Raw genomic sequence first — 54,123 nt, forward strand, 5'->3', positions numbered from 1 at the left:
TGTCGTCGTCGGTGGGTAGGTCGCCGTGTAGGGGTGGTGGGTCGTAGCCGGCGGCGTGTAGGCGTGCGGGGTGGACGCGGACGCCGCCGAGGTCGCGGTAGAGGGTGCGGGTGATGCGGCCGTGGTGGATGACGGCGAGGGTGTTCTGGCCGTGGGCTTCGAGGGCGATGCCGCGGTCGAGTAGTTGTGCCAGGGGTGCGAAGTAGGCGACGCCGAGGTCTTTGACGATCTGGTGTGGGTCGCCGAAGCGTCGTGGGTTGTCGGCGAGGATGCCGAGGGGGATGGCGTCGGCGGGGGGTGGCTGGCGGATGAGGTGGGCGAGGCGCCGGTCGGGTCCGTGGTCGGTGATGACGGCGCCGGCGTCGGTTTCGGCGAGGACGTCGATCGGCAGGTCGCGGGTGACGTGCTGCAGGAGCCGGGAGAGTAGGGGGCCGTTGTGGACGGCGGCGGGGGAGACGGTGCGTACGGCGGAGGTCATCTGGATGTCGACGGCGGTCTTGATGTGTGCGCTGCCGTCGAGGGGGGCGACGGTGCGCAGGGACATGAGGGGCCGTACGGGTCCGGTGGGTCCGTCGTCGGTGAGCCACGGGTATTGCTGGTGCAGGCGGGCGGCTTGCCAGGGGTGGGCGTAGAGGACGGGTTCGCCGGTGCCGTGCCATCGGTGGGTGGGGACGCGTAGTCGTCGCAGGGTGGTGATGGTGTGGTGTTCGGGGGCGTAGGCGAGTTGGTCGGCGACGGTCATGCCGGTGCGGGTGCGGCAGCAGGGGTGTAGGGGGTGGCCGTCGATGAGGGTTTGTTCGATTTGGCCGGGTTGGGGGTTGGTGGGCCAGGTGGGGGTGGGGTTGGCGGCGTGGGCGAGGGCGAGGTTGGCGACGCTGTTGGCGAGTTCGGTGGCCAGGTGGGTGCCGGGCCAGAGGGTGGCGGCGAGGTGGGCGGGGTCGTCGGTGGTGCGGCCGCGGACGGTGACGGTGAGGCCGGGGTGGGTCGGGTGAAGGGGGTGGCGGCGGTGGTGGGGTAGGTCAGGACGGTGTCGCCGAAGCGGACGTGGGTGTGGCCGTCGTGGTGGTGGCGTGTGGTCAGGCCGGGGAGGGGTTCGGTTTCGGTGGCGACCAGTAGCCGGGCGAGGATGGCGGTGCGGGCGGCGGGTAGTGCGGTGTCGTATCCGTCGAGGAGGCCGGGGCGGGTTTCGGCGATCTGGTCGCGGGTTCCGGCGGGGTCGGCGGTGGGGGGCGGCACGTGTTCATTGTTGCCGGTGTGGTGTTCGGTTGGTGGGGGGATTGTGCGGGGCGGCGGGGGTCACATCGGGGTGTGTGGCTGTGTTTCCCCACGCTGCTAATCCGATAAATTCTCGTATTCAGCGGGGGAGTGGTTCAGCCAAGGGCAATCCGAGGGAAGTGGCCGTGGACGTCGACGTCATCGTGGTCGGGGCGGGGCTGGCCGGGCTGGCCGCCGCGCATGAGATCACCCGTGCGGGTAAGACGGTGGCTCTGCTCGATCAGGAGAACGCCGCGAATCTGGGCGGGCAGGCGTTCTGGTCGTTCGGTGGGTTGTTCTTCGTCGGCAGTCCGGAGCAGAAACGGGCGCGGATCGCCGACAGTGTGGAGCTGGCGTGGGCGGACTGGCGTAACAGTGCCGGGTTCGACCGGCTCGCCGACGAGGATTCGTGGGCGGTCAAGTGGGCGCGGGCGTATGTGGAGTTCGCGGCGGGGGAGAAGCGGGCGTGGTTGTCGTCGCTGGGGTTGAGCTGGCTGCCGTTCGCGGGGTGGGCCGAGCGCGGTGATCTGCGGGCGGACGGGCACGGCAACTCGGTGCCGCGGTTCCACATCACGTGGGGTACGGGCACGGGGGTGGTGGCGCCGTTCGTGGCGGCGGCGGTGACGGCGTCGGAGAACGGGCTGTTGCGGTTCTGTCACCGGCATCGTGTGGACGAGCTGATCATCGAGAACGGGACGGCGGTCGGCGTACGCGGGAAGCTGTTGGCTCCTGATGACTCTGCGCGGGGTGTGTCGTCGAACCGTGACGAGGTCGGTGACTTCGAGTTGCGGGCGCAGGCGGTGATCGTCACGACCGGTGGGATCGGCGCGAATCACGATCTGGTGCGGGAGTACTGGCCGCAGCGGTTGGGCACGGCCCCGTCGTCGATGGTGACGGGGGTGCCGGCGTATGTGGACGGGCGGATGTTGGGAATCGCCGAGGCTGCCGGGGTGCGGTTGGTCAACCGGGACCGGATGTGGCATTACACCGAGGGTGTGCAGAACTGGAATCCGATCTGGCCGGGGCACGGGATCCGGATTCTGTCGGCGCCGTCGCCGTTGTGGCTGGATGCGCTCGGACGGCGGCTGCCGGCGCCCTATTTTCCCAGCTACGACACGCTCGGCACGTTGAAGTACCTGCGGACGACACCGGAGATCGCCGAGTACGACCATTCGTGGTTCGTGTTGACGCAGCGGATCATCGAGAAGGAGTTCGCCCTGTCGGGGTCGGAGCAGAACCCGGACATCACCTCGTCGGACCGGCGTGGGTTCGTCAAGCAGCGGCTGTTCGGTAAGGGCGCGCCCGGGCCGGTGGAGGCGTTCAAGGAGCATGGCGCGGACTTCGTGGTCGCTGCGGGCCTGGAGGAGTTGGTGGCGGGGATGAACCGGCTCACCGGTGGTGCGCTGCTCGATGTGGAGACGGTGCGGTCGCAGGTGGTGGCCCGGGATGCGCAGATGGCCAACAAGGTGTCCAAGGATGCGCAGGTTCAGGGTATTCACAATTCGCGGCGTTATCTCGGGGACCGGCTCGGGCGTACGTCGGTGCCGCATCGGCTGTTGGATCCGGCGGCGGGGCCGTTGATCGCGGTGCGGCTGCAGGTGCTGACCCGTAAGACGCTCGGTGGGATCCAGACGGATCTGGATTCGCGGGCGTTGGGCGTGGAGGGGACGCCGATCCCGGGGTTGTATGCGGCGGGGGAGGTCGCCGGGTTCGGTGGTGGTGGCGTGCACGGGTACAACGCGTTGGAGGGCACGTTCCTGGGTGGTTGCCTGTTCTCGGGGCGGGCTGCGGGCCGGCACGTGGTCGCCCAGCTCTAGCCCGCCCGGCTGGTCAGCGCAGCAGGGTCGCCTCGATGCGGGGGTCGAGGCCGACGGTCGGCCGGTCGGCGCGCTGGGGTGCGCCGTCGGGCAGGCCGGTGAGCCACGTCCAGGTGTCGGTGATGGTGTCGGTGACGGGCCGGCAGTGCAGGCCGGCGGCCAGGGCGGGGGAGACGTCGGCGCAGTGCAGGGCGGTGTGCAGGGGGCCCGGTGGCAGCCACACGGGCAGGTGGTTCCACGGTTGGATGCCGGCGGCGAGGATGACGTCGGGGTCGAGCCATCGCAGGTCGGCGTGGCCGCCGGTCACCTCGTTGGCGGTGTCGAGGAACTCGCCCATCGTCGTGTGCCCGGACGGGCTGACCAGGTCGTAGGGTCCGGTGCGGCCGGTGGCGGCGGCGTCGAGGACGAATGCTGCCAGGTCACGGGTGTCGATGTATTGCAGGGGCAGGTCGCGGGGGCCGGGGCGAGGGTGGGGCCGCCGCGGTGCAGCCGGTGCAGCCACCAGGGCAGGCGGCCGATGTTCTCGTACGGGCCGAGGATCAGTCCGGCGCGGGCCAGGAGCAGTGGTCCGCCGAAGGTGTGGGCGGCCTGTTCGCCGCGGAGTTTGTCGCCGGCGTAGCCGGGTTCGTCGTCGGGGACGAGGCGGTCCTCGCCCAGGACGTACACCGAGCGGCTGGAGATGTAGGTGTAGTGGCCGGCGCGGCCGTGCAGGGCGGTCGCGGCGGTGGCGACGGCGGTGGCGTCGGCTGACCAGGTGTCGATGACGGCGTCCCAGGTGGTGCCGGCGAGTGGGTCGAGGCCGGCGGGTGTCAGCCGGTCGCCGGTCAGTGTCCGGGTGCCGGTGACGGGGCTGGCGGTGCCCCGGTTGAGCACTGTCACGTCGTCGCCGCGGTCGACCGCCAGTTCGGCGATCGACCGTCCGACGAAACCACTGCCACCGAGGACGAGAATTCGCATGGGCCCAGCGTGCCGGGTGTGCCGGCGACACGCCGAGCGGGGTCTGCCGTCAGCAGATCAGTGGGGTGCCAGGAACGTCTCGATCGCCTCGACGACGAGGGCGTGGTCGTCGGCTTGCGGCAGCCCGGAGACGGTGACCACGCCGATGACGCCGGCGCCGGGCACCCGGATCGGGAAGGCGCCGCCGTGGGCGGCGTATCGGGCGGGGTCGACGCCCTGGGAGGCGTCGAGGTCGCGGCCCTTGGCGGCGAGGCGGCGCCCGACGAGGTAGGAGGAGGCGGCGTAGCGGTAGACGACGCGGACCTTGCGTTCGATCCAGGTGTCGTTGTCGGCGGTGGCGCCGGGCAGGGCGGCGTGGAACAGCTGCTGGGTGCCGCGGCGGATGTCGAGGGCCACCGGCAGGGCGCGCCGGGTGGCGAGGTCGACGAGCAGGCGGCCCAGGGCCCACGCGTCGGTCTCGGTGAAGGTGGGGAACACCAGGCGCCGTTCCTGGTCTTCGACGTCGGCGATCAGTTGGTTCAGGTCCTCGGAGCTCATGGGCTCATTGTGCCGAGGTGGCGTGCAGGTATCCCAGGCGGGCGATCAACGTGAGCACCACCACCAGCAGCACGATCCGGACGAATCCGGCGCCGCGGCGGAGGGCCATCCGCGCGCCGATCAGGGCGCCGACGATGTTGGCGGCGGCCATGGCGGCGCCGAGGAGCCAGGCGACGTGCCCGGTCGCGGCGAACACGACGAGCGCGCCGAGGTTGGTGGCCGTGTTGACGATCTTGGCCATGGCGGATCCGTGCACGAAGTCGGCGCCGACGACGGCGGTGAACGCCAGCACCAGGAACGTGCCGGTGCCCGGCCCGATCAGCCCGTCGTAGAGGGCGATCGCGACGCCGGCCACCGCGACGACCACGCCGCGGCGCCGGGGGGTGCGTTTGTGGGGGTGCTCGACCAGGCCCATCTGGGGGCGCACGGTCACGAACACGGCCACCGCGACCAGCACGGCGATGATGACCGGACGGTACGCGGCGGCGGGCACCGACCCGGCCAGCAGCGCTCCGGCTCCGGCGCACAGCAGGGCCAGGCCGGCCGACGGGCCCGCCACCGTCCAGTCGATCGTGGTGCGGCGGGCGTAGGCGAGCGCCGCCGTCGACGTGCCGCAGATCGCCGCCAGCTTGTTGGTGCCCAGCGCCGTCGCCGTGCCCAGTTGCGGCGCCACCACCAGCAGGGCCGGCAACAGCAGCAGCCCGCCGCCGCCGACGACCGCGTCGACCCAGCCGGCCGCCAGCGCCGCGACCAGCAGTGCCGCGATCACCGGCGGCGCTGCTTCTGCAGCCAGATCCCGAACGACGCGCCCGCGATGAACAGCAACGCCAGGCACAACAACGCCTTGATGAACATCGGCTCCATCCCGTTGGCTAGGGTCGGCACGTGCGCCTGGCCACCTTCAACCTGCTGCACGGCAGATCACTGTCGGACGGCACCGTACACGCCGACCGGATCCATGCCGCCGTCGCCGACCTCGACGCCGACGTCCTCGGGCTGCAGGAGGTCGACCGGGCCCAGCCCCGGTCCGGGTTGCTCGACCTGACCGCGCTGGCCGCCGACGCGCTCGGCGCGGCGACCCACCGGTTCGCCGCGGCGGTCGTCGGCACGCCCGGGCAGACGTGGGAGCCGTGGCATTCCGGTGCCGACATCGGCCACCCCCAGTACGGTATCGCCCTGGTCAGCCGGTTTCCGGTGCTGCGGTGGCAGGTCACCCAGCTGCCGGGCGCGCCCGTGCGGTCGCCGGTGTACGTGCCCGGCGGTGGTCTGCTGTTGCTGCGTGACGAGCCGCGGGTGCTGCTGGCCGCCGTCCTGGACACCCCGGCCGGGCCGCTGACGGTCGCGACGACCCACCTGTCGTTCGTGCCCGGCTGGAACGTGCGTCAGCTGCGCGCCGCCGTGCGGGCGTTGCGGGCGCTGCCGGGACCGCGGGTGCTGCTCGGTGACCTGAACATGCCGGCCGGCCCGGTCCGGGCGTTCACCGGCTGGCGTCCTCTGGCCCGTGCCGCGACGTTTCCCAGCACCTCGCCGAAGACACAACTCGACCATGTGCTCGCCGACCCGCGGGGGGTGGCGTCGCTGGGCCGGGTGGTGCAGGTACGGACCCCGCCCGTCGCCGTCTCCGACCATCGGCCCCTGGTGGTACGCCTCGACCGTTTCGTGTGAAGGAGGAACACCCGTGTTCACCGGCCTGAGCGCCTTCCCGCTCACCCCGCTCGACGACGACCGCCTCGACGAGGGCGCCTACAGCAGACTGGTCACCCGGCTGGCCGGCGCCGGTGTCGACAGCATCGGCGCGCTCGGCTCCACCGGCTCCTACGTCTACCTGACCCGCGCCGAACGGGCGCGGGCGGTGAGCCTGGCCGTGCGCAGCGCCGGGGCGGTGCCGGTGATCGCCGGGATCGGGGCGCTGCGGACCCGGCAGGTCCTGGAACACGCCGACGACGCCCAGCGGGCCGGTGTGGCGGCGGTGCTGCTGGCCCCGGTGTCCTACCATCCGCTGACCGACGACGAGGTGTATCACCTGTTCGAGCAGGTCACCGCGGCGCTGTCGGTGCCGCTCGTGGTGTATGACAATCCGCGTACCACCGGGTTCACGTTCACCGACGAGCTGTATGCGGCCGTCGCAAAGCTCCCGCACGTCGCGTCGGTCAAGGTGCCGCCGCTGCCGGCCGACCCGGCGATCGCCCGGGACCGGGTGACCGCTCTGCGTGCTCTGCTGCCGCCGCAGGTCGGGATCGGCGTCTCCGGCGACCAGGTCGCCGCGGTCGGTCTGCGGGCCGGCTGCGACGCCTGGTATTCGGTGATCGGCGGCACGTTGCCCGACCTGGCGCTGCCGATCGTGCGCGCCGCGACGCCGGCCGCCGCCCGGGCGGCCTCCGACCGGCTGCGGCCGCTGTTCGAGGTGTTCGCCGCGCACGGCAGCCTGCGGGTGGTGGCCGTCATCGCCGAGCACCTGGGCCTGACCGGCGCCGACTGTCTGCCGGCACCGTTGCGGCCGCTGGGCGCGGGCGCCCGCGCGGCGGTCCTGCAAGCCCTGGCCACCATCGACGCCACCGGGCCGGCCTGACACCGGCCCCGGCGGTGCCCGTGGATCAGGCGGTGGGGCGTTGGTCGGGCGGGATCGCCGGCAGCTGCGACGAGACCCCCGCCCCGCCGGGCACGACACCTGCCAGTCGCAGAACACTGTCGCGATAGGCCGCTGCGGCCGCGGCCGTGGTCATCCGGCCGGCGGCGACCTCCTGGCCGGCGGCGTGGCCCAGACTGATCGTGGCCGCGGGCAGCCAGCCCTCCGGCTGCCCGGTGGTGAACTCGCCGGTCCGGCGGCCATGCGCCAGGATCTCCGCCAGCCTTTGCATGATCGGCAGGTGCCGGTCGTGCTCGTCGGCCGGATCGCCGGCCGGCAGCGCAACGGTGAGCAGCAGCGGGTATCGCTCGATCACCTCCCAGCTCACGGTCAGCCACCGGGTCAGGGCTGCGGTCCCGGTCGCCGGGTCGATCGCGTCCAGCGCGGCGACCGTCTCCCTCGTGATCCGGTCGACGACCCCGACGAGCAGTGCGTCCCGGGACGGGTAGTGGGCGTACACCGTCTGGCGTGCGACGCCCGCGGCGGCCGCGATCTCCTCCATGCTCGCGTCGGCGCGGCGGCCCAGCAGGATGATCGCCGCGTCGATGATGGCGGTCCGGCTGCGCTCGGCGTCGGCCCGGAGCCGACGGCGCGGAGGTCTCGGTAGTTCTGACACGTTGTCAAGGTTAACCTGCTCACGTATGTTGGACGGGATGTCAGAGTTATACCGGTCGACTGGAGGAGCCGATGCTCAGTTTCACCGACTACCTCGCCCGATACCCCCGGGAGGCGGCCTTCGGAGACGAGGAACCGGCCGTGGTCTTCGACCGATACCACGCCCCGGGGTTCACCCTGCACAACGACGGTCTGACGCTCGACCGGGACCGGATCGTCGCGCACATCCGGCCGGTGCGCCGCAACGCCGTGGCCGTCGACGTCGACATCCATCAGGCGCTCACGCGGGGCGACCAGGTGGCCGCCCGCTACACGCTCACCGCACAGTTGCGTAGCGGCGCGGTGGTGGCCACCGACATCCACGTGATCGGCCGGGTCGCCGACGACGGCCGGATGCTGCGGCTCGACCAGCTCACCCGGACCGTCGAGGGTGACCGGTGAGGCGGGCCCGGCTCGCCGGCGGCGTCGCGCTGCTCTGCGCCGGGCTGCTGGCCGGGGCGTTCGGCTACGCCCGGGTCTGCGTGGTGCCGACCTTCAACGCCGTACCGATCGACGTGCACCTGACCTACCGGATCGCGCTGATGGACATGAACGGCATCTTCATGCAGGCAGTCATGGGCCTGACCATCGTGTCCTCGGCCGTCTGGGCGGTGGTGCTGCGCGGCCGGGCCCGCTGGGGCGCCGCCGGGGCCGGACTGCTCGCGCTGACCGCACTGCTGGTCACCCGGTTCGGCAATGTGCCCATCAACGGCGAGATCCGCACCTGGGCGGCGACCGGCCTGCCTGCCGATTACGCGGACCGGCTCGCCCGCTGGGAGGCCTGGCACGACGTGCGGACCGTCGCGGCGCTCGCCGCCTTCGTCGTGCTGCTGGCCGTCACCCAGAGCCTGACCGCACGGGAACGAGCCGCGATCGGGTGAGGCCGCAGGCGGCCACCGCCCTGCCGGGCGGTACCAGCACGAGCACCCGCGGCGGCGTCAGAGCACGCGGTGACCGGACCGGTCACCGCGTGGGCAAAGCGTAACCGGGTTGCGGACCGGCACCCCCCACGAGCAGAGTGGACAACCGGAAGCGCCGCCGACAGATCAGGAGCACCCCCGGTGAAGTGAGAGACCCCGACCCGGTGTCGTCCCTCCCTTCTTCCTGGAGCCGCTCGTGCATGTCAAAGCAGTCGATCTCGCCCGCGCCCACGACGGGGACCTGCTGTTCTCCGGTGTCGACCTGGTGCTGCGCCCCGGCGACCGGATCGGGGTCGTCGGCCCCAACGGCGCCGGCAAGACCACCCTGCTGCGGGTGCTGGCCGGCCATCTCCCGCCGACCTCCGGGCACCTCAGCGTCACCGCGGGCACCCGGGTGGCGTACGTCGCCCAGCGGATGCCCGACCCCGACGGCGCCGTCGGCGCGTTTCTGACCGCCGGTCTCGGTGAGCTCGCGGACGTCACCGTCACCCTGCGGGAGCTGGAGAGGCGCCTCGCCGACGGTGAGGACGTGCTCGACGCCTACGCCGTGGCGCAGGAACGGTGGACAGCCCTGCAAGGGTGGACGGCCGAGACCCGCCTCACCGAGATCCGTCAGCGCCTCGACATCGACCACCTCGACGACCGACTGCCGCTGCACGCGGTCAGCGGCGGCGAGCAGGCGCGGCTGATGCTGGCCCGGGCGCTGCTCGACGACCCGGATCTGCTGCTGCTCGACGAGCCGACCAACCACCTCGACGCCGAGGGCGCGGCCTGGCTGCGGCAGTGGCTGCACGATTTCCCCGGCGCGGTGGTCGCGGTCAGTCACGACCGGGCGTTCCTCGACGAGGTCGTCACCCGCATCATCGAGCTCGACGGCATCGACGAGAGACCGCACGACTATCCCGGCGCCGGCTACACCGCCTACCGGCAGGAGAAACAGCGCCGCTGGGAGAAGCTGCTGCTCGACTACGAGGCGCAGGAGAAGGACCGGCGCCGGTGGGAAGCCGACATCGCCAAGACCAAAGGCTATGCCCGTAACGTCGAGATCAGCACCCCGGCCAGCGCGACCGCCCCGCACACCCGGCGCGTCGCCCGGCTCGTGGCCCGTAAGGCCAAGGTCCGGGAACGGCGGCTGCGCCGCCAGATGGCGTCGGTGGCCTGGATCGCGCGCCCCCGCACACGCCCGCCGTTGACCCTGGCGTTTCCCGCCGACACCGGCGACGCGGGCGAGACCGTCCTGAAGATCCGGGACCTGACGGTACGCGACCTGCTGCGCCACATCGACCTGGACGTGGCCCGCGGCGACCGGATCCTGATCACCGGCCGTAACGGCGCCGGCAAGACCACCCTGCTGCGGGCCATCGCCGACCAGCACACGCAGGTGGCGATGCTGCCGCAGACCGACGACGGGCTCCGCGACGACACGACGGTGATGGACTTCTTCCGGGCCCGGGTGCCGGTCTACGTCGACGACGCCGAGACCCTGCTGACCGGTCACCAGTTCGACGCCGACCAGTGGACCCAGCCGACCCGTGACCTGTCGGCCGGGGAGCTGCGCCGGCTGCTGCTGGCCGTGCTGGTCAACAGCCCGTCGCGGATCCTGCTGCTCGACGAGCCCACCAACTTCCTCGACTTCGCCGCCCTCGACGTCATCGAAGAGGCCCTGCGCCGCTACAAGGGGACCCTGCTGATCGTCAGCCACGACCGGTACTTCGCCGATGCCGTCGGTCACAGCCGCCACTGGCATGTCGCAGCCGGACAGGTCATCGAGAATTGAGAAAATGACCGGCATGTCACTGCAGCCACACCGGTCCCTGCCACCGGTCACGCCCGCGTCGGCGACCGAGTTCACCGAGGCGTGGCTGGCCAACCGGCGGCTGTCGGAGCACACCCGGGCCGCCTACCGCCGTGACGTCGCGACGTGGCTCGCCTGGTGCGCCGAGCGGCACCTCGACCCGCTGCACGCCACGTTCCTCGACGTCAACGCCTACGCCCGCCAGCTGGAGGCCAAACCGTTGGCCCCGGCGTCGGTGGCCCGCAAGCTGTCCGGCGTGTCCAGCTGGTACGACTTCCTCGTCAAACTGCAGGTCGTGCCCACCAACCCGGTCGGCGGCGCGGACCGTCCCCAACTCGACCGCGACCACTCCGCGACCCTCGGTCTCACCCCGGCCGAGGTCGACGCGCTGCTGGACGCCGCGTCGCGGGCCGGGACCCGCCACCACGCCATGATCACCATGTTGGCCGACCTGGGGCTGCGCGTCGGGGAACTGGTCGGCCTCGACCTGATCGACGTCGGCCACGACCGCGGCCACCGCACCGTGCGGTTCACCGGCAAAGGCGGCAAGGCCCGCCGCCGCGCCCTGACCCCGGCCGTGTCCGCCGCCCTCGACGACTACCTGCGTGAGCGTGGCCTGCAACCCGGGCCGCTGTTCGCCACCGCCACCGGCGCCCGCGTCGACCGGCACGCGGTGTTCCGGCTCGTGCGCCGGCTGGCCGCCGACGCCGGCATCGAGGAGGCCGGCCGGCTGTCACCGCACTCCCTGCGGCACGCGTTCGCGACCACCGCCCGCGCCGAAGGTGTCCCCCTCGAAGACGTCCAGGACGCCATGGGACACGCCGACCCGCGGACCACCCGCCGCTACGACCGTGACCGGTTCAACCTCGACCGTGACCCCGCGTACACGATCGCCGCGGCCCGTGCCCGCCGCAACAGCCCGTGACCATGCCCCCTATGCTCTGAACCCGGCAACGACAGAGCGGGCGGGGTTTTGAGCGCGGAAATGAGCATCGTCGAGGCAGTGATCCTCGGCGCGGTCGAAGGTGTCACCGAGTTCCTGCCGGTGTCGAGCACCGGGCACCTGACGATCCTGGAGAAACTGTTCGGTCACCGGATCGACGACCCGGACATCACCGCCTTCACGGTGATCATCCAGTCGGGTGCCGTGCTGGCCACCATCCTGTTCCTGCGCAAGGACATCGCCCGGGTCGTGCCCGCGTTCTTCAAGGGCCTGTTCGACAAGACCCGCCGCGACCACGAGGACTTCCGGTTCGGGTGGGCGGTGCTGCTCGGCTCCATCCCGATCGTCATCGCCGCGCTGCTGTTCAAGGACCAGATCGAAGGGACCCTGCGCAGCCTCTGGTTCGTCGCCGGAGCCCTGATCGTGTGGTCCGGGGTGATGGCGTTCGCCGACCACGCCGCCACCCAGGTCCGCCATCAGGAGGACGTCACCTGGAAAGACACCCTCATCATCGGTGTCGTGCAGTGCATGGCGCTGATCCCCGGCATCTCCCGGTCCGGCGCCACCATGTCCGCCGGGCTGCTGCGTGACCTCGACCGGGTGACCGTCACGAAACTGTCGTTCTTCCTGTCCATCCCGGCCTTGACCGGCGCGTCGATCCTGCAGGGCGTCGAAGAGGCCGACCGGATCTCCGCCGGCGTCGGCTGGACCAACACGATCGTCGCGACCGTCGTCAGTTTCGTCGTCGCCTACGCGTCGGTCACCTGGCTGCTCAAATTCGTGTCCAAGCACTCCTACAGCATCTTCATCTTCTACCGGCTCGCGCTCGGGTCGCTGCTGCTGGTGCTGCTCGCCACCGACACGATCTCCGCGAAATGACCCCGACGGAGACAGCGCTCGCCCACGTGCGGGCGCTGTCTCCGTCTGCGGGGGCCGTGCCCGACGCGCCGATCACCGTCAACTTCCACCCCGACCGGCTACTGGCCGACGGCCGGGACGTCGCCCAGCACCTCGCCGACGACCGCGTCTACCGGACGCAGTACGAGACCGGCATCTCCAACGGCGGCCTCGGCGGTGACCGGCCCGCCTGGGAGCGGCGGATGTTCGGTGACTGCGGCACCCGGCCCGTCTACGGGGCCCTCAACCTCGCCGGCCACCCCGACGGGGCCGCACCCCGCTTCGGCAGCTGCCACCTGATCCTGCGGCCCCACGTCCGCGACCGGGCCACCTACAGCCTCGGCGACAGCGTCACCCTCCCACAGATCGTCGGGACCGCCACGACGTTCACCGCCGTCCGGGAGGGGCTGCTGGCGCAGGTCACCCGTACCGGCCAGGCCCTCGGGGTCACCGCAACCAGCCCGCAGCAGTGGCTGGCCGCCCTGGCCGCACCCCGCGCCCACGCCGGGCGCACCCTCGACGACTACGTCGAAGCGCAGATCCACGGCGGTGTCACCCTCGGCGACGACGTCGCCGCCCTGGTCGCCGACCCGTCGTTTCGTGGCACCGCCACCGAGACCCGGCTCCAGGCCCTCGGACCACCGATCCGCTGGCACCCCGGATTCCGGCTCGACGCCGACGCGTTCCCCGCCGACCTGCGCGGCCCGCAGATCCCGCCGCTGGCCCGCGCCATCGCCCGCCGCTACCGTGAACCGGTCCTGGACGCGGCGATCCTGGGCCGCGCCGCCCGCGACGGCGACGACCCGCAACTGGTCAAATACCTGTGGCACATCCTGGTCATGCGGGGCCGGCCAGCCTAGCGACCAGTTTCTCCCCGGCCGGCCACGGCCCGAACCCGGAACTGGAATCCAGATGGCCCACCGGCCCGGCGTCGACCAACTCGCCACCCCAATCGCGGGCCAACTGCTCCCCGTAGGGGAACGAGCAATGCGGATCGTCGCGGCTGACCACCACGATCGACCGGAACGGCAACGGCTGCCGCGGCACCGGCGGGCCCTGCGGCGGCGTCACCAGCAACGCCGCCGTCACCGGCCCGGTGAACTGCTGCGCCCACCACGCCACCGTCACACAGCCGGCGCTGTGCGCGATCAGGACCGCCGGATCGGTCGACGCGGACACCACCGCCTGCAACGCCGCCACCCGGTCCTCGGCCACATACGGCGCACCGGGCGGCTCCGGCGCCCACCGATAGTCACGGTGTGCACGCGCCCACTGCCGCGACCAGTGGTTGGGAAACGGCACCCCGCGGCCGGGCACCAGCAGAAAACGGGTCACCCCCGGCAGCGTAACGGCAAACGTGAATACCTGCCGTGATCGTGGCCATGCCATATCGTCGTGCGCGTGCCCGACCAGAAATTCGCCCACCCCCGGCTGGCCGCCGTCTACGACACGTTCGACAGCGACCGCGGTGACCTCGACGCCTACCTCGACATCGTCGACGAGCTCGGCGCCCACCGGATCCTCGACTACGGCTGCGGCACCGGCAGCCTCGCCGTCCGGCTCGCCGGCACCCGTGACGTGACCGGCTACGACCCGGCCGCCGCGTCACTGGACATCGCCCGCGGCAAGTCACCCCACGTCGACTGGCGCGGTGACCTCGACGGCCTGTCCGACTTCGACCTGGTCCTGATGACCGGCAACGTCGCCCAGGTGTTCCTCACCGACGACGACTGGGCCCACACGTTGACGACCGTGTCCGGCCTGCTGCGCCCCGGCGGGTTCCTGGTCTTCGAGACCCGCCGTCCCGAATACCGGATCTGGGACGAATGGGCCCACCGCAAGCCGCAGACCCGCGAGGTCCCCGGCATCGGCACGGTCGAACACCACTTCCAGCTCACCGACGTGCGGCTGCCGCTGGTGTCGTTCCGCGACACGTACACCTTCGGTGACGGCGAGGTCCTCACCTCCGACTCCACCCTGCGCTTTCGTGACCGCAACGAACTCGACGCCGACCTCACGGCCGCCGGATTCCACATCGTCGACGTGCGCCAGGCCCCCGACCGGCCCGCCCAGCAACGGGTCCTGCTGTGCGAAAAACCATGAGACGGTACGGCCAGTAGGACAACCGTGCCCTACCCCGCGACGTTGCCGGCCGGTCCCGGCCGGCAACGCGACCGCCGGGCTGAATGCGGCCCCACCCACGAACCGCCGAACCCGGCTCCCGCTCGCCCACCTCGGCCGCTCGCCGGGTTCGGCGCCGACCCCGGCCGCCATGATCACCGGCAGCGCCCTTTTGATGGGCTCGGCCGCATTCCTCACCGGCCACGCCACCGGAACCGGCCACGCCACCGGCGGCACACCGGCGCCGGTGACCGCAGCCGGGACGTCGAGCCGCCGCCGGGCCGCCGTGAACGTCACCGTCCTGCTGGTCACCGCCACGGCCGTCTCCATTCTGCTGATCATGGCGGCCGGCCGGCACCCGACGAGCGGCCGGCGATACGCCACCGGCACCGGCAGCCTCTCCCTGTTCTGGACAGCCGGTGCACTGGCTGCCGGGCCGGTCCTCGGCATGCTCGGCCACGCCGCCGCACCGGGCGCCGTCGACGTCACCGGATACCGCAACTGACGGCACGAAATCGGCTCGCGCCGACGCCGGGCGTCGCGCATCATCGACGACCATGAGACGGTACGTCGCCCTCGGCGACTCGATGTCGATCGACGACTACGCGGGCGGTCCCGGCCGTGGCGCGGCGAGCCTGCTGCACCGCAACCTCGACACCGACTTCCCCGACTGGGCCGGCCGTGACCTGGCCGCCAACGGCTGGAGCGTCGACGTGGCGGCCCGCGACGGCGCCGTCACCGCCGACGTCCTCGACCGGCAACTGCCGCACCTGAACGGCGGCCCCGACCTGGCCACCCTCACCGTCGGCGGCAACGACCTGCTGACCGCCTACGGCGACGACACCGCCGCCGCGGCCGTCATCGGACGGGTCGCCGCCCAGGCCGAGGCGATCCTGATCCGGCTGCCGCGCACCTGCCGGGTCGTGGTCACCACCGTCTACGACCCCAGCGACGGCACCGGCACCGCGCCCGGACTCACCCCGTGGCCGATGGCGCCGCACTGGATCCGTACCCTCAACAACACCCTGACCGACGTGGCCGCCCGCCACGGCGCGATCCTGGCCGACGTGCACGCCGCCTTCACCGGCCACGGCGTGACCGCCGGGAACCCGGCACAGACCGACGCCCGCCCCGCCAACCGTGACCTGTGGTTCTGCGGCGTCATCGAGCCCAACGCGTGGGGTGCCCACGCCATCCGCGCCACCTGGTGGAACGCCCTGGCCGAGGCCGCCGACAGCCCCCTGATCCCCGGCCCCGGACCCGGACCCCGCTCCGGAAACTAGGAATCCTTCGCGGTCGAAGCCTGGCGGCAGTCTGCCGCAAGTCCGGGCTGGCAGCCTCGCGAGGCTGCCAGCCCGGGTGTGGCGAGCGTCGATGTCCGGTCCTGGCTGCACCCGATCGGTGAGCGGGGCTGCGGGTGCTGCGACGGGGTTCGCTGACGGTCAGGCCTTACCCAGGATGTAAGTGCTGTGACGGGTTAGTGGATGGGCGGCCTCAGCGGGGCCGCCCCACCTGGCCGCCTGACCGGGGCGGCCGTCTTACGGGTGCTGTGGCGGGTTGCGGACGGGCAGGCCGACGGTGGGCGGCCGGTCGCGGCGCAGGCGCTCGGCCGGGCGGCGGCTGCCGGTGAAGTCGTAGCGGCGCAGGTCACGGCGGATCCGAAGAGTGGTCAGCACGGCCAGCAGCATCGACCCGGCGGCGGCCAGGCCGTAGGTGTAGCGCAACAGCTGCGGTGACGGTTGTCCGGCGTTCGGTGGGAACCAGCCCAGCGGGTCGATGAGCGCCACCATGCGGTCTCCGGCACGCACGTCGCGGTCGGCGAAGACCAGGACCTCACCCAGGTCCTCGCCGTCGGCTGTGGTCCTCGCCACGACGAGTTGGTAGCCCTCATGGGCGGTGTCGTCGCCGGCGGTCACCACCACCGGCACCCGCCGGCCGGCCACGTCCAGATAGGCCGATGCCACGCCGGCGCTCGCCGCGATCGCGAACAGCAGGGTCACCACGCTGATGCCCGTGAACCACACCGGCCGCCGGTCGAGCGGGTCCTCACCGGCGAACCACAGCAGCACCGGCGCGATCAGGCCGAGGAGCATCGCCGGGACCGCCGTGATCGTCAGCGCGGTCGAACCCGGCCCGGTCAGCACCCCGACGGTGACCCACGCCGACAGGCACACGAACATGGCGGCGAGCGACAGGAGAACCTGTCGCAGGATCAGGCGATTGCGGGGCACGGGCAACATCCTGCCCCGCCGACGCAACCATGGGTGGCTATCGAACAGTATCGGCGCGGTGCGGTCACCGTTCCCGGGCGGGCGCCTCTGCCGAGCGCCCGGGGACGGTGTCCGAACCCGATCCCGGCACCGGGAGCATCGGCCGCTGCGACGGCCAACGGAACGCGCGCCGGGACGGCGACCGCGAGCGGAATGGCCGCTGCGATGGCGACGGCAAGCGGGACGGCTACCACGAGCGGAATGGCCGCCGGGATTGGTGACCGCGCGCCGGACGCCCGCCGGGACTGCGGCGGTGAGCGGGACGGCCGCTGCCGTGACCATGAAGCAGGCCGGGGTGGGCGCCGGGTTCGCTGGTCAGGGTGGGCGGTGCGCCGGGGCTACGCCCGTGAGGCGCGCTGGTGGGCGCGCCCGGTCGCCTGCGTCGCGTTCGACAGCCACGGCAGTGGTGGTGCGGCGCGGGGCGGCCGACGGCGTACCCCCACCGGTCATTGATCTTCTAATGCGGCCTTGACCAGCGCTAACGCCGCTTCCGGTGGGATGCCGAGAGCCCGGACGCGTTCGGCGTAGGCCTGGGCGGCGCGGGCCGCCTGGCCGGAGGTGTTGGTGGCCTTGGCGGTGATGACCGTGCCGTGCCGGCCGCGGGTCTGCACCAGGCCGGCCTGCTCGAGCTCGCGGTAGGCGCGGGCCACCGTGTTGACCGCCAGCCCCAGGTCGCCGGCGAGCTGGCGCACCGGCGGCAGACGGGTGCCCGCTGCCAGGTCGCCGTCGGCGGCCAGGGCGGCGATGCGCAGGCGGACCTGTTCGTAGGGTGGGGTCGCCGACGCCGGGTCGATGCTGATGTCCATCAGATCAGCTTGGGCGGGGTGTTGCCGACGGCCTCGATGGCGCGCCGGATCGGCACGAACGCCAGGAGCACGCCGCCGATCAGGAAGAACACGACCAGCGACACGATGCCGGCGCGGTAGCTGTTGGTGAGCTGGAAGATCAGGCCGAAGAACAGCGGGCCGAGCCAGCTGGTGCCTTTGTCGCTGATCTCGTAGAAGCCGTAGTACTCGCCTTCTTTGCCGGCCGGGATGAGCTGGGAGAACAGGCTGCGCGACAGGGCCTGGCTGCCGCCCATGACGATGCCGATGCCGGCGCCGAGCAGCATGAACGGGATCGGTTCGCCCTCGGGCAGGAAGTAGGCGGCCGACACCACGCCCAGCCACAGGGCCAGGGCGATCAGGATGGTCTTGCGGGCGCCGATGCGGGTGGCCAGTGCGCCCAGGGCCAGGGCGCCGCCGAAGGCCAGGAACTGCACGATCAGGATGGTCAGGATCAGCGCCGACTGTTCGAGTTTGAGTTCTTCGGTGCCGAACTGGCTGGCCAGGGCGATGACCGTCTGGATGCCGTCGTTGTAGATCAGGTACGCGCCGAGGAACGCCAGGGTCAGCGGGTAGGCGCGCATGCCCTTGATGGTGTGGCCGAGCTGTTTGAAGCCGTCGGTGAGCACGTTGCCGCCCGTCTGCGGTTTCGACGCGGCGCCGGGGTGCTCGCGCAGCCACAGCAGCGGCACGATCGTGAACGCCGCCCACCAGATGCCGGCCGACACGATCGACCAGCGGGCCAGGTCCAGGGTGCGTTGCGGGTTGCCCTCCTGCGACAGGCTCATCACCGCGACCAGGTTGAGCAGCAGCAGCACACCGCCGCCGAGGTAGCCGACGGCCCAGCCGCGGCTGGAGATCCGGTCGCGGTCGTCGGGGCCGGCCAGGTGCGGCAGGAACGAGTTGTAGACGACGATCGCCGCGCCGAAGGAGATGTTGGCGACGATGAACAGCAGCCCGCCGAGCAGGTAGCGGTCGCCGGTGACGAAGGCCATCGCGACGGTGGCGGCCGCGCCGGTGAACGCGGCGCCGGCCAGCAGCGGCTTCTTACGCGGGGCGCGGTCGGCGATCGCGCCCATCACCGGCAGGACGAACACGGTCAACAGCACCGACAGGCTGACCAGGTACGCGTAGTAGGAGCCGGCGGCGACCGGGATGCCCAGCGGGTGGACGGTGCCGTCGCAGGTGTCGGCGTCGATGGCGCAGCCGGCGGCCCGCTCGGTGACGGTGGTCAGGAACGGGCCGAGGAACACGGTGATGACGGTGGTGGAGAACGCCGAGTTCGCCCAGTCGTAGAAGTACCAGCCGGTGCGTTCCCGCTTGCTCGCGAGGGTGGTGCTGTTGCCGTCGACGGCCATCGGGTGCGCTCCTACGAATGTGGTCGGTGCGCGGTCATGATGCCATCACTGCGACGTCAGCGGGAGATGTGGATCACTGTTCACCTGTCGTCCACCACCGGGCGAGGGCGGCGGTGGCGGGATCGTCGGAGGCGGTCAGCACCGTCCACGGGTCGGCGCCCTCGGGGATCTCGATGCCGGCGTAGGAGGCGAGCTCCTCGGGGGTGACGTTCTCGACCGGTGGCAGGAAGCCGGTGGGGTCGGCGGCGCCCAGGGTGGTGGCGTCGATCCAGGGGAAACCGTCGACGGGTTCGGGCAGGTCGACCTCCAGCGCCGGTGGGAAGACGGTGTCGTCGGCGACGGCCGCGGCCTCCTCGGGCAGGTCATGCAGTTCGGGCAGGTCGGGGACGTGCGGGATCTCCTGCACGTCCGGCAGGTCCCAGGTGTCGGGGTCGTCGTGGGCGAGCGGCTCGTGCAGCGGGGTGTGGTCGTCGGGCAGGTCGAAGCCGAACGCGTCGTCGTCGTGGTCCCAGTGGTCGGTCATCTCAGGCCTGTCCTTCGTCGGTGGGAGTGGGGGTGAGGGAACGGGCCCGTAGCAGGGCTTCGTCGGCGGCCCGCAGGCGTGCCGCCGCGGTGTCACGGTCGGTGGTGGCCGCGGCCCGGCGTTTCGCGCGTCCGGCGGCATCCTCGGCGGCGGCCGCGTCGATCTCGGCGATGAGCGCGTCGAGTTCACGGAGCCGGCGTTCGATGGCGTCGTCGAGGGCGACCGACAGGGCGTACTGCAGGTCGGTGAACCGGCCGCTGATCTCGTCGGTCAGTGCCGCCCGCGCTTCGGCGAGCACGTCACGCAGCCAGGTGTGGGCGTGCCGGCGGTCGGTGTGCACGCGCCGGCGGTAGATGACGTACCCGCCGGCGGCCAGGCCGAGTCCCAGTCCGGCGAACGGCATCAGCAGCCCGGCCCCGCCGATGCCGAGCGCCGATACGCCGAGCATCGCGCCGCGCCCGGCGATCAGGGCGATCCCGCCGGCGGACAGGGCGATGAGCATGTTGTCGCCGGAGCCGTCGCGGGGCGGGCCGGCGGTCATGGCGTGGCGCAGGGTGGCGCTGACGCGGGCCGGGTCGAACGTGTCGGCCAGCACCTTCTCGGCCACGTCGCGATAGGTGTCCTCCAGGATGGTCGACAGTTGCGCGGCGACCGCCTGCAGCTGGGTGTCGAGGTCGTCGGGCAGTGCGGTCAGGGCCTCGCCCTTGGCGGCGTCGATGCGTCGCGCGTAGTCGTGCTGGACTTCGGTGAGCCGGGTCCGTAGCCGGCCGACGACCGCGACCCGGGCGTGCTGGATCTCGGCGTTGAGTTTGAGGGTCCACTGGCGTGACTCGGTGCGTTTGCGGGCGGCCAGCGCGGCGCGTTCGGCGCGGGTGGCGGCCTGTGCGGTGGCGTCGGCGGCGGCCGCGTTCACCCGTTCGTCGGCCAGGTCACGCAGGCGGGTCAGGTCCCGGTGGGCGGCGCGCAGCACGTTGGCCAGGCGCAGTTGGTGCCCGCGGCCGGCCAGTTCGACCAGGGCGTGTTGCAGGGCGGGGACCTTCGACTCGGCGGCCAGGGTGTCGCGGGTGGCCGCGTCGGCGGTCAGGGCCGCCTCGGCCAGGCGCGCCGACACCGGGAACCAGGGTGCGCCGGCGAAGCGTGGGGCGTGGGCCTGCAGCAGCGACCGGTTGTCCTCGGCGATGGTCCGCCACTGCGGATACGCGTCGATCTTGGTGAGGGCGAAGACGACGGCGTCGACGCGTTCGGTCGCGGCGGCCAGGAAGTCGAGCTCCGGCTGCGACAGTGGGGCGGAGGCGTCGGCGACGAACAGCAGGGCGGTGGCCCGGCGTACCGCGTCCAGGGCGATCGTGGCGTGCACCGGGTCGAGGCCGCCGGCGCCCGGGGTGTCGAGCAGGGTCAGGTATTGCAGCAGCGGCGCCGGGTGGGTGACCTCGATCTTGCGGGTGCGCTGGTGGCCCCGGGCCCACGACGACAGGTCGTCGATGTCGATCTGGTCGCCGCCGGGTAGCCACGCCCGGGCGGTGAACGTGTCGCCGGGAACGAAGCTCAGGTACGCCGCGGTGGTGACGGCGGCGTCCACCGGCGACAGGCCGGGCACGCCGAGCAGCGCGTTGACCAGGGAGCTCTTGCCGCGTTTGGTCTCGCCGACGACGACCACGCCGGGCCGGGTCAGGTGGGCGCGGCGTAGCTGGGCCAGGTCGGCGGCGGCGTCCGGGTCGGCGGTGCGCAGGTACGACAGGGTGTCACGCACGGCGGTGTCGAGTAGCGTCGTCAGGTCCTTCACCGGCGGACCTCCTGGGCGAGCAGCTGGAAACCGCGGTGGGCGACGTGCGCGATGCGGGCCTGGGCCGGGCCGGCGCCGTCGACGGCGTAGGCGCGCCAGCGGCCGGCCGCGGCGACCGCCGCCGTGGCCACGTCGGCGTCGGCGGCGCCGGGCAGGTCGAGGATGAAGCGGGGGTCGGTGGAGGTGGCCAGCCGGATCAGCTCGTGCTCGCGGTCGGCCGGCAGCGGCACGGCGCCGGTCGCTGCCCGCTGGGCGGCGTCGAGCAGCCGCAGCCGGTGGTAGGCGGGGTCGCGGAGCGCCTGCTCGACGGCGTCGCGGATGATGTCGCGGTTACGTCGGTCCAGTGAGGCCAGACGTTCCAGGCGGGTCAGTGCCCATCCGGCTTTGATCGCGTCGGAGCGCCAGCGGAACGTCTGGTCGACGGTGGCGGTCAGCCGGGCCAGCCCGGATGCCGCCGCCAGCCGTCGCACCAGCTCGCCGGTGCCCAGCTTCGGCGCCTCGGCCAGCTGGGCGCAGGCGAAGCCGATGCCGTACAGGTCGAGGCGGGTCAGCAGCCGTTCGCGTTGGTCGGCGCTGACAGGGGCGGGCCGGCGGCGGAACAGGTCGGCCGACATCAGCAGCAGCGACAGCTCGGCGGGCGCCAGGGCCGCGAGCCGGGCCAGGGCGTCGCGGTCGCCGCCGGTCAGCCGGCCGGCCTCGGCGGTCTCGGCCAGCAGGCCGGCCACCGGCACCACGTCACCGACGGTGCGGGCCAGCAGTTGCGCCTGCTGGCGGGCCAGCGGTTCGGCCACCGGCCACGGATCGGCGGCGCCGCCGGCCAGCGTGTCAATGCGGCCCAGCACCCCGATCGCGTTGATCGGGCTGGTCGCCAGGCGTGCCGACGCGTTGTGGAAGGCCTGCAGGGCGCGTACGTCGTCGGCGCGGACGGCCTGGGTGAACACGTACACCACCGCCTCGGCGGCGGCGACCTCGCCGGCGGAGTCGTCGTCGATGCCGACGGCGGCCTCGGCGCGGGCGCTGCCGGCGGTGTCGGTCGACGCCAGGCCGGGGGTGTCCACGACGGTCAGGTCCCGCAGCCGGTCGCTGGTGAGAGCGACGTCGACGTACGCGATCCGTGTCGCGGGCACGCCGAGACGGTCCGGGACCATGCCGTCCTCGTCCAGGGGCAGGCTGTGCCGGTCACCGTCACGGGTGACCACGTCGATACGGTCGGCGGGCCCGTAACGGAATCGGGTGACCACGCGCGTGCACTCTCCGGCCGCGGTGGGGGCGACCCGCCGCCCGATGAGCGCGTTGACTAGTGTCGACTTTCCGGCTTTAAGGCGCCCCGCGATCGCCACCCGTAACGGATCGTGAAGACGGTTGCTAATGTGCTGGACCTGTTGACCAGCATCGGAGGAAACCCGGGTGACGATCTCGTGACAGAGAGTCGCGATTCCGGAGGTGAGCGGCCCGTTCACTTCGACTCGTCAGCGCAGCACACCGTCGGCGACAATGTGCTTATCGCGGAAGTCGACGTCACGAAAGGGCCCTCCTGTAGTTCACCGCAGTCTCGCAGAGCCTACGGAGGCCGGCACCGTGACCGGGATCCCGAGATCGTGCCAGTGATGCCGGCGCCACGGATGGTGGCCGGTGCAGAGAAGTTCGTGACGGGGATGGGAGGGCGCAGGTGACGGACGAGCCAGAGGTGGCCGCCCGAACCGCTCTGCGCCAGGGGCCCGCCCTCGTCGTGTTGACCGGGCCGCCCGGCTGCGGACGTACCACCCTGTTGCGGCGCATCGCCGCCGCCGTGCCCGGCCCCGCCCACCTCGGCGGCGGCCTGGCCATGCTGTCGCAGGTCCCGGCCCTGGCCCTGTCCCGGGCGGTCCGGGCCCGGCTGCCCGCCGACGACGTGCCCCTGCTCGCCGAGGCCGTCCGCTCCCGCATCCGCGGCGGTCTGCTGATCCTCGACGACCTGCAACACGCCGACCCGGCCACCCTCGCCGCCCTGCCACACCTGGCCCGCAGCTGCCGGGTGCTCGTCGCCGTGCGGACCCCGCACCGCCTGCCCGAACCGCTCGCGGGCGCCCTGCGCGACGCCGCGACCGCATGGCTGGCGATCCCACCGCTGACCAGCGAGCAGGCACACGCCCTGGTCCGCAAGAGCGCCGGCGGCCTCGACGAGCAGTCCACCGCCGCCGTCGTCGCCCGCGCCGGCGGCAACCCCCTCGCCATCACCGCACTGGCCCGCCAGGCAGCCGCGGGCCGCGCCCCGATCGGCGAGGACATCGACCAGGTGGCGTACGCGATCGCCGCCGCCCTGGCCGACCTGCCCCGCCCCGCCCGGACCGCCCTGGCCGCGCTCGGCCTGCTCGGACGCCCCGCCGCCCCCGCACTGCTGGGCACCGGCGCCGCCGACCTGCTGGCCGCCGGGCTGGTCACCGCCGAGGCCGGCGGCTCCCTGCTACCGGTGTCGGCGTACGTCGCCGAGACCGCCGCCGGGCTCCTCGACACCGCCGCCCGCGCCGACCTGCACGCCCGCCTCGCCGAGCTCACCCCACCGGCGGAGGCCGCCCGGCACCTCGCCGCCGCCGGAGACCCCGCCGGCGCCTACCGCACAGCCCTCGCCGCCGCCGACCGGGCCACCGGCGCCGAACGCGCCGCGCTGCTGCTGTTCGCCTGCGGGCTACCCGCCGACGTCGACCCGCGCGTGCGTCTCGCCGCCGCCGACGCGGCCCTGGCCACCGGCCGGGCCACCGACGCCGCCGACGTCCTGCGACCACTGGCGGCCCTGGCCGGGCCCGTCCCCGGCGCCGTACCGGTCGACCCACTCGCGCTGGAAGCCGCCGCGCTGCGCGGCGAAGCCCTACTGCAGGCCGGCGAGCCGTCCACCGCCCGCGACGCGGTCCGCGCCGTACCGGACACCGCCGCCGCGCGTATCGTCGCCGCCCGCGACCGGGTCCAACTACTGTGCGCCCTGGCCACCGAACCGATGAGCGCCCTCGAACTGGCCGACAAGATCGCCGTCCGGCACCCGCAGCCCCCACCGGGCATCGTCGCCGCCCTGGCCGCGGTCCGCGCCACCCACCGGCTACCCGGCTGGGACACCGCACTGCGCGAGGCCGCCGGATCCGCCGACCCGCTCATCTCCCACTGGTCGGCGTGGCTGCTCGTGGAACACCTCGCCGCGGAAGGCCGCCTGACCGACGCCGCAGCCGCCGCCCTGACCGCGGCCACCGCCGCCGCCGCGACACTCGCCTACGGCTGGCAGACCCGATTCCTGGCCGCCGCCGACTGGACGCTCGCCCTGCACGGCCCCGACGTGCCCACCGAACTGTCCTGGGACGGCATCGAAGGCGTGCTGCGCCGCGCCGCGAACCTCACCGACCGTGCCCTGCCCGAACAGGCCCGCGCCTACGCCACCGCCGCGACCGCCCTGATCGAAGCCGACACCGGACTACTCGCCGCCGCCCGCGCCCGCCTGCAGAACGCCCCCGCCCACCCGGCCGCCGCCTGGGTCGCCCGCGAAGCCGCCTGGCTCGACGGACAACCCGACCGCGCCGCCCGGACCCCCGCCGACGCCGGCACCGGCCTGCTCGCCGGCCTCCACGCGATCACCGCCCGGTGGGCCGCCTACGACCTCGGCCAGCCCGGCACCGCGGCGATCCCCGTCGACCTGCCCATCGCCGCCCGCCGCACCCTCACCGCCTGGGCCGTCGGCTCCGGCCTGGACACCGCCGCCGACAGCTGGCAACCGGTCGCCCTCCGCGAACAGATCCGCTGCCTGATCGCCGCCGGACTCACCAGCACCGACCGAGACCAGGCCGTCGCCGCACTACTACGCGCCGAGCACCTCGCCGACACCGCCGGACTCACCGTCCTGGCCGGCCGCGCCCGCCGCGGACTCCGCCGCCACCAGATCCAACGCGACAGCCGCAGCCCCCGCTCCGACGGCCGGCTCACCCGCCGCGAACTGGACGTCCTCGGCCTGGTCGCGGCGGGGGAGCCGACCCGCCGCATCGCCGGGCAACTCGGCATCTCCGCCGAGACCGTCGACACCCACATCCGCGCGAGCATGCGCAAACTCGGGGCACGCACCCGGACCGAAGCAGCGGCACTGGCCTTCACCACCACCCCGGCAAGACCCGAACCCTTCGACATCAGCGAGGATGGCCGGTGATACGACAACCCGACGATGCCCCACGTCACGTGGTCGCCACTTCCGCCGAAGCCGACACCGTCCTGCGGCGCCTGGCCCGCGACGGATGGACCACCCGGGCCGGGTTCGCCCTACCCGACCCGTCCTGGGACGTCGGCGCCGCCCACCTGATCCTGCACGCCCGCATCAGCGACGACGACCTCGAATCAGCGCAACTCGCCGTCCTGGCCGCAGCCCGCGGCGCCGGCGTCGTCGCCGTCTGCGACCCCGAGTCACCCGCCGGACGCGCCCTCATCGACGACCTGTCCCGGCTCGGCCCGGTCCACCGCGGCATGGACGGCTCCGACACCATCGCCAACCTCATCCCCGAACAACGCGCCCTCCTCGACCGGCTCGCCGCCGGCGACACCATCGCCGCCGCGGCCGCCGCCGAGTTCCTGTCGCTGCGCACCGCCAACCGCCGCATCGCCGAAGCCCGGGCCCTGTTCGGGGTCCGCACCACCCGCGAAGCAGTCCTGGCCTACCTACGCCAGCGTTCCCCCAGCTGACCGCCACCGTCGACACCCGCCACACACCGGCACAATCAGGCCCGTGACCGCTTCGACACCACCGGTGGTAATGCTCAACGGCGCCTCCTGCGCGGGTAAGACCACCCTCGGCCGGGCCCTGCAGAACCTCACCGGCGAACCCATGATGCTGCTCGGCCTGGACACCTGCTTCACGATGGTCCCCGACCGGTGGGCCGGCGGCCCCGAAGGACAGATGCGCCACCTCGGATTCGCCTACGACCGGCTACCCGACGACGACGGCCACCCGATGCTACGCATCACCCACGGCGACATCGGCACCCGCATGCTGACCGGTTTCCACCGCGCCGTCACCGCCCTCCTCGCCGCCGGCAACCCGGTGATCATCGACGAGATGCTGCTCAGCGACCACATCCGCGACGACTGGCTGCACGTGCTCACCCCATGGCGGCCACTGTACGTCGGGGTGTACTGCGACGACACCGAACTGGCCCGCCGCGAACACGCCCGCGGCAACCGGCCCGGCCTGGCCCGCTGGTCGGCCCGACACGCCCACCACGGCATGACCTACCACCTGAGCGTCGACACCACCACCACCGACCCGGCCACCGCCGCCGCCCGCATCGCCGCCGCCCTCACCGGCTGACAGACAGGTCAGCCGCCCCGGCCCAGAGGCGGGCATGCGATCATTCGAGACTCATGGACAGCCCACCTACCTGGCGAGCACCGCGACTATGGCGGTGGCTGCTCGCCGCCGCCCGGATCGTGCTGATCCCGTTCGCCCGCCTACGGGTGTCCGGCAGCCTGCCCGAGCACCTGCGCGGCGGACCGGTCATCCTGGCCGCCAACCACGTCAGCCCGATCGACCCGCTCGTCATCATGGCAGCGTGCCACCACACCGGCATCGTGCCCCGCTTCATGGCCACCGGCGGCGTCTTCCGCGCACCCGTCCTCGGCGCGATCATGCGGCACTGCGGGCACATCCGCGTCGACCGCAACACCGCCCACGTCGCCGACGCCCTGCCCAACGCCGCGAAAGCCCTCGCCGAGAACTCCGCCGTACTGGTCTACCCCGAAGGCCGCATCGGCCTTGACCCCTGGATGTGGCCCGAACGCGGCAAGACCGGAACAGCCCGGATAGCCCACATGACCGGCGCACCCGTCCTACCGGTCGCCCAATGGGGCACCCACGCCGTCATGCCGTGGCAAGCCCCGAAACACGCCGGCCGCGCCCTCCTGCGCGCCCTACTGACCCGCCCCGTGGTGCAGGTCCGCTTCGGTGACCACCCGGTCGACCTCAGCACCGCACAGACCGGCACCCCCGGCGCCCAGGCTCTGCACGCCACCCGGCTGATCATGGACGCTCTCGACGAGACCCTGACACCGCTGCGCCACGACCAGATGCAGACCCCGAAAGTGATCGACCGGTCCCGCCCACACGACCTGTCCCGCGTACGCCACCGGCACTGACCACCACCCGAGCGCGGCAGCGCAGTCCGAGGATCGCAGCCCCCACCCGGGCCACCATCACCACACGGGATGGACTCCCCGGCGAAACCCGCACGACCCCGGCCGCGGTGACCCACCCTGACCTGCATGATCACACGCTTCCTGACCGCCGCGGTGGCCGCCACCTGCGCCCTCACCTCAGCCGTCGCCGAACCCGCCCACGCCGCCGACCCCAGGCTCGACCACCCGAGGGTCGACCAGACGAGGCTCGACCACACGACGCCCGAACCCGCCCGGCTCAGCGCCGCCCAACGCAAAGTCCTCATCGACGCCACCAAACGCTTCACCGACGTCGACGAGGCCATCGCCACCGGCTACCTACCCACCGAACTGTGCACACCCGGCATGGGATGGCACTACCTCAACCCGAAACTCGCCGCCGCCCCCGCCATCGACCCCGTCTGGCCCGAAGTCCTGCTCTACGTGCCCGGCCCGAAGAACAGCATCCGCCTCGCCGGCATCGAATACTTCAAAGCCGACGCCGACGGCAACCTCACGACCGACCCCGACCGGCCCACCCTGTTCGGCCACCCCTTCGACGGCCCGATGACCGGCCACGAAGTCCCCGCCGGCGCCCCACCCATGCCAGTCCACTACGACTTGCACGTATGGCTCTACCTCACCAACCCCGCCGGACAACTCGCCCCCGACAACCCCCGCATCACCTGCCCCTGAGCACCCACCGACGCCGGGGGACGGTGTGATCGATCACCCGACCGGCCCGACCGCTCCCACCCCCGCCGTCGAGTGGCTAACCTCGGAAACGGCTCGTGACCACGAAGCCCCGGACGAGTTGCGTGTCGTACCCGGCCTGACAAGACGACCGCCCCCGAGGTGACCCGTCATGGCCTGGCTCGTCCTGATCATCTCCGGCCTGCTCGAAACCGTCTGGGCCATCGCCCTCGACCGCAGCGCCGGCTTCACCCGACCCGCACCCACCGCCGTCTTCGGCGTCGCCGTCATCCTCAGCATGGGCGGCCTCGGCTACGCCCTGCGCACCATCCCCGTCGGCACCGGATACGCCGTATGGGTCGGCATCGGCGCCGTCGGCACCGCCCTCGTCGGCATGATCGCCCTCAACGAACCGGCCAGCCTGCCCCGCATCATCTGCCTGCTCCTGGTCATCGCCGGCGTCGCCGGGCTCAAATACTTCCACTGAGCCCGGCCCCACCACCACACCAGCCGATTCAGCCCGCCTCGCCCAACTCCGCGAGGCGGGCCTCCACCTCAGCCAGCTCCGCCCGCAACCGCTGCGCCTGCTGCTCCGCCTCGGCCCGCTCCGCCGCCATGATCTGATCAACCGCCTCCTGCACCCCCGGCATGTCGATCAGCGACACCATCTTCAACGCCTCCGCCGGACGAATCACATACGGCCGGGCCAACGCCTTCGCACCCTGATTGGCCGCGATCGTCCACTCGCCCTCACCGTAGGCCAGAGTCACCGTCAAACTCGGACCCGGCTTCGCCTTCACCGGACGCGCCGCCTTACGCGCAGCCGTCACCGGCACCTCCTCCTCACTCTTACGCGGAGCCGGCGGCTTCACCGGAAGCGGCTTGTCGATCAGGAACTCCGGACCCGACAACACCGGCTCCACCGGCTCTACCACCACCGGGGCCGCCTTCCTCGGCACCGCACCCTTCGGCGCGATCCGCAGATCACCGGGGGAGAAGGGCAACTCGTCACGCCCGAACCTCACCACCACCCACTCATCCGACACCGCCGGATCCTCCAGAGCGACCACCTGCCCGATCTGCCCGGAGATCTGCCCCGCCGCATCGGTGAACTGCACCCGAGGCTTCCGACCGGCCGCCAGCGCGTCCCGAACCTGCTGCAACTCGTCCGCGGTCAGCCCACCGGCCTCCACGCCTGCCGCCGTCACAAACCCCACCACCTTCGTACGCCTGTATGAGAGCGGCTTCTTTCTACCAGCACCCACCGACAACAACCGCACACCACACCGAAATGATCAACACGAGTACGGCGGACGCCCCGTCACGCAATACTCCCGCCCCACCGGATCCCGCAACGTCGTCCAATCACCCGGCACCCGCCGCACCACACCCGCCCCCAACCCCACATGCCGCGCCACCTCGGCATCCACATCCACACACGCGAAATCCACATGCACCCCCGCCGGACCCGACCCGATCCGCTGCAACAACAACCCCATCCCCAGCCCCGACGGCCGCTCCAAGAACGAGAACTCCGGCAGATCCGAGCCCCGCACCGCCCACCCCGTCACCGCCGACCAGAACGCCACCTCCCGCTCATACACCCCCGCCGGCACATCCAGACACAACTGATCCACCACACTCACCGCCCCACAAGGCCGCACCGACTCCCCACCCCACGGCACCAGACAGAACACGATCCCAGCGGGGGAGCGAAACACCCGCACATCGCCGAGATCAGCCACCGCAGACGCCCCCAACCCCACCACCCGCCCCGCCGCGCCCGCCACATCCTCCACATGCAGATCCACATGCGCCCGCGGCACACCGTCACCCACCACCTGCACCCGCAGACACGCATCCCCCCGCACCGGCACCAACGTCGCAAACACACCACCGGCCCGCCGCCGCGACAACGACCACCCCGTCACCGCCACCCAGAACGACTCAGCCTCCCGCGACGGCGAATCCAGAAAACCCGTCACCCACCGCACCATCACCACACCTCACCCCCGGCGACAACACGGCCACGCACCAGCACATCCACACCCGCCGCACACGCCCACACCGACAACGGAAACACCGCCAACCGCTCCACCGCACCCACCCCCACACCCAACCCCACCTGCCGCAGAAACAACACCGCCGCCACCAGAGCGACCACCCCCGACACCGACGTCACCCACCCACGCCAGCCCCCGACACCCCACCCCGCCAGCACCAACCCCGCATTACCGGCCACGAACACCAGCACCGCCCCGAACACATGCCAGTTCTCGTCCACATCAGCCGGAAACAACCCCGCCAATCCCAAACCCACCGCACCCGACGCCATCAACCACCAAGCACCCCGCCCGACCGCCCCCAAACGGCGAACCAGAAACAAACCCACCACCAACAACACCGCCGTCACGACGAACGCCGCATTCATCACGTCATGCCCGGGGGAGCAGACATAACGAGGCCGAGACACATCCCACACCCCGCACCCGACATTCCCGAGATCACTGACGTTATGAAACGCCCAATCAAACCCCGGCTCCGCCCACCCCGCACCCACCACCACATTCGCCACCACGAACAACGGCGCCGCAACCACCCAACACCACGCCCCGACCAGCACACCCCGCGAAAGAAACATGCCGCCGAGTACACCGCCCGACCCCACCCACCCGCACTACCCCTGCAACCCCGAAACCAGGTAGCCCCAGCCCCACCTCACACCGACCAACCCGAAACCGCGGCCCACTCCTCAGCCACCACCGCCACCAGATCCACCACCGGATCCTTCACATCCGTATAAACACCCAAGTCCTGCGACACCGCCGCCGCCAACGCCACCTTGAACGCCCCATACGCCGGAACCGCCGCCGGATGCGCCCGAAACCAATCCCGAAACAACAACGCCAACCGCTCATTCGGCGACCCCACCAACCGGCAATGCAAATTCACCGGCTCCACCACACCCACACCCCGCAAACACCAGAACCGCTTCACCCACAACCCCGGCCCATCCCCACAACCAGCCGGCACATGGTCACCCTCATACGGCAACCGAACAAACCCCAACCCCGCCAACGGACCATCGAAAGCAGCCACCGCCACCTCCAGATCCACCACACTCACCTGCACATCGAAAACCGGCTTCGCCGCCATCCCCGGCACCGCCGTACTCCCGATGTGCTCCACCCGCACCGCCAACGGCCCCAAAGCCGCCCGCAAACGCTCCACCACCGCACGACCACGCTCCCGCCACCGACCATCAGCCGCAGCGACGAACGTCAAAGAATCAGACATCCCAAAACCCTAAAACCCCTCATCCCGTACGCCCCACCCGAACCCGGCCCACGCAAGAGGCCTCCCGACCGCCGACAACAGGGGAGTAGCAACAACCCGATCACCACCGGATGGCAGGATCGAGCCCCGTGACCGACGCCGCCGACCCACCCCACACCCACACCACCGGCCACCAGCGCCACCCCCACGAAACCCAGACCCGCCCGTGAGAGCCGTCATCGTCGCGACCGCCGTCGCCTTCGTCATCTCCCTGTTCGGCACACCGATCGCCATCCGCGTCTTCACCGCACTCAAAGCCGGACAACCCATCCGCTCCCTCGGCCTCGCCTCCAACGACGGCAAGAAAGGCACCCCCGCCATGGGCGGCGTCGTATTCATCGTCGCCACCCTCATCGCCTACATCGCCGGCCACCTCGCACTCACCACCCTGCCCGAACGACAAATCGCCCAAGAGAAACCGACCATGACGGCCCTCGTCCTGCTCGGCCTCCTCGTCTTCTGCGGCGCCGTCGGCTTCATCGACGACTTCCTCAAAGTCCGCAAACGCAACTCCGACGGCCTCTCCGCCAAAGGCAAACTCCTCGGCCAAGCCGTCATCGGCACCGGCTTCGGCATCGCCGCCCTCTACATGGCCAGCACCAACGGCCAAACCGTCGCCAGCGAGAACATCTCCTTCATCCGCGACATCAGCTGGCTCAACGTCGGCAAAGTCGGCTCCGTCATCGTCTTCGTCTTCGTCATCACCGCAATGTCCAACGGCGTCAACCTCACCGACGGCCTCGACGGACTCGCCACCGGCGCCTCCACCCTCGTACTCGGCGCCTACGCACTGATCGGATACTGGCAATACCGGCACTGGTGCGCCGACGACACCTACACCCGCACCAACGACTACTGCTACCAGGTCCGCGACCCCCTGGAAATCGCCATGATCGCCGCAGCCGCCGCCGGCGCCTGCGTCGGCTTCCTCTGGTGGAACACCTCCCCAGCCCGCATCTTCATGGGCGACGTCGGAGCACTCGGCCTCGGCGCCCTCATCGGCGGACTCGCCGTGGCCACCCGCACCACCCTGCTGTCGATCCTGATCGGCGGCCTCTTCTTCATCATCACCGTCACCTGGGTGATCCAGATCGTCTCCTTCCAGACCACCGGCAGACGCGTCTTCCGCATGGTGCCCCTGCACCACCACTTCGAGCTCGTCGGCTGGAGCGAAGTCAACATCGTCGTCCGCTTCTGGACCATTGCCGGCGTCTGCGTAGCGGCCGGCCTCGGCCTGTTCTACTCCGACTTCCTCGCCGCCACCGAATAGACCCGACACGACCCGACCTCACAGCGCCGCATCCGACCCCCGGCCGCCTGCACCCCGAACAGCCGACCTCAGGCCAGCGCAGCCCCGCCCGGCCGCGGGCTGGCCGCCACAGGATGCATGTCGTCGACCCGATTCACGACCCGCACGGCGAGCCCCCGACCCGACCCCTGATCACTCACCAGAGGTCTGGACCGGACCTGATCCTCGGGATCGTCACGATGCTCCGATCCGACCATCCGCCGATGCCGCCCGACACCAAGCCGTTGACCATCAACGCCATTGCCGACCACGGCCACCGACGGACCGCACCAAACCACGGCCGCAGCGGCCGGACATCCCCGCGGGCGATCGCCTCGACCCCCACCCGGGAGACCACCGCCCACGACGCGTTCCCGATGCTGCAACGCGACGACCCGGTCAACGACGCCGGTGAGGCGAGCCAGGATCTTCAACACGCTGCACACGGGGAGCACCGGTCCAGGACCCGCGCACCGGCGGATCTCACCGCCCGACCCCACAGTCCCGTTTCACACCGCGCGGCATGAAACAGGACCGGACGCCCTGATGACACGGCTCGACGCCTGGTCGTAGACGAACAGAGTCCGGCCCGGTCCACGCGCTGTGGGCGCCGACCGGGCCGGACGATCAGTTCATGGGTGAAACACGTCGCTACCGCCCCCGTGACGGCTCGACGTGATGACACCGGCGAGGTCGACCCCCGCGTAGCGCCCGATCCAGAGTCGTGACTATCCCGGCGTCGGCGTCTGGCCCACCACCACCTCCGACCGATGGCGGCCACCCATCACCGCCCAAGCCGCGACGCTCAGCCCGAAGCCCACAACAGTGAGCTGCACCAACGTCCACGGCGTGACGACAGACCAGTAGGGGCCGGCATTGACCGCGTCGTGCAGGACTCGCACGACACCACCCGACAGACTCACATCCCGCGCCGCGAGGATGTACAGGGCCGAGGCAGGCACGACAAGCGTCGCCATGGCCAGCCCGGACACGACCACCGCAGCCCACCGACGGACCACGGGCAACCGACGTATCCGGTGTGCACCGGCGGCGGCGATGAGCCAGCCCGCGAGAAACCCGAGCACACCACCGGCGATCACCGCAGGGAGAACCGCGCCGGTGTCCACCGGCGACAAGACCACCGAAACGGTCGCGGACCCGGGCGAGGCATACCCGCCGACCCGCACATGAAGCCCGTCGCGGACGCCGTCGAACGCGAACCCCCGCAGCGGCGTCTGAACACCGTCAGCCCCGGACCACGCCCCAGGCACCTCGTACACGGGGGTGACCCGCCACCCGTCGGCCGCCAACCGGTCCCGGCTGAGCTCGGGCGTCCATGCGGGCACGTCGACGACGCCGGACACGTTGGGAACAGCGCCCTTCCACGCCGAATCCGAACGGTCCAGCGAGAAACCCGAGCCCCCGGGAACCGCCAGCTCCGTCAGAGCGGCGACCCGGGCGTCGTCGGGCAGGTCCGGGAAGGACAGCCCGGCCGCCCGCGAACCGACGAACGCACCGAACCCACCCAGGATCACAGCGACCAGCACCGCACCGACCCACGCCAGCGGGCGACCCGCCGGCAGACGAAAACGCTGCCGCACCCCACTGACACACAGATGCCAGACGTCGCGCGCCGCCGGACGGGTCTGGCCCGGCTCCGCCATCTCCACCAACGTGGTGACCATCTCGGCGCCGTGCCGGCGACGGAAACGGCGCGGATAAGCCAGCAGCAGACGGCGATAGTGCCGCTCCAGCCGGGCCTCGCCGACCGGCCAGGCCGCCCCGGTCACGCAAGGCCACCGATCAGAGCACGGACCGCCGCATCGACACCGGTGAAGGACATCCCGGGAACGACACCCCCGGCGGAGCGCCGCCGTAGCCGCCCCTCGGCGGCCGCGGCGTTACGGCGCAGCCGGTCGACCTGCGTGGTGAGCGCCCCCGCACCGCTGTCACTGAGCCGGTAGTAGCGACGCAACCGGCCATCGACAGCCTCCTCCCGATCGACCTCGATCAGGCCCTGCTCGGCCAACCGGTCCAAGGCACCGTAGAGCGTCCCGGCCCGCAGTTTGACCTCGCCGTCGGAGATCTCAGCGACCGATTGAATGATCCCGTAGCCGTGCAGTGGTTGCGCCACCAGGGCGGTGAGGATCAAGAAGGTAGGTTCCTGCATGCCGCGACAGTAATGTACCCGGTATATAACGTCAAACGTACTATCCAGGCTTCGGAGCCGCCGCATGACCCCGCCCGCCGAGCAGCAAGGCGCGACGACGGATCAGCGGGCGCGAGCAGGGACGGACGCGGGGGAGAGGGACAAGGTCAAGAGGCACTCCAGGGCCCCGAACGGATGGCGATCCCGGCCGCCGCGCCCGCCTACAGAACGCCCCCGGCCCACCCGGCGTTCAGCTCGGTCAACCCCTCCGATTCGCAGCCACCGGCACCCCTCTCACAGGGGCGCCCTCGACAAAACAGGGGAGAGGCGGTCGCCCCCCGCAAGCTCGCGCTGCGTCGCGTCAAACAGATCAGACCGTGCGGCGCACCTTGCCGACTGCCGGACCAGACAAATCCGAGCGCTGAGCCGACGTCTGCCCAGTATGGCCACAAGCCCGGCGGCGCCATTCGACGCTTGTTCGCGTGCGCAGCGTTCCTAGATCCGGCTCCGGCCAGCCTTGAGGAAACACCGGGCCGGACCCGCTGCCCGCGACGATATTTCCCAGGTCGATAATGTATATTATGTCAACTCAGCTCCGGGAGGGGGTCCTGGCGGCCCTGCCCCACACTGGCCTGCGACGCCTACTTACGCCGATGCGGAGTGGTTGCACGGGCCTGCCGAACCCGTCGCCGACACCGCCTTGACGTGGGCGAACAGACAGTCGGTTGGCCGCGCACAAGAGACGGCGGCCCGCTTAACGGCATCGACCGGCGGGCGTAGACCCCGCCCGGGCCTGCCCCGGCGAGGTTGCCTTGCCTGCGAAAGCGCCTCCCCGCCCTGGGCGACGGCGAGGCCGGCGCTGGGCGGCGATCATGAGGTGTCCGGCGGCTGCGGACCTGACGGATCCGGGAATCGGACAACGGGCCTATGGTGGGTACGAGCGTTATGGATCACGCCTGGACCAGGACAAACGTCTCAAAGTCGTGCATAATATGCCTTATGCACGATATGTCAATCGCTGAGTTGATCGACGAGTTCCTGGCGGCGCGGGCCACCCGGAAACCCTCGGTGCACACGCTGTCGGCGTACCGCCGTGATCTGCATCTGGTGGCGCAGCTCGCCGAGCCCGCTCCGCTCACGGTGAGTGACCTCTCCCCTCGCGTCTTGCGGGGGGCTTTTGCGCGTTTCGCGGCGTCCCGCTCCCCCGCGAGTGTTTCTCGGGCCTGGTCGTCGTGGAATGCGTTCTTCACGTTCCTGGTCACGGAGCAGGTCATTCCGGGCAATCCGATGTCGGCGGTGGACAAGCCGCGGACGACGGCGCTGGTGCCGAAGCCGTTGAGGGGTGAGGACACGCCGGAGGTGTTGTTGCGGGCGGTGAGCACGGTGGATGACACGCAGCGTGATCCGTGGCCGGAGCGGGATGTGGTGGTGCTGGCGTTGGCGTTGTGTGCCGGTCTGCGGTTGTCGGAGATGTTGGCGTTGCGGGTGGGTGCGGTGAGTGGGCGGCCCGGTGAGCGGCGGGTGGAGGTGGCGGGTAAGGGTGGCCGGCCGCGGACGGTGCCGATCGAGTCGGGGTTGGATGCGGCGGTGGGGCGTTATCTGGACAGTCGGCGGGTGCGGTTCGGGCGGGTGGCGGCAACCGCTCCCCTGCTGGTGGATCGGCGTGGTGCGGCGTTGCAGCGGGGTGGTCTGCAGTATCTGGTGCGGTCGTGTTATCGGCGGGCGGGTGTCGGGGATCGGGTGCCGCGGGGTGCGCAGTTGCATGCGTTGCGGCATACGTTTGCGACGCGGTTGGCGGAGGACGGGGCGAACGCGTCGGAGATCATGCGGTTGTTGGGGCATGCGTCGTTGGCGACGTCGCAGTCGTATATCGAGGTGACGGCGGAGCAGCAGCGGGCGGCGGTTCAGGCTAATCGGACTAATCGGGTGTTGAGTGAGCTGGGGTGATGGAGGGTCTGCCAGAATCCCGGGTATGAGCGAGGAGAAGTTCAGTCGGCGGTCGCTGTTCGGGCGGGTGCTGCTGGTGGCCGGGGGTGTGGCGACGTTGACGACGTTGACCGGGTGCCCTGGTGGCGAGCAGGACGACGATGATGATGACGATGGTGGGGACGACGACGATTGAGTGCGTTCTCGGGTTCGGATGACGGCCACTCCCCTGTGTGGGGTGTGGCCGTCGTCGTCGAGCCGGTGGTGTGAAGGCTCTCGTCAGGTGCGTCGGGCGATGACGCGGGTGAAGCCGAGGTGTCGGCCGGTGTCGGCTCGCAGCATCGCGACTTCGCGGGGGGCGAGTCGTTGGGCGGCTTCGTTGTCGGTGGTGTCCAGGACGGCTTCGCTCCAGTCGAGCCAGTCGCGCCACCCGTCCTGCAGGAAGTCGGCGCGCACGTTGTCCACTACGCCGCTGCGGTTCCACAACTGTTGCCACCAGGCGGGTGAGTGGAAGGCCCAGAAGTCCGGTTCCCAGTGTGGTTCTAGGTGTGGTGGTAGTGCGTCGTCGAGTTCGGTGGTGAGTCCTGGTACGGCGATGCCGATGTGGCCGCCGGGGGTCAGGAAGCGGCTCAGGTAGGGCAGGTAGAGGGCGTCGGTGCCGAAGTAGTGGTAGGCGTCGACGCTGATGATGGCGTCGAAGTAGCCCTCGGCGAATGGTAGGTCGTGTGCTTCGGCCAGTAGCGGTGTGACGAGGTCGGCCTGGCCGGCGGCGTTGATTCTGTGCCAGTTGTCGGTGGGTGTGATCCACAGGTCGGCGGCGACGACCTGGACGTCGAATTCCTTGGCCAGGAAGATCGAGGTGAGGGCTCTGCCGCATCCGAGGTCGAGGACGCGGGCGCCGGGGGTCAGCTCGAGGCCGGAGCAGAGCCATTCGAGTAGCCAGAGGGCGTTGGGGCCCATCCAGTTGTCGGCCATCCACTGGGGGTCGTAGCCGGCGCTTCTGGGGAAGCGTGCCCGGTGTAGCCGCTGCCTGAGGTCTTCGGTCATGGCGGCAGGATGGCAGTTGCGGGTCGGGTGCGTCGATTGATTTGGCGGGCTGGCGGGTGACTTTGGTATGGCGGTGGGTTCGATACCGATGGACCGGTTTCGTCGACTTCGGTAGCTGGTGGGCGGGGGTGGTGTCCCGGCAGGGTGGTCGGCATGCGAGTGGTGGCGTTGTGGGTGCTGGCGACGTGGTGTGCCGAGTGTGTGTGGGGTGGGTTCACGGTCGTCGACTATCCGTTGGTGCTGCTGTTTCTGGGGCCGCTGTATGGGAGCGTCGCGGTGCTGATCCGGGAGGTGGCGCGGCGGCGTGGTGGTGGGTGGCCGGTGATGGTGTTGCTGGCGGCGGCGTTCGGGTTGGTGCAGGCGGGTCTGGTGGATCAGAGCCTGTTCGATCGGTCGGCTCTGGCGGGTACGCAGTTCGCGGAGTGGAACCGTGCGGCGCAGGCGACGTGGGTGCCGTGGTGGGGGTTGAGTGCCGAGCAGTTGTTCGAGTTCGTGCGTAACCATGTGTGGCTGAGTGTGTGTGCGCCGATCGCGGTGGTGGAGGCGTGTGCGGCGCCGGCGGTGCGGCGGGTGCCGTGGTTGTCGCGGCGGGGTGTGGTGGGGCTGGTGGGGTTGTATCTGCTGGCGAGTCTGGTGAATTGGTCGGATTCGGGGCGGGTGGTGTCGGCGTTGCAGGTGGCTGGGGTCGTGGTGGTGGCGGGGGGCCTGGTGGCGGTGGCGTGGTGGGCTGCTCCCCCGGTGCGGGCGGTCGGTGCGTCGCCGGTGGGTGCGCTGGTTCTCGGTGTGTCGGTGTTGGTGGTGGATGTGGGGGCGTGGTTCTTCGGGTCGGGTTGGTGGGGTCTGGGGCTGCGGGTGGTGGCGTTGTCGGTGGTGGTGTTGGCGGTGCGGTGGGCGCGGTCGCAGCGGCAGGTGCTGGCGGTGTGGGGTGCGGGGTTGGTGTCGGCGGCTGTGGCGGCGTTTCTGTCTCCGCCGTATGCGGTGGCGGCGCCGTGGTTGATGGTGGTCAGTGACGTGTTCGGGGCGGTGCTGGTGGGTGGGTTGCTGGTGGTGGCGTGGCGGCGGTCCGAGTGTGTGGCTGTGTGAGGGGTGTGGTGCTAATGGGGGCGACAGGGGGTGGGGGCGCCGGGATACTTGCGCGGTGAATCAGGAGAGTGCCGGGCAGGGTATGCCGCATACGGTCGGTTCGTTGGTGGTTGATCTGCGGCGGCTGGGTTTGGCGGCCGGTGATGTGGTGCTGGTGCATTCGGCGTTGCGGTCGGTCGGGTTCGTGGCGGGGCATGTGCAGGCGGTGGTGCATGCGTTGTTGGAGGTGTTGGGGCCGGCGGGGACGTTGGTGGTGCCGACGCACACGAATTACAACTCGGATCCGGCGGGGTGGAGTAATCCGCCGGTGCCGGAGTCGTGGTGGCCGGTGATCCGGGGTGAGAATCCGGGGTTTGATCGGGTGTTGTCGCCGAGCCGGTGGGTGGGTGTGCTGCCGGAGGTGGTGCGTTCGTGGCCGGGGGCGGTGCGCAGTGGTCATCCGCAGGTGTCGTTCGCGGCGGTGGGTGCGCGGGCGGCGGAGGTGGTGGCGCGGCATCCGGTGGAGGACGAGTTGGGTGACGGGTCGCCGTTGGGTGTGGTGTACCGGTTGGACGGCAAGGTGTTGTTGATCGGGTGTGGGCATGCGAACAACACGTCGATGCATCTGTCGGAGACGCGGCAGGTGCGGCCGAGGATGGATGCCAACGGTGCGGCGGTGCGGGATCCGGATGGTGCGGTGCGGTGGGTGACGTGGTCGGCGCCGGCGAGTGACTCGTCGGATTTCGGGGAGATCGGTGCGGCGTTCGATGTTGTGGGGCCGGTGTCGGTGGGTTTGGTGGGTGGGGCGACGTCGCGGTTGATGTCGCAGCGTGCGGTGGTGGATTTCGCGACGGGGTGGATGCGTGAGCATCGGGGTTGAGGTGGTGGCCGGGTGTGGACGGCATTGTGCCGGGCCGCGCGTGGTGGCGTGGCCCGGCACGGGTGCGGGGTGGGTCAGGCGACGGTGAGTTGGACCTCGACGTTGCCGCGGGTGGCGTTGGAGTAGGGGCACAGCTGGTGGGCGGCGTCGAGGACGGCTTTGGCGGTGGTCTCGTCGAGGCCGGGGAGTTCGGCTTCGATGGTGACGGAGAGGCCGAAGCCGCCGGTGGGCAGGGGGCCGATGCCGACGTCGACGGTGATGGCGGTGTCGGTGAGGGTGATCTTCTGGCTGCTGGCGACGCGCTTGAGGGCGCTGTGGAAGCAGGCGGCGTAGCCGGCGGCGAAGAGTTGTTCGGGGTTGGTGTGGGCGCCGCCGGCGCCGCCGAGCTCCTTGGGGACGGCGAGGTCGAGGTCGAGGACGCCGTCGCTGGAGCGGACGTGGCCGTTGCGGCCGTCGCCGGTGGCGGTGGCGGAGGCGGTGTAGAGGGTGCTCATGCGGGGGTTCCTCCGGGAGGGGTGGGTGCTGTGCCGTTGGCGCGGTGCAGCAGGGTGTGTAGTTGGTGGAGCTCGTCGTTGGTGAGGCCGGTGGCGCAGGCGAGGGCGTGGCTGAGGTCGCCGATGTCGGTCTGCAGGCGGGTGCCGGTCTCGGTGGGGTGGATGCAGACGGTGCGTTCGTCGTGGGTGCCGCGTTCGCGGCGGATGTGGCCCTGGTTCTCGAGTCGTTTGAGGAGGGGGCTGAGGGTGCCGGAGTCGAGTCGTAGGGTGCGGCCGAGGTCACGCACGGTGGTGGGGCCGTCGTGCCAGAGGATGCGCATGACGAGGTATTGGGGGTAGGTGAGGCCGTGGGGGTCGAGGTGTGGCCGGTAGAGCGAGGTCATCGCCCGGCTGGCCGCATAGAGCTGGAAGCAGATCATCCGGTCGAGGGCGGTGCTCTCTCGCATGCCGGGAACAGTAGTACGCAATTCAATTGCGCACAACTGATTGGTGCCGCAGGTCACCACGTTGTGTGATCATGCGGCCATGGCGTCCATCCGCTTCCTGAAGCTCTCCCCCACCGCCCTGGCCGCGCTGCTCGCCGGAGACCTCGACGCCGCGAGCGCTGCCGCGGGGCATCCGCTGAGCCCGTTTCTCATCGAGGAGAACTGGCTGTGGGAGATCCGGCTCGACGACATCCGCCGCAACCCGCAGGCCGCCGACTGGATCGCGAGGGCGGTGATAGCCGAACCCGAGGGCGTGGTCGTCGGCCACGGGGGCTTCCACGGGCCACCGGACGCCGACGGGGTGGTCGAGGTCGCGTACACGGTGGCGCCGGAGTACCGGCTGCGCGGCTATGCCACGGCGATGCTGGCCGCGCTGCTGGCCCGTGCCGACGCCGACGCGCGGGTCACCGCCGTGCGCGCGAGCATCAGGCCGGACAACATCGGCAGCAGGAAGGTGATCGCCGGGTTCGGGTTCCGCAAGATCGGTGAGCAGTGGGATCCGGAGGACGGACTGGAGGACGTCTACCTGCGTACCTCCAAAGCCTGAGAAGCCCGGCGGGGCCGCCTCTGCGGCGGCCCCGTCCGTCAGGCGGCAGCGGCGAGGCGCTGCCCGTGCACATCGGTGACCGACAGGCGGGTGCTCATCGTGGAGCGTGCGGCGATCTGTGCGGCATAGGCCGCCCGGCGGCGGGCCACGCAGCCGTCCTTGGCGGTCGGTGACTTCTTCTGCTCCATGTGGGTGTTGAGGCCATCGCGCAGCAGTGCCAGCGCCTCGGTACGCAGCTGCGACACCCGTGACTCGGTGACGCCCAGCGAGGTGGCGACCTCCGACAGCGGCCGCTCCTGCAGGAACGACGCCTCCACCACGTAGCGCAGCCGCTCGGGCAGCACCCCGACCGCGTCGTGCAGGTAGCCCAGGCGCTCGCGGTGCAGCAGCATCTCCTCGGGGTTCATGGAGTTCTCGGTGACCATGTCGTCGGCGGTGCCGGCCGCGAACCCCTGCAGCGACAGCACGGCGGCCCGCTGCACGTCGTCGTCGACGCTGGACAGCTCACCGACGGCGACACCGAGCAGCTCGGCCAGCTCCTCCGGGGTCGGGGTGCGGCCCAGGCGGCGGGTCAGCTCCTCGCGGGCCACGTCGGCGCGCCGGGCACGGGCCCGCACCGAGCGGCTGGCCCAGTCCATGCTGCGCAGCTCATCGAGCAGGGCGCCGCGGACCCGGACGGCCGCGAACCGGCCGAACGGGATGCCGCGCTGCGGATCGTAGGCTTGGGCGGCCGTCACGAGGGCGGCGTAGCCGGCCGACGCGAGGTCGTCGCGGTGCACGTGCGGCGGCACCTTGAACAGCATCTCGCGGACCATGTGACCGACCAGCGCCATGTTGTCGCGGATGAGCTCCTCCTGAGCCCGGTCGACAACGATGGGGCTGGCGGCCCGAGGCTGGACGGTAGCGGTCATTTCGATTCCCCCTGTGTCGGCTGACCGGCTGGCAGGGGGAACTTTTCGCGGCTACGGGTGCAACCGATGGGCACTCTCGGTTGCCGCTTGGTTGCACCGGGAGATTTTCCTCAAGTGCGGCGGTGAGGGGGCCTACTCCTGGGGGCCGCTCAGCACGGTCTGCTCGACGGCGGCCGGGTCCAGGTCGAGCGGCGCGGTGGCCGGCTGCTGTTCCTGCAGCAGGGCCAGCAGCACGTGGCCGGTGCCGACCCGCTCGTGGCCCAGGCGCAGCGCCTCGCGGAAGGAGAGCTCCAGGGCTTTGCGGGCGCGGGCGTCGAACGGGATCAGCGGCGCGGGCTCGGTGTCGCCCGGTGTCGCGGTGACCGCCGTGCGGACCTGATCGAGCGTGCGGCCCTGAGCCTGCACCGCCCGCACGGCCAGGCTGTCGGCCTGATCGAGCAGGCCCAGCACCAGGTGGCCGGGGGTGATCTCGGGGTGGCGCAGGCGGGCGGCGTGTGCCATCGAGGCGACCACGGCGGCGCGGGCGGCGTCGGAGTAGCGGCTGAAGCCCTGCGAGACGTCGTCTTTGGCGCCGGGGACGAACCGTTTCTGGGCGGCCTGTTTGCTGACGCCCATGCTGCGGCCGATGTCGGTCCACGAGGCGCCGGAGCGGCGGGCCTGGTCGACGAAGTGGCCGACCAGGTGGTCGGAGAGCTCACCGAGGTGCTCGGCGAGCGCGACCGCGCCGCCGACGCGGTCGAGGGGGCTGTCGGGGTGGCCGGCGGTGACGGCGTGGATGAGGTCGTCGAGACGTACCGAAGTCATGCCGTCAACTCTAGGTTGACGACATGACGATCGTCAACTCAGAGTTGACGCTTGCGGCCGGCTTTGCCCATCGGGACCTCCGACAGGTCCACCGTCTGCGAGGTGATGCGCTTGAACCCGTACCCCCGCGCGGTCATCCACGCCGCGGCCTTGGCCTCGCAGCGTGCCGTCACCTTCGCCACCTCCCGCTCGTCGTCGACCTGCTCGCCGAAGCGGAAGGTGAAGAACGGCCGCGCCGCCAGGTCGTAGGTCAGGTGCCCGTCCTCGGTGTACTGCACCGCCAGGATGTCGGCGTGGTCGCCACCGGCGGCCATCAGCTGCGCCTTCTGCGCGTCGGACAGGTTGTCGAAGGCCCCGCGAACGGTGACGCGGATCGTACGGCTCGTGCTCATCGCGCCAGTATCGGCGCCCACCTCACCCGGGGCGAACGAATTCCGTGGCCCCACGCAGCCGCGTCGCCAGCAGCTCGCGTGCCCGCGTGGTCACCAGCCGCAGGTCCGGCGGCCGGCTCAGGCCCGACTGTGCGAGGCTCGCCGCCGGGATCGCCGCAGGATCCAGGCCGTCGCGGCGGGCCACCAGCACCCCCAGCTCGTAGCGGCTGATCGCGTCGGCGCCGGCCACGTTGAGCACCCCGGCGTAGTCACCGGCCGCCAGCTCCAGCAGCGCGTCGGCCAGGTCGTCGACGTGCACCGGCTTGCGGACCTCGTCGGTGAACAGCGCACCGCGCACCCGGCCGGCGATCAGGTCGTGGGTCAGGACCTCGTGCGCGCCGCGCCCGTCACCCATGATCAGCGAGGTACGCACGACCGCCGCCGCCGGGTCGACCGCCCGCACCGCGGTCTCGGCCGCCGCCTTGGCCGCTCCGTAGGCATACACCGGATCGGGCAGCGCGTCCTCGTCGTACTCCCCCAGCCGCCCGGAGAACACCGCGTCACTGGACACGTGCACCAGACGGATCCCGGCCGCCGCGACCGCCACGTGCGCCGCCCCGTCCGCCGTGGCCGGCCAGTCGCCACGATCGCGGCCGGCCGCCGCGTGCACGATCGCATCCGGCGCCACCTGCGTGATCACCCGCCGCACGTCGGCCGGGTCGCGGATGTCCAGGCGCACCGTGGCCGTGGCCGCCGGCGCCGACAGGTAGGTGCCCACCGCCTGCCAGCCGGCCGCGGCCGCCCGGGCCACCACCCGGCGGCCCAGCGACCCTGTCGCACCGGTGACGAGCAGACGTCCGATCATGCCGGAACCCTAGTACGCAAAGACACGTCACGGACGCTGAGCCACAGCAGCGCCCACCCCACGACCAGCGCCGTCACCGTCACCACCGCCATCACCGGCGGGCCGGGTGCGGCGAACCGCGCGAACGGCAGACTGAAGAACCCGGTCGACGCGCCGCCGAAACCGAGCACGGCCGCCGCCGGCAGCAGCGCCGCCACCCCGGCACCCTCCCAGCGGTAGAACGCCGTCCCCACGAACGCGCCGGTGATCAGACAGAACACCAGCATGCACAGGTACGCCACGAAGATCTGCGGGTAGTCGCCGGCCTCGAAGACCCGCTGATCCTGCAGATGACGCGTCCACCCGGCCAACCGGTACACCACCGCCTCGGCCGCATACGCCCCGGTGATCAACGCCGCCAGCACTGCCGAGGTCACCAGCAGGAACACCGGATACTGCACCGCGAACTCCCGACGCGTACGCCCGTGCGACACCACCGTGGCCAGCAGCCCCGCCGCACTGTAGCCGTAGCCCACGGCCAGCCAGAACAGCACCTGAGCACCGATGTCCACCGCCGACAACGTGATCGGCGTGAACACCAGGAACACCGGTGTCACCACCGCGGCCAGCAGACAGCCACCGGCCACGAACATCGTCAGGAACACCAGGTGCTGCGACACCAGGTAACGCAGGATCGGCCAGCGGCTCACGCGGCACCTCCGGTCAGGTGGATGAACAGGTCCTGCAACGCCACCGGGCCCACCTGCAGCTCGTGACGGCGCGCCAGCGCCCGCTGCTGCTCGTCGAGACGGCCGAACACGGTGACCTGCTTGGTCGGGCCCAGCTCCCGCTCGCCCAGCACGGTCAGCCCGGACACGAAATCGTCGACCACCCGCGCCGGGCCGGTCACCGCGACGCCCTGCGACCGCAACTCGTCGACGTCGGCGCGCAGCAGCAGCCGGCCCTCGTGCAGGATCAGAACCTCCTCGAACAGCGGGCTCTGCTCCTCGATCAGATGCGTCGACAGGATCACCGTGCGCGGATGGCGCGCGTAGTCGGCCAGCAGCTCGTCGTGGAACAACTGCCGGCTCGGCGCGTCCATGCCCAGGTGCGCCTCGTCGAACATGGTCAGATCGGCCCGCGACGCCAGGCCCACCACGATCCCGAACGCCGAGCGCTGACCCCGCGACAGGGCACGCAGCGTGCGTTTACGGGGCAGGGCGAACCGGTCCATCAGCGACGCGGCGTACGCGGTGTCGAACCCGGGCCGCAGGATCGCCACCATCGCCAGGATGTCGCGCACCGTGTCGGTGCCGTCGCCCGGGCCGCCGTCGTCGCGGATCAGGCAGATCCGGGTGGTGGCCCGCGCGTTGTCGAACACCGGCGTGCCGTCGACGGTGACGGCACCGGCCGACGGCTTACGCAGACCGGCCAGCGTGGACAGCAGAGTGGTCTTGCCGGCGCCGTTGCGGCCCAGCAGACCGTAGATCCGCCCGGCCGGCAGATCCAGATCGAGGGGATGCAGAGCCGTGACGTCGCCGTACCGGACCTGCAGGGCACTGGTGGTGATCATCGGTTGTCTCCCGGGATGAGCTGCTGCAGGCGGGCCACCACGTCGGCGACCGGGATGCCCAGGGCGCGGGCCTCGGCGGCCATCGGCTCGAGCACGTCGGTGAAGAACCGCTCGCGCCGGTCGCGGCGGATCTGCTCCCGCGCGCCGGCGTGCACGAACATGCCGACACCACGGCGCTTGTAGATGACGCCCTCGTCGACGAGCTGCTGGAAGGCCTTGGCCGCGGTGGCCGGGTTGATGCGGTAGTAGGCGGCGTACTGATTGGTCGACATCACCTGGGCGTCGGCGCCGAGCACCCCGCGCAGCACGTCGTCCTTGATCTGATCGGCGATCTGCCGGTAGATCGGGCTCCGGTCATCGAACATCCCCCACTCCTCTGGTTCATTACTTCACTAATGAACCGTAGAGCATGGGGACGGTTAAGGTCCAGCGCCGAACGTGCCGAAAGAGAGGTATGAACAACTTGACCATCGGAAGGCGGCTCGGGGCCGGGTTCCTCGTCGTCGTGCTGGCCATGGTCGCGCTGGTGGTGACCGGCGTCGTCCAGGTGAACCGGATCAACAACGAGCTCACCGTCATCAACGACCAGAACGCCGTCGTACAGCGCTACGCCATCAACTTCCGCGGCAGCGTCCACGACCGTGCCATCTCCCTGCGCGACCTGGTCTACGCCACCACACCCCAGGGCGTCCTCGACGCCAAGAACGACATCGCCGAGCTCGCCGCCAAATACACCGAGTCCGAGACCAAGATGATCAAGATCTTCGGTGACGACAGCCTGGTCAGCGACAAGGAGAAGGCCGCCTTCGACGGCATCAACGACATCCAGGCGCAGACCAACCCGATGGTCGACGAGGTCACCGCCCTGCGCGAAGCCGGCAAGACGGCCCAGGCCATCACCCTGCTCGGCGACGCCAAGCCCCTGTTCACCAAATGGCTGGCCGCCATCAACGTGCTCATCGACCTCGAAGAGCAGATGAACCAGGCCGAGACCGCCACCGCCCGCGACATCGCCGACAACTTCAAGATCCTGATGATCGTGCTGCTGGCCGCCGCCGTCGCGATCGCCGCCGCCATCGCCTGGTGGGTCACCCGCAGCATCACCCGGCCGCTGGGCGAAGCCGTCGACGTGCTCGCCGCCGTCGCCGACGGCGACCTCACCCGGCGCCTCGACGTGCAGTCGCACGACGAGGTCGGACAGATGAGCACCTCGATGAACGCCGCCCTGAGCTCCATCAGCACCGCCATGAGCGGCATCGCCGCCGGCGCCGACACCCTCACCGCCGCCAGTGAGCGGATGGGCCGGCTGTCCGCCCAGCTCGCCGACGGCGCCAAGCAGTCCTCCACCCAGGCCGACGTGGTCGCCGCCTCCGCCGACGAGGTGTCGCGCAACGTGCACACCGTCGCCGCCGGCAGCGAGCAGATGGGCGCCTCCATCCGGGAGATCTCCACCAGCGCCGCCGAGGCCGCCACCGTCGCGTCCCGGGCCGTCGCCGCCGTCCAGACCACCACCACCAGCGTGTCGCGCCTCGGCGACTCCAGCCGCGAGATCGGCGACGTCGTCAAGACGATCACCAGTATCGCCGAGCAGACCAACCTGCTCGCCCTCAACGCCACCATCGAAGCCGCCCGCGCCGGTGAGATGGGCAAAGGCTTCGCCGTCGTCGCCGGAGAGGTCAAGGACCTCGCCCAGGAGACCGCCCGCGCCACCGAGGACATCGCCCGGCGCGTGCAGACCATCCAGGCCGACACCGCCGGCGCGATCCAGGCCATCAGCGAGGTCGCCGAGGTCATCGAACAGATCAACAACTATCAGATGACCATCGCCTCGGCCGTGGAGGAACAGACCGCCACCACCCAGGAGATCAACCGCAGCGTCGGCGAGGCCGCCAGCGGCTCCAGCGCCATCGCCGCCAACATCGGCGCCGTCGCGTCGGTCGCCCGCACCACCACCGACCTGGTCCACCAGTCCGAACGCGCCGCCGGAGAACTCGGGCAGGTCACCGGCGAGCTCAAGGCCCTGGTGTCGCGGTTCCGGTTCTGAGACCTTCCAGGGGGTACGGCCACGCCTGGTCCCGTGACGATCCCCGCGAGGCAGGCGGTCCGTCACGGGACCAGACGCGACCGCCGGGGCGACGCGGTCCGCCACCGACTCGCCCGGATCCCCACCGGCACGTCCCGCGGCAGGCGACACCCCCCCGTGTTAGCGTCAGGCCCCTTCGGCTCGCGAAACGGACATCCATGACGACCTGGACCACCCGCCCCGAAACAGCCGCGGACCTCCCGGCCGTCCACGCCGTCGTCACGGCAGCATTCCCCACCGCCGCCGAAGCCCACCTCGTCGACGCGCTGCGCACCGACACCCAAGCCTGGATCGACGGACTCTCCATGCTGGCCGTCGACGCCCACGGCACGGTGACCGGGCACGCACTGCTCACCCGCTGCCACATCGGCGCAGCGCCGGCCCTCGCCCTGGCCCCCTGCGCCGTGCTGCCCGCGGCCCAGCGCACCGGCGCCGGCAGCGCCGCCATCCGGGCCGTGCTCGGCGCCGCCCGCGACCGCCGACAGGAGAACCTGGTCGTCGTGCTCGGGCACGCCGCCTACTACCCGCGGTTCGGATTCAGCCGCGCCGGCGGGTTCGGGATCCAGGCCCCGATCGACGTGCCCGACGACGCCCTGATGGCGCTCGCCCTCGACCCGCGACAGCCGGTCCCCGCCGGAACGATCCGCTGGGCGACCGCGTTCGGGATCTGATCGGCACGCACCGCCCGCCGCCCCGGCGGTCGCGTTGGGGCCGTGACGCACCGCCTGCCTCGCGGGGACAGCCACGCCGGCCCGGCGTGGGCCGTACCCCTCAGGCTTTGACGATCTGCAGAATCGTGTCGAGGGCCTTGAGTTTCTCCGCGCCCGTGCCCAACAGCCCATCCGGGATGATCAACTCGTCGAGGCCCAGCTCACGGTAACCCTCGACGGCCGCCGCAATCGCCGCGGGCGACCCGCCGTAGACCGGCGCCGCAAGATCGGCCGGCAGCGGACCGTCCACCACGACCAGCGCCTGCGCCGTGCGCTTGACCGCCGACCGGTCCCGGCCGACCGTCGCGCAGTGCCCGTCGAGGACCCGCGACTTGTGCGCGATCAGCTCCGGCAGGCCCCACGCGTTCCACTCGTCGGCATACTCGGCGACCACCTTCAACATCCGCTTCTCGCCCTTGGCACCGATCAGGATCGGCAGCGGGTCCTGCACCGGCTTCGGGTCGCAGGTCGCGTCGGTGAGCCGGTAGTGCTCGCCGTGGAACGTGGTCACCGGCGTACGCAACAACCCCCGCAGCACCTGCAGCGCCTCCACGAACCGGTCCAGCAGCACCGTGACCGGCGGAAGATCGATACCGTACTGGGCGTGCTCGTTGACCTGCCAGCCCGCGCCGACCCCGAGGACGAACCGGCCGCCGGTGATGTGGTCGACGGTCGCGGCCATGTTGGCCACCACCGCCGGATGCCGGTAGGTGTTGCCGTAGACCAGCGTGCCCACCCGCACCCGCGGCACCGCCGCACCCAACGCCGCGACCAGCGAGCCCGCCTCCAGCACCGGCAGATCCACCGGCGCACCGACCGGCTCGTTGGCCATGAAGTGATCGGCGATCCACACCCCGTCCCAGCCGGTCCCGGCCGCGTGCGCGGCCGTCTGCAGGATGTCGGCGTACGGCTGGGCGGCACTGGGCCAGATCGAGAGTCGCATGCCGGCAACCATGCCAGACCGGACGCCGGGACCCGCGCGTGGTTCACCTAGGATGCCCGCCATGCGGGTGGACGGGGAAACGGGGATCATCCCGCTGCGGGCGATGACCGCGGGAGAGATCCTGGACGCGGCGGTGGCGCTGTTACGCCGGCACGCCGCACCGCTGCTCACCCTGTCACTGGCCCTGTCCGCGCTCGAGCAGCTGCTGCTGGCGAAGGTGCGCACCTTCTCCAGCGCCGGCGGGCTGGTCTTCCACTTCTGGCGCATCAAGTCCGAGCAGATCGACTGGGTGCCGGCCGTGGCCGCCGGACTGGCCGGCGAGGCGTTCATCATCGCCGTCCTCGGCGCCTGCGCGGGCGCCGCCGCCGGCCCGGCCCTGCTCGGCCGCCCACTCAGCGGCCGGCAACTGCTGCGACGCGCCCGGCCGCTGCCGGCGCTGCTGCTCGCCCTGACCCTGGCCGCGCTCACCTTCGGGGCGGCGGTCGCCGGATTCATCGGCGTGATCTTCGTCTACGGTCTGGCCGGCATGGCGACCGCGGTGCTGACCGTCGACCGGACCGCCAACCCGTTCACCGCCATGGGCCGCGCCGTGGGCCGCGCCACCCGCACCGGGATGCGCGGGGTGTTCCTGCGGCTGCTCGGCTACCTGGTGTGGCTGGCCATCCGGCTCGCCCTGGGCACCGGCTGGATCGTCACCGCCGACATGATCGCCCCGGTCACCGGCGGCGCCTGGTGGGTCACCTGGGCCGTCCCGGTCAGCTGGGCACTGGCCAACGCGGTCGCCTACGCCGCCCTGGCCTGCCTCGACGCCGTGCTGCTGCTGGAGATCAGAATCCGCACCGAAGGCCTCGACATCAGCGTCAACCGGGCCCGCAGCCTCGGCACCGACCCGGCACACGCGCTGGTGGTGCGCTGATGAGAGCCTACGACGAACTGGTCGGCCGGATCTTCGAGATCGTGTCGCCGCCGGTGCTGCTGCTCCTGCTGCTGGCCGTCACCGCCCTGACCGCCGCCCTCTGGTACTGGTATCCGGCCTGGATCCCCCGCCGCCTGCCCCGCTTCTCGCTGCCGACCTGGCGCCGCCGCCGCAAACCGAGACGCGAGAAGAGCACCCCGTCACGCCCCGCCACCACACCCGCCAAGAAAACCGACACCACCCCTGCCGCGGCGCCGGTGGGCTCGCTCGCCGACCGGCTCGCCGCCGAAGGCCGCTACGCCGAAGCCATCCGCGAACGCCTGCGCGACACCGTCACCGACCTCACCCGCGCCGGCCTGATCGACCCCGACCCCGGCACCACCGCCGCCGAACTGACCACCGAAGCCGGCGCCGGCCGCCCCGCCGTCGGGCCCGCCCTGTCCGGCGCCACCGGCCTGTTCTCCGAAGTCTGGTACGGCCACCGCCCCGCCGGCCCACCCGAGGACGAACGGATGCGCCACCTGACCGCCGAGGTCCGCAACGGACTCGGAGGCGACCGATGAGACGCCGGCTGCGCGCCGTGATCCCGTTCGCCGTCCTCACCGCCCTGATCACCGGCACCCTGATCGTCCACGCCATCGAGCAACCCGACGACGACGACCCCGACTACCTGACCCCGCAACAGACCGACGGCATCAGCGGCGGCACCCTGGCCCAACGGCTGCGCGCCCGCGGCATCACCGTCGACCGCGTCACCAGCACCGCCGCCGCCGTCGAGGCCATCGGCGGCGACCGGGTCACCGTCTTCGTCGCCACCCCCGACCTGGCCGACCTGCCCCGCCTGCGGACCCTGCCCGCCGGCAGCGACGTCGTCGCCGTCGACCCGTCCGCCGCGGCGCTGCGCCGCAGCGGCTGGCCCGCCGAGGTCGCCGCCACCCACTGGACCACCACGACCACCGACCCGGCCTGCGCCGACCCGATCGCCGTCGACGCCGGCCCGGCCGCCGTGCGCAAGAGCGAGTACGCCGTCACCCGCGGCAGCCTCTGCTACGGCGGCGCCGTCGCGACCTTCCCCGCCGGCACCCACACCGTCACCCTCGTCGGCTCCCCCGACCCGTTCCGCGACGACCGGATCAGCGAACACGGCAACGCCGCCCTCGCCGTCGGCCTGCTCGCCCGCCACGACCGGGTCGTCTGGATCGACGTCCACGAACGCGACCGCCCGTCACCGTCACCCACCGCCACCCGCACCACGACGCCGCCACCGCCGGGCTACACCGACGACCCGCCGGCACGCACCCCCACACCCGGCGGCAGCGGCCGGCCGGCAACCGAAGGGCAGGGCGAACCCGGCGGCGGCGCACCCGGCGGACCGGGCGGCGGTGGACCCGGCGGACCCGGCGGCGGCGACGACCGGCAGCAGTCCGGCGGCCTGCCCGACGACCCGCTGGTCCGCAGCCTGCCACCGGCCCTGCTGGCCACCCTCATCCTGCTCGCGCTGATCCTGCTCGCCCTGGCCGCCGCCGCGGCCCGCCGGCTGGGCACACCGGTCGCCGAACCGCTGCCGTCGAAGGTCCCCGCCAACGAGACCATGCTCGGCCACGCCCGCCTCTACCAGCGCGCCCGCGCCCGCGAAGCATCCCTGAGCATCCTTCGCGCCCACGCCCGCCGCCGACTCACCACCCACCTCGGCCTGCCCCCGGACGCCGACAGTGAGCAGATCGCCACCCACGCCGGCCTACCGGTCCGCTACGTTCGCGACATCCTCGACGGCGACGCCCCGGGCAGCAACGCCGACCTGGTCGAATCCGCCACCCTGCTGCAACGCCTGGTCCGCGACGTGACCACCCCACCGCCCGTTGAAGGAGAGCAGTCGTGACAACCGATTCCCACCAGGCCCGCGAAGCTCTGGGCCGGCTGCGCACCGAGGTCGGCAAAGCCGTCGTCGGCCAGGACGCGGTCGTCGGCGGGGTGCTCGTCGCGTTGCTCTGCGGCGGGCACGTGCTGCTCGAAGGCGTCCCCGGCGTCGCCAAGACCCTGCTCGTCCGCGCCCTGTCGGCAGCACTGGACCTCGACACCAAACGCGTCCAGTTCACCCCCGACCTGATGCCCGGCGACGTCACCGGCTCCCTGATCTACGACGCGCACAGCGCCGCGTTCAACTTCCGCGCCGGACCGGTGTTCACCAACCTGCTGCTCGCCGACGAGATCAACCGGACCCCACCGAAAACCCAGGCCGCCCTGCTGGAAGCCATGGAGGAACGCCAGGTCACCATCGACGGCAGCCCCCGCCCCCTGCCGCAGCCGTTCCTGGTCGCCGCCACCCAGAACCCGATCGAGTACGAGGGCACCTACCCGCTGCCCGAAGCCCAACTCGACCGGTTCCTGCTGAAACTGTCCGTCCCGCTGCCCCAGCGCGAGGAGGAGCTCGGCATCCTGCGCGCCCACCACCACGGCTTCGACCCCCGCGACCTCAAGTCCGCCGGCGTCACCGCCGTCGCCGGGCCCGCCGACCTGATGGCCGGACGCCACGCCGTGCAACGCGTCGCCGTCGCCGAACCGGTACTGGCCTACATCGTCGACCTGTGCCGGGCCACCCGCAGCGCCCCCGCCCTCGAACTGGGCGCCTCCCCCCGCGGCGCGACCGCCCTGCTCGCCGTGTCGAAAGCCAACGCGTGGCTGCACGGACGCGACTACGTACTGCCCGACGACGTCAAGGCGTTCACCGTGCCCACCCTGCGGCACCGGATCCGGCTGCGCGCCGACGCCGAGCTCGACGGCGCCACCGTCGAAGGTGTCCTCGCCACGGTCCTGGCCGCCGTGCCCGCACCCCGCTGATGCTCACCCACCGGTTCGCGGTGCTGCTGGCGCTCGGGCTGCCGTTCACCGCCCTGACCCCGCAACCCTGGTACGCCCTGGCCGCCGTCGTCACCGTGACCACGCTGCTGGCCCTGGCCGACGCGGCGATCGCCGGACCGCTGACCGGGCTGCGGCTGCACCGCGACGGCGACCGCACCGTGTGGCTCGGCACCGACGCCCGGGTCGTGCTCACCGTCGCCAACACCGGCCCCCGCACGGTACGCCTGCACCTGCGCGACAGCTGGGTGCCGTCAGCCGGGGCCGGGCCACTGCTCCACACCGCCACCCTGCCCCCGGGCAGCGAACACCCGTTCACCACCACCCTCACCCCGACCCGGCACGGCGACCGGCCCGCCGTACGCGTCACCCTGCGCTCGGCCGGCCCGCTCGGACTGGCCTACCGGCAGCGGCGCCGCGCCTTCGACGAGCGGCAGACCCCCGCCTGGACACTGCGGGTGCTGCCCCGCTTCCCGTCGCGGCGGGTACTGCCGGAGAAACTGGCCCGCCTGCGCGTGGTCGACGGCAGCGTCGTGACCCGCGGCCGCGGCCACGGCACCGAGTTCGACGCGCTACGCGAATACGTGATCGGCGACGACGTCCGCTCGATCGACTGGCGCGCCAGCGCCCGCGCCTCCGACGTGGTCGTCCGCACCTGGCGCCCCGAACGCGACCGGCGCGTGTTCTGCGTGCTCGACACCGGCCGGACCTCGGCCGTGCTGATCGGCGACGCGCCCCGCCTGGACGCCTCCATCGACGCCGCCCTACTGCTG

Annotated in this window: 60 protein-coding genes, 1 pseudogene and 1 riboswitch (2 of these 62 cut by a window edge); of the genes and pseudogenes, 31 read left to right on the top strand and 30 right to left on the bottom strand. The window is 71.5% G+C overall.

Annotated elements, in window-relative coordinates; all coding sequences use genetic code 11:
• Together ACQPZW_RS23100 and ACQPZW_RS23105 are read right to left on the bottom strand one after the other, a co-directional pair.
• Nucleotides 1-802, bottom strand: the 5' portion of a protein-coding gene (locus ACQPZW_RS23100; RefSeq protein WP_433797600.1) for an IucA/IucC family protein. 239 nt of this gene lie to the left of the window's left edge; the window shows 802 of its 1,041 coding nt (coding positions 1-802); it begins with the start codon at nucleotides 800-802; the stop codon falls past the left edge of the window.
• Nucleotides 739-1,236 carry a hypothetical protein gene (locus ACQPZW_RS23105; RefSeq protein WP_433797009.1) on the bottom strand — a complete coding sequence of 166 codons (498 nt, stop codon included), beginning with the start codon at nucleotides 1,234-1,236 and terminating at the stop codon, nucleotides 739-741. The genes ACQPZW_RS23100 and ACQPZW_RS23105 overlap by 64 nt, the downstream gene beginning before the upstream one ends.
• Before the next feature lie 164 nt (nucleotides 1,237-1,400).
• On the opposite strand from ACQPZW_RS23105, the gene ACQPZW_RS23110 reads away from it, so the two are divergent.
• Entirely contained in the window at nucleotides 1,401-3,071 is a 1,671-nt protein-coding gene (locus ACQPZW_RS23110) for an FAD-binding dehydrogenase (protein ID WP_433797010.1), read from the top strand.
• Between the two features lie 13 nt (nucleotides 3,072-3,084).
• On the opposite strand, the pseudogene ACQPZW_RS23115 reads toward ACQPZW_RS23110, so the two are convergent.
• The 3 genes and pseudogenes from ACQPZW_RS23115 to ACQPZW_RS23125 form a co-directional block, all read right to left on the bottom strand.
• A pseudogene (locus ACQPZW_RS23115) lies at nucleotides 3,085-4,028 on the bottom strand (NAD-dependent epimerase/dehydratase family protein).
• 57 nt (nucleotides 4,029-4,085) lie between these two features.
• Nucleotides 4,086-4,565, bottom strand: a complete 480-nt coding sequence (locus tag ACQPZW_RS23120; RefSeq protein WP_433797011.1) for a heme-degrading domain-containing protein — start codon at nucleotides 4,563-4,565, stop codon at nucleotides 4,086-4,088.
• A gap of 4 nt (nucleotides 4,566-4,569) precedes the next feature.
• Entirely contained in the window at nucleotides 4,570-5,334 is a 765-nt protein-coding gene (locus tag ACQPZW_RS23125) for a sulfite exporter TauE/SafE family protein (protein ID WP_433797012.1), read from the bottom strand.
• Between the two features lie 116 nt (nucleotides 5,335-5,450).
• On the opposite strand from ACQPZW_RS23125, the gene ACQPZW_RS23130 reads away from it, so the two are divergent.
• Together ACQPZW_RS23130 and ACQPZW_RS23135 are read left to right on the top strand one after the other, a co-directional pair.
• Nucleotides 5,451-6,230, top strand: coding sequence for an endonuclease/exonuclease/phosphatase family protein (locus tag ACQPZW_RS23130; RefSeq protein WP_433797013.1), 780 nt, complete (start codon nucleotides 5,451-5,453; stop codon nucleotides 6,228-6,230).
• A gap of 13 nt (nucleotides 6,231-6,243) precedes the next feature.
• Entirely contained in the window at nucleotides 6,244-7,134 is an 891-nt protein-coding gene (locus ACQPZW_RS23135) for a dihydrodipicolinate synthase family protein (protein WP_433797014.1), read from the top strand.
• A gap of 25 nt (nucleotides 7,135-7,159) precedes the next feature.
• Here the strand turns inward: ACQPZW_RS23135 and ACQPZW_RS23140 are convergent, their stop codons facing one another.
• Nucleotides 7,160-7,807 (bottom strand): TetR/AcrR family transcriptional regulator, encoded by a 648-nt coding sequence (locus ACQPZW_RS23140; protein WP_433797015.1) that lies wholly within the window; start codon nucleotides 7,805-7,807, stop codon nucleotides 7,160-7,162.
• 71 nt (nucleotides 7,808-7,878) lie between these two features.
• On the opposite strand from ACQPZW_RS23140, the gene ACQPZW_RS23145 reads away from it, so the two are divergent.
• The 6 genes from ACQPZW_RS23145 (at nucleotide 7,879) to ACQPZW_RS23170 (ending at nucleotide 13,260) form a co-directional block, all read left to right on the top strand.
• Entirely contained in the window at nucleotides 7,879-8,247 is a 369-nt protein-coding gene (locus tag ACQPZW_RS23145) for a nuclear transport factor 2 family protein (RefSeq protein WP_433797016.1), read from the top strand.
• A complete protein-coding gene (locus ACQPZW_RS23150; RefSeq protein ID WP_433797017.1) occupies nucleotides 8,244-8,726 on the top strand; it encodes an anthrone oxygenase family protein in 483 nt (160 codons plus the stop codon). Before ACQPZW_RS23145 ends, ACQPZW_RS23150 begins: the two co-directional genes overlap by 4 nt.
• A 235-nt stretch (nucleotides 8,727-8,961) precedes the next feature.
• On the top strand, nucleotides 8,962-10,542 hold the full coding sequence (locus tag ACQPZW_RS23155; protein ID WP_433797018.1) for an ABC-F family ATP-binding cassette domain-containing protein: 1,581 nt from the start codon (nucleotides 8,962-8,964) through the stop codon (nucleotides 10,540-10,542).
• Nucleotides 10,543-10,555: 13 nt separating this feature from the next.
• Nucleotides 10,556-11,485 carry a tyrosine-type recombinase/integrase gene (locus ACQPZW_RS23160; protein WP_433797019.1) on the top strand — a complete coding sequence of 310 codons (930 nt, stop codon included), beginning with the start codon at nucleotides 10,556-10,558 and terminating at the stop codon, nucleotides 11,483-11,485.
• A 60-nt stretch (nucleotides 11,486-11,545) separates the two neighbouring features.
• Nucleotides 11,546-12,382 (top strand): undecaprenyl-diphosphate phosphatase, encoded by an 837-nt coding sequence (locus tag ACQPZW_RS23165; RefSeq protein WP_433797020.1) that lies wholly within the window; start codon nucleotides 11,546-11,548, stop codon nucleotides 12,380-12,382.
• Nucleotides 12,379-13,260, top strand: coding sequence for a DUF3626 domain-containing protein (locus ACQPZW_RS23170; protein ID WP_433797021.1), 882 nt, complete (start codon nucleotides 12,379-12,381; stop codon nucleotides 13,258-13,260). Before ACQPZW_RS23165 ends, ACQPZW_RS23170 begins: the two co-directional genes overlap by 4 nt.
• Here the strand turns inward: ACQPZW_RS23170 and ACQPZW_RS23175 are convergent.
• The gene (locus ACQPZW_RS23175) at nucleotides 13,238-13,735 is read right to left on the bottom strand and encodes an RBBP9/YdeN family alpha/beta hydrolase (RefSeq protein ID WP_433797022.1); all 498 of its coding nucleotides are present in this window, start codon (nucleotides 13,733-13,735) and stop codon (nucleotides 13,238-13,240) included. The genes ACQPZW_RS23170 and ACQPZW_RS23175 overlap by 23 nt on opposite strands.
• Nucleotides 13,736-13,801: 66 nt before the next feature.
• Here ACQPZW_RS23175 and ACQPZW_RS23180 point away from each other — a divergent pair, with 66 nt between their 5' ends.
• The 3 genes from ACQPZW_RS23180 to ACQPZW_RS23190 all read left to right on the top strand — a co-directional run bounded on the left by ACQPZW_RS23180 (nucleotide 13,802) and on the right by ACQPZW_RS23190 (nucleotide 15,804).
• Nucleotides 13,802-14,503, top strand: coding sequence for a class I SAM-dependent methyltransferase (locus tag ACQPZW_RS23180; protein WP_433797023.1), 702 nt, complete (start codon nucleotides 13,802-13,804; stop codon nucleotides 14,501-14,503).
• Between the two features lie 169 nt (nucleotides 14,504-14,672).
• The gene (locus ACQPZW_RS23185; protein ID WP_433797024.1) at nucleotides 14,673-15,026 is read left to right on the top strand and encodes a hypothetical protein; all 354 of its coding nucleotides are present in this window, start codon (nucleotides 14,673-14,675) and stop codon (nucleotides 15,024-15,026) included.
• Nucleotides 15,027-15,078: 52 nt separating this feature from the next.
• Nucleotides 15,079-15,804 carry an SGNH/GDSL hydrolase family protein gene (locus ACQPZW_RS23190; RefSeq protein ID WP_433797025.1) on the top strand — a complete coding sequence of 242 codons (726 nt, stop codon included), beginning with the start codon at nucleotides 15,079-15,081 and terminating at the stop codon, nucleotides 15,802-15,804.
• A gap of 255 nt (nucleotides 15,805-16,059) precedes the next feature.
• Here the strand turns inward: ACQPZW_RS23190 and ACQPZW_RS23195 are convergent, their stop codons facing one another.
• The 6 genes from ACQPZW_RS23195 to ACQPZW_RS23220 all read right to left on the bottom strand — a co-directional run bounded on the left by ACQPZW_RS23195 (nucleotide 16,060) and on the right by ACQPZW_RS23220 (nucleotide 22,739).
• Entirely contained in the window at nucleotides 16,060-16,752 is a 693-nt protein-coding gene (locus ACQPZW_RS23195; RefSeq protein WP_433797026.1) for a hypothetical protein, read from the bottom strand.
• Nucleotides 16,753-17,237: 485 nt separating this feature from the next.
• Nucleotides 17,238-17,597, bottom strand: a complete 360-nt coding sequence (locus ACQPZW_RS23200; protein ID WP_433797027.1) for a GntR family transcriptional regulator — start codon at nucleotides 17,595-17,597, stop codon at nucleotides 17,238-17,240.
• On the bottom strand, nucleotides 17,597-18,973 hold the full coding sequence (locus ACQPZW_RS23205) for an MFS transporter (protein ID WP_433797028.1): 1,377 nt from the start codon (nucleotides 18,971-18,973) through the stop codon (nucleotides 17,597-17,599). Before ACQPZW_RS23205 ends, ACQPZW_RS23200 begins: the two co-directional genes overlap by 1 nt.
• A gap of 73 nt (nucleotides 18,974-19,046) precedes the next feature.
• Nucleotides 19,047-19,496 (bottom strand): hypothetical protein, encoded by a 450-nt coding sequence (locus ACQPZW_RS23210; RefSeq protein ID WP_433797029.1) that lies wholly within the window; start codon nucleotides 19,494-19,496, stop codon nucleotides 19,047-19,049.
• 1 nt (nucleotide 19,497) lies between these two features.
• Nucleotides 19,498-21,279, bottom strand: coding sequence for a dynamin family protein (locus ACQPZW_RS23215; RefSeq protein WP_433797030.1), 1,782 nt, complete (start codon nucleotides 21,277-21,279; stop codon nucleotides 19,498-19,500).
• Nucleotides 21,276-22,739 carry a dynamin family protein gene (locus ACQPZW_RS23220; protein WP_433797031.1) on the bottom strand — a complete coding sequence of 488 codons (1,464 nt, stop codon included), beginning with the start codon at nucleotides 22,737-22,739 and terminating at the stop codon, nucleotides 21,276-21,278. The genes ACQPZW_RS23215 and ACQPZW_RS23220 overlap by 4 nt, the downstream gene beginning before the upstream one ends.
• A 209-nt stretch (nucleotides 22,740-22,948) precedes the next feature.
• On the opposite strand from ACQPZW_RS23220, the gene ACQPZW_RS23225 reads away from it, so the two are divergent.
• From ACQPZW_RS23225 to ACQPZW_RS23250, 6 genes are all read left to right on the top strand, one after another.
• The gene (locus tag ACQPZW_RS23225; RefSeq protein WP_433797032.1) at nucleotides 22,949-25,438 is read left to right on the top strand and encodes a LuxR C-terminal-related transcriptional regulator; all 2,490 of its coding nucleotides are present in this window, start codon (nucleotides 22,949-22,951) and stop codon (nucleotides 25,436-25,438) included.
• Nucleotides 25,439-25,467: 29 nt separating this feature from the next.
• Nucleotides 25,468-25,965 (top strand): LuxR family transcriptional regulator, encoded by a 498-nt coding sequence (locus ACQPZW_RS23230; RefSeq protein WP_433797033.1) that lies wholly within the window; start codon nucleotides 25,468-25,470, stop codon nucleotides 25,963-25,965.
• A gap of 43 nt (nucleotides 25,966-26,008) precedes the next feature.
• A complete protein-coding gene (locus ACQPZW_RS23235; protein WP_433797034.1) occupies nucleotides 26,009-26,590 on the top strand; it encodes a phosphotransferase-like protein in 582 nt (193 codons plus the stop codon).
• Nucleotides 26,591-26,643: 53 nt separating this feature from the next.
• Nucleotides 26,644-27,414, top strand: coding sequence for a lysophospholipid acyltransferase family protein (locus ACQPZW_RS23240; protein WP_433797035.1), 771 nt, complete (start codon nucleotides 26,644-26,646; stop codon nucleotides 27,412-27,414).
• 126 nt (nucleotides 27,415-27,540) lie between these two features.
• Nucleotides 27,541-28,128 carry a hypothetical protein gene (locus ACQPZW_RS23245; RefSeq protein ID WP_433797036.1) on the top strand — a complete coding sequence of 196 codons (588 nt, stop codon included), beginning with the start codon at nucleotides 27,541-27,543 and terminating at the stop codon, nucleotides 28,126-28,128.
• Between the two features lie 87 nt (nucleotides 28,129-28,215).
• Nucleotides 28,216-28,283: riboswitch (guanidine-III (ykkC-III) riboswitch) on the top strand.
• 14 nt (nucleotides 28,284-28,297) lie between these two features.
• On the top strand, nucleotides 28,298-28,612 hold the full coding sequence (locus ACQPZW_RS23250; protein ID WP_433797037.1) for a DMT family transporter: 315 nt from the start codon (nucleotides 28,298-28,300) through the stop codon (nucleotides 28,610-28,612).
• A 28-nt stretch (nucleotides 28,613-28,640) separates the two neighbouring features.
• Here ACQPZW_RS23250 and ACQPZW_RS23255 read toward each other — a convergent pair whose 3' ends face one another.
• From ACQPZW_RS23255 to ACQPZW_RS23270, 4 genes are all read right to left on the bottom strand, one after another.
• Complete coding sequence (locus ACQPZW_RS23255) at nucleotides 28,641-29,318, bottom strand: hypothetical protein (protein ID WP_433797602.1); 678 nt, start codon at nucleotides 29,316-29,318, stop codon at nucleotides 28,641-28,643.
• Nucleotides 29,319-29,420: 102 nt separating this feature from the next.
• Complete coding sequence (locus ACQPZW_RS23260; RefSeq protein WP_433797038.1) at nucleotides 29,421-30,122, bottom strand: VOC family protein; 702 nt, start codon at nucleotides 30,120-30,122, stop codon at nucleotides 29,421-29,423.
• Nucleotides 30,122-30,766, bottom strand: a complete 645-nt coding sequence (locus ACQPZW_RS23265; RefSeq protein ID WP_433797039.1) for a DUF998 domain-containing protein — start codon at nucleotides 30,764-30,766, stop codon at nucleotides 30,122-30,124. The genes ACQPZW_RS23260 and ACQPZW_RS23265 overlap by 1 nt, the downstream gene beginning before the upstream one ends.
• Before the next feature lie 77 nt (nucleotides 30,767-30,843).
• Nucleotides 30,844-31,422, bottom strand: coding sequence for a GrpB family protein (locus ACQPZW_RS23270; RefSeq protein WP_433797040.1), 579 nt, complete (start codon nucleotides 31,420-31,422; stop codon nucleotides 30,844-30,846).
• Between the two features lie 205 nt (nucleotides 31,423-31,627).
• On the opposite strand from ACQPZW_RS23270, the gene mraY reads away from it, so the two are divergent.
• Nucleotides 31,628-32,731 carry a phospho-N-acetylmuramoyl-pentapeptide-transferase gene (gene mraY, locus ACQPZW_RS23275; RefSeq protein ID WP_433797041.1) on the top strand — a complete coding sequence of 368 codons (1,104 nt, stop codon included), beginning with the start codon at nucleotides 31,628-31,630 and terminating at the stop codon, nucleotides 32,729-32,731.
• Nucleotides 32,732-33,477: 746 nt separating this feature from the next.
• On the opposite strand, the gene ACQPZW_RS23280 is transcribed toward mraY, so the two are convergent.
• Both ACQPZW_RS23280 and ACQPZW_RS23285 read right to left on the bottom strand, forming a co-directional pair.
• On the bottom strand, nucleotides 33,478-34,539 hold the full coding sequence (locus ACQPZW_RS23280) for a hypothetical protein (RefSeq protein ID WP_433797042.1): 1,062 nt from the start codon (nucleotides 34,537-34,539) through the stop codon (nucleotides 33,478-33,480).
• Nucleotides 34,536-34,919 carry a PadR family transcriptional regulator gene (locus ACQPZW_RS23285; protein ID WP_433797043.1) on the bottom strand — a complete coding sequence of 128 codons (384 nt, stop codon included), beginning with the start codon at nucleotides 34,917-34,919 and terminating at the stop codon, nucleotides 34,536-34,538. Before ACQPZW_RS23285 ends, ACQPZW_RS23280 begins: the two co-directional genes overlap by 4 nt.
• Nucleotides 34,920-35,897: 978 nt before the next feature.
• On the opposite strand from ACQPZW_RS23285, the gene ACQPZW_RS23290 reads away from it, so the two are divergent.
• A complete protein-coding gene (locus ACQPZW_RS23290; protein ID WP_433797044.1) occupies nucleotides 35,898-36,845 on the top strand; it encodes a tyrosine-type recombinase/integrase in 948 nt (315 codons plus the stop codon).
• A gap of 25 nt (nucleotides 36,846-36,870) precedes the next feature.
• On the top strand, nucleotides 36,871-37,020 hold the full coding sequence (locus ACQPZW_RS23295; RefSeq protein ID WP_433797045.1) for a hypothetical protein: 150 nt from the start codon (nucleotides 36,871-36,873) through the stop codon (nucleotides 37,018-37,020).
• Between the two features lie 83 nt (nucleotides 37,021-37,103).
• Here the strand turns inward: ACQPZW_RS23295 and ACQPZW_RS23300 are convergent, their stop codons facing one another.
• The gene (locus ACQPZW_RS23300) at nucleotides 37,104-37,871 is read right to left on the bottom strand and encodes an SAM-dependent methyltransferase (protein WP_433797046.1); all 768 of its coding nucleotides are present in this window, start codon (nucleotides 37,869-37,871) and stop codon (nucleotides 37,104-37,106) included.
• Nucleotides 37,872-38,024: 153 nt separating this feature from the next.
• Between ACQPZW_RS23300 and ACQPZW_RS23305 the strand changes: the two genes are divergently transcribed.
• Nucleotides 38,025-38,954: a hypothetical protein gene (locus ACQPZW_RS23305; protein WP_433797047.1), complete on the top strand. Its 930-nt coding sequence runs from the start codon at nucleotides 38,025-38,027 to the stop codon at nucleotides 38,952-38,954.
• Between the two features lie 55 nt (nucleotides 38,955-39,009).
• Complete coding sequence (locus ACQPZW_RS23310) at nucleotides 39,010-39,813, top strand: aminoglycoside N(3)-acetyltransferase (protein WP_433797048.1); 804 nt, start codon at nucleotides 39,010-39,012, stop codon at nucleotides 39,811-39,813.
• 74 nt (nucleotides 39,814-39,887) lie between these two features.
• On the opposite strand, the gene ACQPZW_RS23315 is transcribed toward ACQPZW_RS23310, so the two are convergent.
• Nucleotides 39,888-40,307: an organic hydroperoxide resistance protein gene (locus ACQPZW_RS23315; protein ID WP_433797049.1), complete on the bottom strand. Its 420-nt coding sequence runs from the start codon at nucleotides 40,305-40,307 to the stop codon at nucleotides 39,888-39,890.
• Nucleotides 40,304-40,753: a MarR family winged helix-turn-helix transcriptional regulator gene (locus ACQPZW_RS23320; protein WP_433797050.1), complete on the bottom strand. Its 450-nt coding sequence runs from the start codon at nucleotides 40,751-40,753 to the stop codon at nucleotides 40,304-40,306. The genes ACQPZW_RS23315 and ACQPZW_RS23320 overlap by 4 nt, the downstream gene beginning before the upstream one ends.
• Before the next feature lie 79 nt (nucleotides 40,754-40,832).
• On the opposite strand from ACQPZW_RS23320, the gene ACQPZW_RS23325 reads away from it, so the two are divergent.
• Complete coding sequence (locus ACQPZW_RS23325) at nucleotides 40,833-41,339, top strand: GNAT family N-acetyltransferase (protein WP_433797051.1); 507 nt, start codon at nucleotides 40,833-40,835, stop codon at nucleotides 41,337-41,339.
• 38 nt (nucleotides 41,340-41,377) lie between these two features.
• Here ACQPZW_RS23325 and ACQPZW_RS23330 read toward each other — a convergent pair whose 3' ends face one another.
• The 7 genes from ACQPZW_RS23330 to ACQPZW_RS23360 all read right to left on the bottom strand — a co-directional run bounded on the left by ACQPZW_RS23330 (nucleotide 41,378) and on the right by ACQPZW_RS23360 (nucleotide 46,207).
• A complete protein-coding gene (locus ACQPZW_RS23330) occupies nucleotides 41,378-42,250 on the bottom strand; it encodes a sigma-70 family RNA polymerase sigma factor (RefSeq protein ID WP_433797052.1) in 873 nt (290 codons plus the stop codon).
• A 132-nt stretch (nucleotides 42,251-42,382) separates the two neighbouring features.
• Nucleotides 42,383-43,054 carry a Clp protease N-terminal domain-containing protein gene (locus ACQPZW_RS23335; protein ID WP_433797053.1) on the bottom strand — a complete coding sequence of 224 codons (672 nt, stop codon included), beginning with the start codon at nucleotides 43,052-43,054 and terminating at the stop codon, nucleotides 42,383-42,385.
• 38 nt (nucleotides 43,055-43,092) lie between these two features.
• Nucleotides 43,093-43,446 carry a DUF6204 family protein gene (locus tag ACQPZW_RS23340; RefSeq protein ID WP_433797054.1) on the bottom strand — a complete coding sequence of 118 codons (354 nt, stop codon included), beginning with the start codon at nucleotides 43,444-43,446 and terminating at the stop codon, nucleotides 43,093-43,095.
• A 22-nt stretch (nucleotides 43,447-43,468) separates the two neighbouring features.
• Nucleotides 43,469-44,290, bottom strand: coding sequence for a sugar nucleotide-binding protein (locus tag ACQPZW_RS23345; protein WP_433797055.1), 822 nt, complete (start codon nucleotides 44,288-44,290; stop codon nucleotides 43,469-43,471).
• Nucleotides 44,287-44,979, bottom strand: a complete 693-nt coding sequence (locus ACQPZW_RS23350; protein WP_433797056.1) for a hypothetical protein — start codon at nucleotides 44,977-44,979, stop codon at nucleotides 44,287-44,289. The genes ACQPZW_RS23345 and ACQPZW_RS23350 overlap by 4 nt, the downstream gene beginning before the upstream one ends.
• A complete protein-coding gene (locus ACQPZW_RS23355; RefSeq protein ID WP_433797057.1) occupies nucleotides 44,976-45,842 on the bottom strand; it encodes an ATP-binding cassette domain-containing protein in 867 nt (288 codons plus the stop codon). Before ACQPZW_RS23355 ends, ACQPZW_RS23350 begins: the two co-directional genes overlap by 4 nt.
• On the bottom strand, nucleotides 45,839-46,207 hold the full coding sequence (locus tag ACQPZW_RS23360; protein WP_433797058.1) for a GntR family transcriptional regulator: 369 nt from the start codon (nucleotides 46,205-46,207) through the stop codon (nucleotides 45,839-45,841). The genes ACQPZW_RS23355 and ACQPZW_RS23360 overlap by 4 nt, the downstream gene beginning before the upstream one ends.
• Before the next feature lie 89 nt (nucleotides 46,208-46,296).
• Here ACQPZW_RS23360 and ACQPZW_RS23365 point away from each other — a divergent pair, with 89 nt between their 5' ends.
• Entirely contained in the window at nucleotides 46,297-47,886 is a 1,590-nt protein-coding gene (locus ACQPZW_RS23365; protein WP_433797059.1) for a methyl-accepting chemotaxis protein, read from the top strand.
• Between the two features lie 197 nt (nucleotides 47,887-48,083).
• Nucleotides 48,084-48,596, top strand: coding sequence for a GNAT family N-acetyltransferase (locus ACQPZW_RS23370; protein ID WP_433797060.1), 513 nt, complete (start codon nucleotides 48,084-48,086; stop codon nucleotides 48,594-48,596).
• A gap of 100 nt (nucleotides 48,597-48,696) precedes the next feature.
• On the opposite strand, the gene ACQPZW_RS23375 is transcribed toward ACQPZW_RS23370, so the two are convergent.
• Nucleotides 48,697-49,578, bottom strand: coding sequence for an LLM class flavin-dependent oxidoreductase (locus ACQPZW_RS23375; RefSeq protein WP_433797061.1), 882 nt, complete (start codon nucleotides 49,576-49,578; stop codon nucleotides 48,697-48,699).
• 61 nt (nucleotides 49,579-49,639) lie between these two features.
• Here ACQPZW_RS23375 and ACQPZW_RS23380 point away from each other — a divergent pair, with 61 nt between their 5' ends.
• The 5 genes in view from ACQPZW_RS23380 to ACQPZW_RS23400 are tightly spaced (each overlapping or abutting the next) and all read left to right on the top strand, a layout consistent with a single transcriptional unit that may run on beyond the window.
• Nucleotides 49,640-50,494 (top strand): hypothetical protein, encoded by an 855-nt coding sequence (locus ACQPZW_RS23380; RefSeq protein ID WP_433797062.1) that lies wholly within the window; start codon nucleotides 49,640-49,642, stop codon nucleotides 50,492-50,494.
• Nucleotides 50,494-51,057 carry a DUF4129 domain-containing protein gene (locus ACQPZW_RS23385; RefSeq protein WP_433797063.1) on the top strand — a complete coding sequence of 188 codons (564 nt, stop codon included), beginning with the start codon at nucleotides 50,494-50,496 and terminating at the stop codon, nucleotides 51,055-51,057. The genes ACQPZW_RS23380 and ACQPZW_RS23385 overlap by 1 nt, the downstream gene beginning before the upstream one ends.
• The gene (locus tag ACQPZW_RS23390; RefSeq protein ID WP_433797064.1) at nucleotides 51,054-52,373 is read left to right on the top strand and encodes a DUF4350 domain-containing protein; all 1,320 of its coding nucleotides are present in this window, start codon (nucleotides 51,054-51,056) and stop codon (nucleotides 52,371-52,373) included. Before ACQPZW_RS23385 ends, ACQPZW_RS23390 begins: the two co-directional genes overlap by 4 nt.
• On the top strand, nucleotides 52,370-53,332 hold the full coding sequence (locus ACQPZW_RS23395; protein WP_433797065.1) for an AAA family ATPase: 963 nt from the start codon (nucleotides 52,370-52,372) through the stop codon (nucleotides 53,330-53,332). The genes ACQPZW_RS23390 and ACQPZW_RS23395 overlap by 4 nt, the downstream gene beginning before the upstream one ends.
• On the top strand, nucleotides 53,332-54,123 hold the 5' portion of the coding sequence (locus ACQPZW_RS23400; RefSeq protein ID WP_433797066.1) for a DUF58 domain-containing protein. The gene runs 522 nt beyond the window's last position; only the first 792 of its 1,314 coding nucleotides appear in the window; the start codon lies at nucleotides 53,332-53,334; the stop codon falls past the right edge of the window. Before ACQPZW_RS23395 ends, ACQPZW_RS23400 begins: the two co-directional genes overlap by 1 nt.

It is taken from the genome of Actinoplanes sp. CA-252034 (assembly GCF_050956125.1).
Classification (GTDB): domain Bacteria; phylum Actinomycetota; class Actinomycetes; order Mycobacteriales; family Micromonosporaceae; genus Actinoplanes.

What these genes read in the sequence shown, in the direction of transcription:
- ACQPZW_RS23120 (WP_433797011.1), bottom strand. Translation starts at nt 4,565, where the DNA reads ATGAGCTCCGAGGACCTGAACCAACTGATCGCCGACGTCGAAGACCAG.
- ACQPZW_RS23145 (WP_433797016.1), top strand. Translation starts at nt 7,879, where the DNA reads ATGCTCAGTTTCACCGACTACCTCGCCCGATACCCCCGGGAGGCGGCC.
- ACQPZW_RS23160 (WP_433797019.1), top strand. Translation starts at nt 10,556, where the DNA reads ATGTCACTGCAGCCACACCGGTCCCTGCCACCGGTCACGCCCGCGTCG.
- ACQPZW_RS23165 (WP_433797020.1), top strand. Translation starts at nt 11,546, where the DNA reads ATGAGCATCGTCGAGGCAGTGATCCTCGGCGCGGTCGAAGGTGTCACC.
- ACQPZW_RS23170 (WP_433797021.1), top strand. Translation starts at nt 12,379, where the DNA reads ATGACCCCGACGGAGACAGCGCTCGCCCACGTGCGGGCGCTGTCTCCG.
- ACQPZW_RS23185 (WP_433797024.1), top strand. Translation starts at nt 14,673, where the DNA reads ATGATCACCGGCAGCGCCCTTTTGATGGGCTCGGCCGCATTCCTCACC.
- ACQPZW_RS23190 (WP_433797025.1), top strand. Translation starts at nt 15,079, where the DNA reads ATGAGACGGTACGTCGCCCTCGGCGACTCGATGTCGATCGACGACTAC.
- ACQPZW_RS23200 (WP_433797027.1), bottom strand. Translation starts at nt 17,597, where the DNA reads ATGGACATCAGCATCGACCCGGCGTCGGCGACCCCACCCTACGAACAG.
- ACQPZW_RS23205 (WP_433797028.1), bottom strand. Translation starts at nt 18,973, where the DNA reads ATGGCCGTCGACGGCAACAGCACCACCCTCGCGAGCAAGCGGGAACGC.
- ACQPZW_RS23210 (WP_433797029.1), bottom strand. Translation starts at nt 19,496, where the DNA reads ATGACCGACCACTGGGACCACGACGACGACGCGTTCGGCTTCGACCTG.
- ACQPZW_RS23240 (WP_433797035.1), top strand. Translation starts at nt 26,644, where the DNA reads ATGGACAGCCCACCTACCTGGCGAGCACCGCGACTATGGCGGTGGCTG.
- ACQPZW_RS23245 (WP_433797036.1), top strand. Translation starts at nt 27,541, where the DNA reads ATGATCACACGCTTCCTGACCGCCGCGGTGGCCGCCACCTGCGCCCTC.
- ACQPZW_RS23250 (WP_433797037.1), top strand. Translation starts at nt 28,298, where the DNA reads ATGGCCTGGCTCGTCCTGATCATCTCCGGCCTGCTCGAAACCGTCTGG.
- ACQPZW_RS23260 (WP_433797038.1), bottom strand. Translation starts at nt 30,122, where the DNA reads ATGGTGCGGTGGGTGACGGGTTTTCTGGATTCGCCGTCGCGGGAGGCT.
- ACQPZW_RS23265 (WP_433797039.1), bottom strand. Translation starts at nt 30,766, where the DNA reads ATGTTTCTTTCGCGGGGTGTGCTGGTCGGGGCGTGGTGTTGGGTGGTT.
- ACQPZW_RS23270 (WP_433797040.1), bottom strand. Translation starts at nt 31,422, where the DNA reads ATGTCTGATTCTTTGACGTTCGTCGCTGCGGCTGATGGTCGGTGGCGG.
- ACQPZW_RS23285 (WP_433797043.1), bottom strand. Translation starts at nt 34,919, where the DNA reads ATGCAGGAACCTACCTTCTTGATCCTCACCGCCCTGGTGGCGCAACCA.
- ACQPZW_RS23290 (WP_433797044.1), top strand. Translation starts at nt 35,898, where the DNA reads ATGCACGATATGTCAATCGCTGAGTTGATCGACGAGTTCCTGGCGGCG.
- ACQPZW_RS23295 (WP_433797045.1), top strand. Translation starts at nt 36,871, where the DNA reads ATGAGCGAGGAGAAGTTCAGTCGGCGGTCGCTGTTCGGGCGGGTGCTG.
- ACQPZW_RS23300 (WP_433797046.1), bottom strand. Translation starts at nt 37,871, where the DNA reads ATGACCGAAGACCTCAGGCAGCGGCTACACCGGGCACGCTTCCCCAGA.
- ACQPZW_RS23305 (WP_433797047.1), top strand. Translation starts at nt 38,025, where the DNA reads ATGCGAGTGGTGGCGTTGTGGGTGCTGGCGACGTGGTGTGCCGAGTGT.
- ACQPZW_RS23315 (WP_433797049.1), bottom strand. Translation starts at nt 40,307, where the DNA reads ATGAGCACCCTCTACACCGCCTCCGCCACCGCCACCGGCGACGGCCGC.
- ACQPZW_RS23320 (WP_433797050.1), bottom strand. Translation starts at nt 40,753, where the DNA reads ATGCGAGAGAGCACCGCCCTCGACCGGATGATCTGCTTCCAGCTCTAT.
- ACQPZW_RS23325 (WP_433797051.1), top strand. Translation starts at nt 40,833, where the DNA reads ATGGCGTCCATCCGCTTCCTGAAGCTCTCCCCCACCGCCCTGGCCGCG.
- ACQPZW_RS23330 (WP_433797052.1), bottom strand. Translation starts at nt 42,250, where the DNA reads ATGACCGCTACCGTCCAGCCTCGGGCCGCCAGCCCCATCGTTGTCGAC.
- ACQPZW_RS23335 (WP_433797053.1), bottom strand. Translation starts at nt 43,054, where the DNA reads ATGACTTCGGTACGTCTCGACGACCTCATCCACGCCGTCACCGCCGGC.
- ACQPZW_RS23340 (WP_433797054.1), bottom strand. Translation starts at nt 43,446, where the DNA reads ATGAGCACGAGCCGTACGATCCGCGTCACCGTTCGCGGGGCCTTCGAC.
- ACQPZW_RS23345 (WP_433797055.1), bottom strand. Translation starts at nt 44,290, where the DNA reads ATGATCGGACGTCTGCTCGTCACCGGTGCGACAGGGTCGCTGGGCCGC.
- ACQPZW_RS23355 (WP_433797057.1), bottom strand. Translation starts at nt 45,842, where the DNA reads ATGATCACCACCAGTGCCCTGCAGGTCCGGTACGGCGACGTCACGGCT.
- ACQPZW_RS23360 (WP_433797058.1), bottom strand. Translation starts at nt 46,207, where the DNA reads ATGTTCGATGACCGGAGCCCGATCTACCGGCAGATCGCCGATCAGATC.
- ACQPZW_RS23365 (WP_433797059.1), top strand. Translation starts at nt 46,297, where the DNA reads ATGAACAACTTGACCATCGGAAGGCGGCTCGGGGCCGGGTTCCTCGTC.
- ACQPZW_RS23370 (WP_433797060.1), top strand. Translation starts at nt 48,084, where the DNA reads ATGACGACCTGGACCACCCGCCCCGAAACAGCCGCGGACCTCCCGGCC.
- ACQPZW_RS23375 (WP_433797061.1), bottom strand. Translation starts at nt 49,578, where the DNA reads ATGCGACTCTCGATCTGGCCCAGTGCCGCCCAGCCGTACGCCGACATC.
- ACQPZW_RS23380 (WP_433797062.1), top strand. Translation starts at nt 49,640, where the DNA reads ATGCGGGTGGACGGGGAAACGGGGATCATCCCGCTGCGGGCGATGACC.
- ACQPZW_RS23385 (WP_433797063.1), top strand. Translation starts at nt 50,494, where the DNA reads ATGAGAGCCTACGACGAACTGGTCGGCCGGATCTTCGAGATCGTGTCG.
- ACQPZW_RS23390 (WP_433797064.1), top strand. Translation starts at nt 51,054, where the DNA reads ATGAGACGCCGGCTGCGCGCCGTGATCCCGTTCGCCGTCCTCACCGCC.